The 57,671-nt window shown below is 44.1% G+C and carries 45 protein-coding genes, 1 tRNA gene and 4 pseudogenes (1 of these 50 running past the window's edge); 31 read left to right on the top strand and 19 right to left on the bottom strand.

Annotated elements, in window-relative coordinates:
* The 11 genes and pseudogenes from IM473_RS10180 to IM473_RS10130 all read left to right on the top strand — a co-directional run.
* On the top strand, window positions 1-617 hold the 3' portion of the coding sequence (locus tag IM473_RS10180; protein ID WP_287659675.1) for an LptF/LptG family permease. 547 nt of this gene lie to the left of the window's left edge; the window shows 617 of its 1,164 coding nt (coding positions 548-1,164); its start codon lies beyond the left edge, outside the window; its stop codon occupies window positions 615-617.
* Window positions 618-677: 60 nt separating this feature from the next.
* The gene (locus IM473_RS10175) at window positions 678-845 is read left to right on the top strand and encodes a hypothetical protein (protein ID WP_002759244.1); all 168 of its coding nucleotides are present in this window, start codon (window positions 678-680) and stop codon (window positions 843-845) included.
* Between the two features lie 127 nt (window positions 846-972).
* A complete protein-coding gene (locus IM473_RS10170; RefSeq protein WP_287659676.1) occupies window positions 973-2,316 on the top strand; it encodes an adenylosuccinate synthase in 1,344 nt (447 codons plus the stop codon).
* A gap of 27 nt (window positions 2,317-2,343) precedes the next feature.
* On the top strand, window positions 2,344-2,901 hold the full coding sequence (locus IM473_RS10165; protein ID WP_287659677.1) for a 50S ribosomal protein L25/general stress protein Ctc: 558 nt from the start codon (window positions 2,344-2,346) through the stop codon (window positions 2,899-2,901).
* Between the two features lie 549 nt (window positions 2,902-3,450).
* Window positions 3,451-3,767: pseudogene (locus IM473_RS10160) on the top strand (HNH endonuclease); the annotation flags it as partial.
* Between the two features lie 94 nt (window positions 3,768-3,861).
* The gene (locus IM473_RS10155) at window positions 3,862-5,085 is read left to right on the top strand and encodes a M20 family metallopeptidase (protein ID WP_287659678.1); all 1,224 of its coding nucleotides are present in this window, start codon (window positions 3,862-3,864) and stop codon (window positions 5,083-5,085) included.
* Between the two features lie 79 nt (window positions 5,086-5,164).
* Window positions 5,165-6,052, top strand: a complete 888-nt coding sequence (gene argB / locus IM473_RS10150) for an acetylglutamate kinase (RefSeq protein ID WP_287659679.1) — start codon at window positions 5,165-5,167, stop codon at window positions 6,050-6,052.
* A gap of 168 nt (window positions 6,053-6,220) precedes the next feature.
* On the top strand, window positions 6,221-6,442 hold the full coding sequence (locus tag IM473_RS10145; RefSeq protein WP_287659680.1) for a DUF4327 family protein: 222 nt from the start codon (window positions 6,221-6,223) through the stop codon (window positions 6,440-6,442).
* 43 nt (window positions 6,443-6,485) lie between these two features.
* On the top strand, window positions 6,486-7,706 hold the full coding sequence (locus IM473_RS10140) for an efflux RND transporter periplasmic adaptor subunit (RefSeq protein WP_287659682.1): 1,221 nt from the start codon (window positions 6,486-6,488) through the stop codon (window positions 7,704-7,706).
* Window positions 7,707-8,116: 410 nt separating this feature from the next.
* The gene (locus tag IM473_RS10135) at window positions 8,117-9,778 is read left to right on the top strand and encodes a DNA methyltransferase (RefSeq protein ID WP_287659684.1); all 1,662 of its coding nucleotides are present in this window, start codon (window positions 8,117-8,119) and stop codon (window positions 9,776-9,778) included.
* Window positions 9,779-9,952: 174 nt separating this feature from the next.
* Window positions 9,953-10,795: an Rpn family recombination-promoting nuclease/putative transposase gene (locus IM473_RS10130; protein ID WP_287659686.1), complete on the top strand. Its 843-nt coding sequence runs from the start codon at window positions 9,953-9,955 to the stop codon at window positions 10,793-10,795.
* Window positions 10,796-10,872: 77 nt separating this feature from the next.
* On the opposite strand, the gene IM473_RS10125 is transcribed toward IM473_RS10130, so the two are convergent.
* Window positions 10,873-11,427, bottom strand: a complete 555-nt coding sequence (locus tag IM473_RS10125) for a Uma2 family endonuclease (protein ID WP_287659687.1) — start codon at window positions 11,425-11,427, stop codon at window positions 10,873-10,875.
* A 207-nt stretch (window positions 11,428-11,634) separates the two neighbouring features.
* Here IM473_RS10125 and IM473_RS10120 point away from each other — a divergent pair, with 207 nt between their 5' ends.
* The 9 genes from IM473_RS10120 to IM473_RS10080 all read left to right on the top strand — a co-directional run bounded on the left by IM473_RS10120 (window position 11,635) and on the right by IM473_RS10080 (window position 23,137).
* The gene (locus tag IM473_RS10120; RefSeq protein WP_002734354.1) at window positions 11,635-11,811 is read left to right on the top strand and encodes a DUF8621 family protein; all 177 of its coding nucleotides are present in this window, start codon (window positions 11,635-11,637) and stop codon (window positions 11,809-11,811) included.
* Window positions 11,808-12,866 (top strand): DUF3326 domain-containing protein, encoded by a 1,059-nt coding sequence (locus IM473_RS10115; RefSeq protein ID WP_287659688.1) that lies wholly within the window; start codon window positions 11,808-11,810, stop codon window positions 12,864-12,866. Before IM473_RS10120 ends, IM473_RS10115 begins: the two co-directional genes overlap by 4 nt.
* Window positions 12,863-13,441, top strand: coding sequence for a CPBP family intramembrane glutamic endopeptidase (locus IM473_RS10110; protein WP_287659689.1), 579 nt, complete (start codon window positions 12,863-12,865; stop codon window positions 13,439-13,441). Before IM473_RS10115 ends, IM473_RS10110 begins: the two co-directional genes overlap by 4 nt.
* A 114-nt stretch (window positions 13,442-13,555) precedes the next feature.
* Window positions 13,556-13,999 (top strand): DUF3531 family protein, encoded by a 444-nt coding sequence (locus IM473_RS10105; protein WP_287231934.1) that lies wholly within the window; start codon window positions 13,556-13,558, stop codon window positions 13,997-13,999.
* Window positions 14,000-14,165: 166 nt separating this feature from the next.
* Window positions 14,166-16,520, top strand: a complete 2,355-nt coding sequence (locus tag IM473_RS10100; protein WP_287659691.1) for a GH116 family glycosyl hydrolase — start codon at window positions 14,166-14,168, stop codon at window positions 16,518-16,520.
* A gap of 267 nt (window positions 16,521-16,787) precedes the next feature.
* Window positions 16,788-17,639: a hypothetical protein gene (locus tag IM473_RS10095; protein ID WP_287659693.1), complete on the top strand. Its 852-nt coding sequence runs from the start codon at window positions 16,788-16,790 to the stop codon at window positions 17,637-17,639.
* Window positions 17,640-17,650: 11 nt separating this feature from the next.
* On the top strand, window positions 17,651-19,510 hold the full coding sequence (locus IM473_RS10090; RefSeq protein ID WP_287659694.1) for a caspase family protein: 1,860 nt from the start codon (window positions 17,651-17,653) through the stop codon (window positions 19,508-19,510).
* Complete coding sequence (locus tag IM473_RS10085; RefSeq protein WP_287659695.1) at window positions 19,500-20,597, top strand: AAA family ATPase; 1,098 nt, start codon at window positions 19,500-19,502, stop codon at window positions 20,595-20,597. Before IM473_RS10090 ends, IM473_RS10085 begins: the two co-directional genes overlap by 11 nt.
* A gap of 8 nt (window positions 20,598-20,605) precedes the next feature.
* Entirely contained in the window at window positions 20,606-23,137 is a 2,532-nt protein-coding gene (locus IM473_RS10080) for a formylglycine-generating enzyme family protein (protein ID WP_287690430.1), read from the top strand.
* A 298-nt stretch (window positions 23,138-23,435) separates the two neighbouring features.
* Here IM473_RS10080 and IM473_RS10075 read toward each other — a convergent pair whose 3' ends face one another.
* The 9 genes and pseudogenes from IM473_RS10075 to IM473_RS10035 form a co-directional block, all read right to left on the bottom strand.
* Window positions 23,436-23,852 (bottom strand): helix-turn-helix domain-containing protein, encoded by a 417-nt coding sequence (locus IM473_RS10075; RefSeq protein WP_287659697.1) that lies wholly within the window; start codon window positions 23,850-23,852, stop codon window positions 23,436-23,438.
* Window positions 23,818-23,913, bottom strand: a pseudogene (locus tag IM473_RS10070) (type II toxin-antitoxin system HigB family toxin); the annotation flags it as partial. The gene IM473_RS10075 and the pseudogene IM473_RS10070, both read right to left, overlap by 35 nt.
* 85 nt (window positions 23,914-23,998) lie before the next feature.
* Window positions 23,999-24,394, bottom strand: coding sequence for a type II toxin-antitoxin system VapC family toxin (locus IM473_RS10065; protein ID WP_130757184.1), 396 nt, complete (start codon window positions 24,392-24,394; stop codon window positions 23,999-24,001).
* The gene (locus tag IM473_RS10060) at window positions 24,378-24,617 is read right to left on the bottom strand and encodes a hypothetical protein (protein ID WP_272083271.1); all 240 of its coding nucleotides are present in this window, start codon (window positions 24,615-24,617) and stop codon (window positions 24,378-24,380) included. The genes IM473_RS10065 and IM473_RS10060 overlap by 17 nt, the downstream gene beginning before the upstream one ends.
* 76 nt (window positions 24,618-24,693) lie before the next feature.
* Complete coding sequence (locus IM473_RS10055) at window positions 24,694-26,640, bottom strand: pentapeptide repeat-containing protein (RefSeq protein WP_287659698.1); 1,947 nt, start codon at window positions 26,638-26,640, stop codon at window positions 24,694-24,696.
* 5 nt (window positions 26,641-26,645) lie between these two features.
* Window positions 26,646-26,930, bottom strand: a complete 285-nt coding sequence (locus IM473_RS10050) for a DUF2103 domain-containing protein (RefSeq protein WP_002732155.1) — start codon at window positions 26,928-26,930, stop codon at window positions 26,646-26,648.
* Window positions 26,931-26,932: 2 nt separating this feature from the next.
* Complete coding sequence (clpS, locus tag IM473_RS10045) at window positions 26,933-27,226, bottom strand: ATP-dependent Clp protease adapter ClpS (protein WP_287659700.1); 294 nt, start codon at window positions 27,224-27,226, stop codon at window positions 26,933-26,935.
* A gap of 55 nt (window positions 27,227-27,281) precedes the next feature.
* Window positions 27,282-28,415 (bottom strand): glycosyltransferase family 4 protein, encoded by a 1,134-nt coding sequence (locus IM473_RS10040; RefSeq protein WP_002782662.1) that lies wholly within the window; start codon window positions 28,413-28,415, stop codon window positions 27,282-27,284.
* A gap of 60 nt (window positions 28,416-28,475) precedes the next feature.
* Entirely contained in the window at window positions 28,476-29,138 is a 663-nt protein-coding gene (locus IM473_RS10035) for a 4'-phosphopantetheinyl transferase family protein (RefSeq protein ID WP_287659702.1), read from the bottom strand.
* Between the two features lie 110 nt (window positions 29,139-29,248).
* Between IM473_RS10035 and IM473_RS10030 the strand changes: the two genes are divergently transcribed.
* The 4 genes and pseudogenes from IM473_RS10030 (at window position 29,249) to IM473_RS10015 (ending at window position 33,034) form a co-directional block, all read left to right on the top strand.
* Window positions 29,249-30,190 carry a serine hydrolase gene (locus IM473_RS10030; RefSeq protein ID WP_287659703.1) on the top strand — a complete coding sequence of 314 codons (942 nt, stop codon included), beginning with the start codon at window positions 29,249-29,251 and terminating at the stop codon, window positions 30,188-30,190.
* 279 nt (window positions 30,191-30,469) lie between these two features.
* A pseudogene (locus IM473_RS10025) lies at window positions 30,470-30,646 on the top strand (chromosome partitioning protein ParB); the annotation flags it as partial.
* Between the two features lie 130 nt (window positions 30,647-30,776).
* On the top strand, window positions 30,777-31,469 hold the full coding sequence (locus tag IM473_RS10020) for a Uma2 family endonuclease (RefSeq protein WP_287659704.1): 693 nt from the start codon (window positions 30,777-30,779) through the stop codon (window positions 31,467-31,469).
* A 140-nt stretch (window positions 31,470-31,609) separates the two neighbouring features.
* Window positions 31,610-33,034, top strand: coding sequence for an FAD-binding domain-containing protein (locus IM473_RS10015; RefSeq protein ID WP_287659705.1), 1,425 nt, complete (start codon window positions 31,610-31,612; stop codon window positions 33,032-33,034).
* 21 nt (window positions 33,035-33,055) lie between these two features.
* Here the strand turns inward: IM473_RS10015 and IM473_RS10010 are convergent, their stop codons facing one another.
* Window positions 33,056-35,701, bottom strand: coding sequence for an efflux RND transporter permease subunit (locus IM473_RS10010; protein ID WP_287659706.1), 2,646 nt, complete (start codon window positions 35,699-35,701; stop codon window positions 33,056-33,058).
* An 868-nt stretch (window positions 35,702-36,569) separates the two neighbouring features.
* Between IM473_RS10010 and IM473_RS10005 the strand changes: the two genes are divergently transcribed.
* From IM473_RS10005 to IM473_RS09995, 3 genes are all read left to right on the top strand, one after another.
* The gene (locus IM473_RS10005; protein ID WP_287659707.1) at window positions 36,570-37,526 is read left to right on the top strand and encodes a DUF4351 domain-containing protein; all 957 of its coding nucleotides are present in this window, start codon (window positions 36,570-36,572) and stop codon (window positions 37,524-37,526) included.
* 50 nt (window positions 37,527-37,576) lie between these two features.
* Window positions 37,577-38,608 (top strand): RpnC/YadD family protein, encoded by a 1,032-nt coding sequence (locus tag IM473_RS10000; RefSeq protein ID WP_287659708.1) that lies wholly within the window; start codon window positions 37,577-37,579, stop codon window positions 38,606-38,608.
* A gap of 201 nt (window positions 38,609-38,809) precedes the next feature.
* Entirely contained in the window at window positions 38,810-41,947 is a 3,138-nt protein-coding gene (locus tag IM473_RS09995) for a Calx-beta domain-containing protein (RefSeq protein WP_287659709.1), read from the top strand.
* Window positions 41,948-42,141: 194 nt separating this feature from the next.
* Here IM473_RS09995 and IM473_RS09990 read toward each other — a convergent pair whose 3' ends face one another.
* On the bottom strand, window positions 42,142-42,477 hold the full coding sequence (locus tag IM473_RS09990; protein WP_287659710.1) for a hypothetical protein: 336 nt from the start codon (window positions 42,475-42,477) through the stop codon (window positions 42,142-42,144).
* Between the two features lie 134 nt (window positions 42,478-42,611).
* Between IM473_RS09990 and IM473_RS09985 the strand changes: the two genes are divergently transcribed.
* Window positions 42,612-42,682, top strand: a tRNA-Cys gene (locus IM473_RS09985).
* Between the two features lie 48 nt (window positions 42,683-42,730).
* On the opposite strand, the gene mtnB is transcribed toward IM473_RS09985, so the two are convergent.
* Entirely contained in the window at window positions 42,731-43,348 is a 618-nt protein-coding gene (gene mtnB, locus IM473_RS09980; RefSeq protein ID WP_287659711.1) for a methylthioribulose 1-phosphate dehydratase, read from the bottom strand.
* 240 nt (window positions 43,349-43,588) lie between these two features.
* Here mtnB and IM473_RS09975 point away from each other — a divergent pair, with 240 nt between their 5' ends.
* Window positions 43,589-43,969, top strand: coding sequence for a hypothetical protein (locus IM473_RS09975; protein WP_002760482.1), 381 nt, complete (start codon window positions 43,589-43,591; stop codon window positions 43,967-43,969).
* Window positions 43,970-43,979: 10 nt separating this feature from the next.
* Here the strand turns inward: IM473_RS09975 and IM473_RS22550 are convergent, their stop codons facing one another.
* Both IM473_RS22550 and IM473_RS09970 read right to left on the bottom strand, forming a co-directional pair.
* Window positions 43,980-44,222 carry a hypothetical protein gene (locus IM473_RS22550; protein WP_045357690.1) on the bottom strand — a complete coding sequence of 81 codons (243 nt, stop codon included), beginning with the start codon at window positions 44,220-44,222 and terminating at the stop codon, window positions 43,980-43,982.
* A 102-nt stretch (window positions 44,223-44,324) separates the two neighbouring features.
* Complete coding sequence (locus IM473_RS09970; protein ID WP_287659712.1) at window positions 44,325-45,758, bottom strand: TM0106 family RecB-like putative nuclease; 1,434 nt, start codon at window positions 45,756-45,758, stop codon at window positions 44,325-44,327.
* Window positions 45,759-46,052: 294 nt separating this feature from the next.
* On the opposite strand from IM473_RS09970, the gene IM473_RS09965 reads away from it, so the two are divergent.
* Window positions 46,053-47,267, top strand: coding sequence for an aminotransferase class V-fold PLP-dependent enzyme (locus IM473_RS09965; RefSeq protein WP_287659713.1), 1,215 nt, complete (start codon window positions 46,053-46,055; stop codon window positions 47,265-47,267).
* Between the two features lie 18 nt (window positions 47,268-47,285).
* On the opposite strand, the gene IM473_RS09960 is transcribed toward IM473_RS09965, so the two are convergent.
* The 4 genes from IM473_RS09960 to IM473_RS09945 all read right to left on the bottom strand — a co-directional run bounded on the left by IM473_RS09960 (window position 47,286) and on the right by IM473_RS09945 (window position 57,137).
* Window positions 47,286-51,458 (bottom strand): DEAD/DEAH box helicase, encoded by a 4,173-nt coding sequence (locus IM473_RS09960; RefSeq protein WP_287659714.1) that lies wholly within the window; start codon window positions 51,456-51,458, stop codon window positions 47,286-47,288.
* Window positions 51,459-51,512: 54 nt separating this feature from the next.
* Window positions 51,513-51,983: a DUF29 domain-containing protein gene (locus IM473_RS09955; RefSeq protein ID WP_287659715.1), complete on the bottom strand. Its 471-nt coding sequence runs from the start codon at window positions 51,981-51,983 to the stop codon at window positions 51,513-51,515.
* 574 nt (window positions 51,984-52,557) lie between these two features.
* Window positions 52,558-56,865 carry an AMP-binding protein gene (locus tag IM473_RS09950; protein WP_287659716.1) on the bottom strand — a complete coding sequence of 1,436 codons (4,308 nt, stop codon included), beginning with the start codon at window positions 56,863-56,865 and terminating at the stop codon, window positions 52,558-52,560.
* A gap of 119 nt (window positions 56,866-56,984) precedes the next feature.
* Entirely contained in the window at window positions 56,985-57,137 is a 153-nt protein-coding gene (locus tag IM473_RS09945) for a hypothetical protein (RefSeq protein ID WP_287659717.1), read from the bottom strand.
* A gap of 375 nt (window positions 57,138-57,512) precedes the next feature.
* Here IM473_RS09945 and IM473_RS09940 point away from each other — a divergent pair.
* Window positions 57,513-57,671: pseudogene (locus tag IM473_RS09940) on the top strand (Uma2 family endonuclease); the annotation flags it as partial.

Below are 57,671 nucleotides of genomic sequence, written 5' to 3'. Positions count from 1 at the left end.
GAAGTTTATTTTATGCCGAACAATTTGACGGGGAAAAGATGAAAACCGTCACCGTTATCCGTTGGCTAAAACAAGAATTAAATCAAATTATTATCGCCGATTCGGCCCGTTGGAATGCCGTCGATAACGTCTGGGACTTTTTTAACGGCATTATCTATGAATTAACCCCCCCTAACGCCTCCTATAGCCAAGTTATCCCCTTTAAAGCCGAAAAAATCGCTTTATCTCGTTCCGCTTTCGATTTTGCTCGTCAAAGCCGCGATCCCTACGAGATGAACATACCACAGGCGCTCGAATATGTGCAACTGCTCAAACTCAGTGGCGATGATAAGAGAGTCAGGTTTTTTCAAGTGCGAATCCAGCAAAAAATCGCCTTTCCCTTTGTCTGTATCGTCTTTGCTACCATCGGCTGTGCCTTGGGTTCTCTACCGCAAAGAATCGGTCGGGGAACCAGTTTCGGTCTCAGTGTCGCCATTGTTTTTCTCTACTATCTTTTCAACTTCTTAGTGGGCAGCTTGGGACTAACCGCCACCCTCTCCCCCTTCCTAGCTGCCTGGCTGCCTAACTTTTTCGGTTTTGGTTTAGGTCTGTGGTTATTATGGCGACTTAACGGTTAGACTTTTTTAAAAATTTTCGTCAAGATAGGAGACGTAGAGTTATAGCAGGCCTCTTAGTCTATGTTTCCCTTCTTCTTCAACACTTGTGGCAGCACTTCCCGCCAAGAATGTCAAGAGCGTAAATTAACATTCCTCAAATGGATGCGCGATGACCTCGAAACCCGTCTAGCGGGATTAAATGCCGCTATCGAAACTATCGAGCGTCAAATCAGTCGGGAAGGTCAATAAACCCTGAAAATAGGCGAGTTTTCCCCTCGCCTTCTCCCCACAATTAGCTAAGAGAGATAACTTGACAGTTGTATTCGCCAAGAGGGATAATAGTAGTTTGTGTGAACTTTAGCTAGACTAAAATACCTTGGCTAACGTTATTGTAATCGGCGCTCAGTGGGGCGACGAAGGAAAAGGAAAAATCACGGATCTGCTGAGTCGATCGGCGGATGTGGTGGTGCGTTCTCAAGGTGGCGTAAATGCGGGTCATACCGTCGTCGTCGAGGAGCAAACGTTCAAACTCCATCTAATTCCCTCTGGGATTCTCTACCCAGATACGGAATGTATAATCGGCTCAGGAACAGTCATAGATCCCTCGGTGTTACTCAAAGAGATGGCGCAATTACACGCCCTCAATGTCACCACCGACAATCTCTATATCTCGCAAACGGCTCATGTCACTATGCCCTATCATCGGCTGCTCGATCAAGCATCCGAGGAAAAACGGGGTAAATATAAAATCGGCACCACGGGACGGGGTATCGGCCCCACCTATGCCGACAAATCCGAGCGCATCGGCATTCGAGTCATCGACTTGATGAATACCGAGAATCTGCGGCAAAAACTAGAATGGACGATCAATTATAAAAACGTCATTTTAGAAAAGTTATATAACTTACCGCCTTTAGATGCGAAGACGGTGATCGAGGAATACCTAGAATATGCCGAGATACTGCGTCCCCATGTGGTCGATAGTTCCCTAAAAATCTACGAAGCAATCCGCAAGCGTAAGAATATTCTTTTTGAAGGGGCCCAAGGCACCTTACTCGACCTCGATCACGGAACCTATCCCTACGTTACCTCCTCCAATCCGATCGCTGGGGGTGCTTGTGTGGGTTCTGGTATCGGTCCGACGGTAATCGATCGAGTGATCGGTGTGGCCAAAGCTTACACCACTAGGGTGGGGGAAGGGCCATTTCCCACGGAATTAGAGGGGGAGATCGAGCAGTTATTATGCGATCGTGGGGCGGAATTCGGAACCACCACCGGTCGTCGTCGTCGCTGCGGTTGGTTTGATGCGGTTATCGGTCGTTACGCGGTGCGAATCAATGGTTTAGACTGTCTAGCGATTACCAAATTAGATGTTCTCGATACCCTAGAGGAAATCAAAGTCTGTGTCGCCTACCAATTGGACGGCCAAACCTGTCGCCATTTACCCAGCAGCGCGGCGGAATTTGCCCGTTGTCAACCGATTTACCGAACGATGCCGGGGTGGCAACAACCCACCAGCGATTGTCGGAGTCTGGAAGACCTGCCCAAACAGGCCCTCGATTATCTAAAATTCCTGGGGGCGATCATGGAAGTACCGATCGCGATTATCTCCCTAGGAGCTAGTCGCGACCAAACCATCATCGTTGAAGACCCCATTCACGGGCCAAAACGCGCTCTTTTGGACGAAAATGGCTCACCTTGGGATAATCACGAATTTTAAATCATTGCTAAAGAGGATTAGTCAACTATGCAAGTTAGCGTTGAATGTCAAAAAAGACCCGAAAATATTAACCCCAGGGCCCTACGTCGTCAGGGTTTGATCCCAGCGGTTCTCTACGGCCACAACGGCACGGAATCGGTTTCCCTCGTGGTGGGAGAAAAAGCGGCCTTAACCCTACTGAAAAAAGCCTCGGTAAATAATACCTTGGTAGATGTGAATGTTCCCGAAATGCCCTGGACGGGAAAGGCTTTGATCCAAGAGGTGCAATCTCATCCCTGGAAAAGAAATCTCTATCATCTCAGTTTCTTCTCGGTGTCTGCCCACGGTAAGCTCGATATCGTTGTTCCCATTAAAGCCATGGGAGAAGCGATCGGAACCAAACAGGGCGGTTTAATCGAACAGTTCGTCAACGAAGTTAATGTCTCCTGTACTGCTGATAATATCCCAGAAGTGATCGAATTTGACGTTTCGGAGATCGGTGTGGGGCAATCCCTGCTCGTGGGTGATTTAAAAATGCCGGAAGGGGTGACTTTAAAAGACGATCCCCATACCACCGTTTTTGCCATTGTTGCCGCTAAACGGTAAATTCATTGTGCGAAACGTTTGGGCATGAAATAGGGTTTAAATCCCCAAAATAACCGCCTAGTAAGGTCTTCAGTCCCTTGACTGAATCTAAAAGGTCAACCTTGACCAACCTTATAACTGTTTATCTGTCCCGACGTTTAGTAAAGGGGACTCAAGGTCAATACACTTGTAATAAATCTTTACAAGTTGAGAGTAACGGCGATAGCCACCCCCAGTTTCAGAAATCACAACTCTGGAATTGAAGCGGGGAACGGAAGGCTCCGAGGTGTAACCTAACACCAGAAACGAGACCACTGCCAACCATCCATGATTAGGCTGGGTTCCGAATGTCCGACCTGAACCATCGTTAATTATCAGCAGTGAAAAGAGGTTGATACACTGCGTTCAAAAAGAATAAAGGGGAAAAGTAAGGAAATTGGATTTTCACTTACACAGACCTTTAAAATACCCCAAGCGAGGGAGTGGAACGAACCACAAAGACACAAAGGACACAAAGATCGATCGATCATATTGTAAGTTAAACTGATCACACAGAACCGAGAAGAGCCAAAAGCGAACTATGAAAAGCTGAGAAACCACTTTAGACCGGGTACGGTTAAACTCAGCAACGGAAAAGAAAGACGATGTAGCCGATGTGGGCAGTATTTCACCCCATTGGACTTAATCGAAGTTGACCACATTCACCCTCTAAGCTTAGGCGGAAAGGATGAATATAAAAACCTTCAACTACTACATCTGATCGAAGCCTAGAACCATCTTGATTGACATCCCACGAAGATTTTGTCAATCTAGATAATACACAGTTAACCAAAGGATGTCAAGCTGTATCTTTAACAAGGGAACAGTCAAACTTAGGAGCCGTATGAGGTGAAAATCTCATGCACGGTTCTGAATGGGAGGGGAGGTCGGTGACGATCTTCTCGACCCCTAATGATCAAAAAATCTAGCCGCCCGAACCCGATGATTTCCTCCTTTCCCGTTCCTAATAGCTTAAATTGCCCTCAAATTCGCCTTGCTATTCGTTGCCTGCAGCCGCAATTGGTTCACTGGCGCCGACAAATACACCAAAAACCAGAACTAGGCTTTCAAGAACACCTCACCGCCTCCTTAATCAGTCAAACCCTGACTAAATATGGAATTGACCATCAAACTGGCATCGCTGGCACTGGAATTGTCGCCACCATCGCAGGCAGTCAACCGGGGCCAGTTTTAGCCCTGCGTGCCGATATGGATGCACTACCGATCGCCGAAGAAAACCAAGTCCCCTATCGTTCCCAACATCCGGGCCAAATGCACGCCTGTGGTCACGATGGTCACACAGCCATCGCCCTCGGCACAGCAGTTTACCTAGCACAAAACCGTCACGATGTCAAGGGTACAGTAAAAATTATTTTCCAACCCGCCGAAGAGGGGCCGGGGGGGGCGAAACCGATGATCGAAGCGGGAGTGCTGAAAAATCCCGAAGTGGAGGGAATTATCGGGCTACACCTCTGGAATAATCTGCCCTTAGGGAAAGTGGGCGTGAAAAATGGGGCCTTAATGGCGGCGGTGGAATGTTTCGATCTCCAGATTCAAGGCCGGGGCGGCCACGGGGCAATTCCCCATCAAACCGTCGATTCACTACTGGTGGCGGCCCAAATTGTCAACGCCCTGCAAACCATCGTCGCCCGCAACCTCAACCCCCTCGATGCTGCCGTGGTGACTGTGGGCAAATTAGCAGCGGGAAGCGCTAGAAACGTGATCGCCGATAGTGCTAATCTCAGTGGCACGGTGCGCTATTTCAATCCCCAGTTAGGGGGCTATTTCCGACAACGGATGGAAGAAATTATCGCGGGCATCTGCCAAAGTCAGGGGGCCAGTTATCAATTCGATTACTGGCAATTGTATCCCCCGGTAATCAATCATGATCAGATGGCGGAATTAGTGCGAGCAATCGCCGCACAAGTGGTGGAAACCCCAGCCGGAATCGTTCCCGAATGTCAAACCCTGGGAGGGGAAGATATGTCCTTCTTTTTACAGGAAGTACCGGGCTGTTATTTCTTCTTGGGGTCTGCCAATCCCGAATTAGGATTAGCCTATCCCCACCATCATCCCCGCTTTGATTTTGATGAATCAGTCTTAGGGATGGGAGTCGAGATTTTTGTCCGTTGCGTCGAAAAATTCGGCAACTCTAAGACTTTCTAGCAATCCGTTCAAGGTGAACAGTTTTTGTCAAACCTGAAACCGCTAAACTGATCACTGAATCAGACAGGTAAAAAAACCCATGAACAATAACATCCACGAAAACGATACCCAACGGGTGAAAATCCTCAGCGAAGCCCTACCCTATATACAAGAATTTCGCGGTCGCACCGTAGTGGTTAAATACGGTGGCGCGGCCATGAATAACAGCGATATCAAAGACACGGTCATGCGAGATATCGTTTTTCTCTCCTGTGTGGGGGTTCGTCCCGTTATTGTCCACGGCGGCGGTCCAGAAATCAATAGTTGGCTGGATAAATTAGGCATTGAACCCCAATTTAAAGACGGTTTACGCGTCACCGATGCCGCCACCATGGATGTGGTAGAAATGGTGCTGGTGGGGCGCGTCAATAAAGAAATTGTGGCCCTGATCAATCAAGCTGGCGGTAAAGCGGTAGGATTATGCGGTAAGGATGGTAATCTGATCACTGCCCGTCCCGTGGGGAAAGAGGGCATTGGTTTTGTGGGAGAAGTCAGCGGTGTCGATACTAGCGTTGTCGAATCCTTGGTCAATAGTGGCTATATTCCCGTGATTTCCAGTGTGGCCGCCGATGAAACCGGCCAGGCTCATAATATCAATGCCGATACGGTAGCCGGAGAAATAGCGGCGGCTTTAGGGGCAGCTAAACTGATTTTGATGACCGATACAGCCGGAATTTTAGAGAATTACAAGGATCCTTCCACTTTATTGGCTAAATTGGATATCCAACAGGCCCGGGAGTTGATTCAAAAAGGCATCGTTGCCGGCGGGATGATTCCCAAAGTAGGCTGCTGTGTGCGATCGCTGGCCCAGGGAGTTCAGGCCGCTCATATTATCGATGGTCGTCTTCCCCACGCCCTTTTACTGGAAATTTTCACCGATCGAGGCATCGGTTCCATGATTGTGGCTTCCGGTTATACTAATCTATAGTAGTAATTACCGTACTTTTGCTCAAAAAGACTTGCCTAAAACCAGAGATCTGGTGTACAAATAAGTTAATAAACGCGCTTCTCGCTCCTTTGTAATGGCAAAAGTCTTAGTCTTGAGTTAGTTTAGTCGGGAAGCGCAAAATCTGAAGTATTCATAGCAATTGAATTTATGACCAAACAAGCTGTAGCTCACCCGATGGTGAGGTTTCAACGCAAGGCTAGCAAGTGGATAGATGCAAAAGTAGTCAAACCTAGCGATAGTATCTGGAAACTCGCTCTTTTATACGGAGATGAGTGGGCATACTGGAAGCAGGAGTTGCTCGATTTCGGTTTCTCCATGCAAGACCCTCTCAGCGAAGTGGTAGCGGTAGAAGCTTGGGACGAGGAATAAGCGACCATCGACTCAAAAGCAGCTTTCTAGCAAGATTATCGCCATGGGATCGACTCCGATTATCCTTTCCGCTCTGGTTATCTTATCCTTAAGCGCGAGTTGTTCTCCCAGGACAGAAACCCAACCACTGCCACCAGCGGCCCGTACTACTACCGTCAACGTCACCACCGCTAAACTGGCAACCATCGGACGCAATCTCGATTACACGGGAACTACCCGACCTTTAAAAGTCGTTTCTCTGCGATCGCAAGCCACCGGTCAGTTACTTAATCTCGTCGTCGATGTGGGAGATGAGGTGCAATTAGGACAAATCCTCGCTCATGTTGATGATCGTCTCCTCGCCACCGTTGTCCGGCAAGAAAAAGCCGCCCTGTCGGCCCTAGAAGCAGAATTAGCCCGGGCGAGAATTGAAGTCAGTAACGCTGAAATTGAAGTGGAGCGACTACAACTACAATACCAACAGGCCAAAAATGATGGCGAGCGCCTGCAAAAATTAGCCCTAGAAGGAGCGATTCCCCTGCAACAGGGCGAAACAGCCCAAACCACGGCGGCAGTGGCTTTAAAAGCCGTTAATAGCGCGAGATCGAGAATTAAAGTCGAGGAACAGGTAGTGGCGGCAATTATCGGCAGAATTGCCGCCCAAAAATCGGTCATCGCTCAGGAACAACAACGTCAGGCCTACGCTATTCTTAAATCACCGGCGACGGGGATAGTTATCGAAAAACTGAAAGAGCCGGGGGATTTAGTCAGTATCGGCGATGAAGTCCTCAAAATTGGCGATTTTCAACAGGTCAAGGTAGTAGTATTATTATCGGAATTGGATTTAAAAACAATTAATTTAGGACAAACGGTTAATGTCAGCCTTGATGCTTTCGGTGAGAGAAATTTTTCCGGTCGCATCAACAGGATTTTTCCCCTCAGCCAAGGCACGGCCCGGCGGATTCCCGTGGAGATTACTCTACCCAATGGGGATGGTTTAATTAAAGGGGGATTATTGGCCCGGGTGCGGTTTAATAATAATTCTGCCGCGCAGGTGATTGTCCCCGAAACAGCAATTGTCAGTCAGGGGGAATCCCCAGCCATTTTTGTCCTTTCCGAGTCTAACTCACAAGTGCAAAAACGTCCCGTTCGTCTCGGTCAAGCGCTCGACGGTCAAGTAGAAATTATCACCGGACTTGAACCGGGGGAGCGTTTCGTCGTTAATAGTAGTAAACCTTTGCAAAATGGCGAAAAAGTCCGGGTCAGTATCCTGAGTAATCCTTGATTAGTTCGGGATTGCTAAGTAGTTAGGTGTTAAAAACTGTCAGATTACCCCCCTTATCAAGGGGGGACTAAGGGGGGATCAAACCCCCCTTATCAAGGGGGGACTAAGGGGGGATCAAACCTAAAATCCATTTTTAATTTAATTATAACCAGCTACTTAATTCCTCTTGACAAAATCCCGACACTTGACATATACTTATTTATATAATGGGAATCCGTGCCTGCCTGCGACCCCCTCATTTTCAGGCAAGATGGACTTAAGAAAATTAAATTTTGAGCGCACGCAGTTCGAGCAACTCACTGACCACGATGCACCCCCACAATAATATTATTGTCGGGAGCGATTGCATTCGTCCTCTTTAAGGGGGAATAATAATACAATTGAGAATGCAGTCAATCCCCTTAATCTCTATGGTCAATAAACTATACTACGGTGATAACCTAGAAGTGCTGCGGAAATATATCAAAGATGAATCGATCGATCTTTGTTATATCGATCCACCCTTTAATTCTAAACGTAATTACAACCAAATTTATAACAACTTAGGTAAGGAAGATCAAGCACAAGCACAAGCGTTTGTGGATACCTGGACATGGGATAATCACGCTAACGAAGCTCTAGAAGAAATTCAAAGCAACTATCAGGGTAAATTTACCAGTCAGACTATCGATTTAATTGACGGTTTAACCAAAGTTTTAGGTAAAGGCAGTCTTCTTGCTTATCTGGTGAGTATGACTCTGAGGATTGTGGAAATCCATCGAGTTTTAAAATCTACCGGTAGCTTTTATCTCCACTGCGATCCTACTGCTAGTCATTATTTAAAAATAGTTTTAGACGCTATTTTTTGCTCTCAGGGGGGTGATTTTAAAAATGAGATAGTTTGGCAAAGAACTAATTCTCATAATATTAATGCTAAATATTTTACAAAAATTCATGATATATTATTGTTTTATGTAAAAACAAAAAATTACAGATGGAATCCGATTTTTTTTGATTACTCACCAGAACAACTTAGCCGTTATAAAACCGATAAAGAAGGGCGGCTATATAAAGCAGAAAACCTAACTATTGCCACAGCTAGTGAATCACGAAATTTTGTATGGCGAGGAGTACAACCTCCCGCAAATAGAGGCTGGGCTGGCTCATTAGAACAGTTAGAAAAATGGTGGTCAGACGGTAGAATTTTAGTTAAAAGAGATGGAAATCCACGACTGGATGGTTTGAAAGTTTATTTAGATGAAATGAAAGGTAAAAGAGTTGATGATTTATGGATCGATGTTAGTCGTATTGGAAATACAAGTTCTGAACGTCTGGGTTATCCCACGCAAAAACCGGAGGCATTATTAGAAAGAATAATCAAAGCAAGTAGCAATAAAGGAGATGTAATTTTAGATGCCTATTGTGGGTGTGGAACGACTATCGCTGTAGCAGAGAGATTAGAGAGAAACTGGATTGGAATTGATATAACCTATCAGAGTATTAGCTTAATGTTAAAGCGATTAGAGGACTCCTTTGGTAAAAATGTTTTAGATAAAATTGAACTGAACGGTATTCCTAAAGACATGGAATCAGCGCAAGCATTAGCCACTAAACCCGAGGATCGTACCCGCAAAGAATTTGAGAAATGGGCGGTTTTAACCTATAGTAATAACCGGGCAGTGATTAATGACAAAAAAGGGGCAGATAAAGGAATCGATGCTATTGCCTATTTTCAGGGAGATAAGGACAACCGCGAGAAAATTATTTTTCAAGTAAAATCCGGTAATGTCAAATCGGGAGACATCAGAGATCTACAGGGAACTATGACAATACAAGGGGCAGCCCTGGGTATATTTATCACCTTGAAACCCCCCAGCAAAGATATGATCCAAACAGCCAAATCTGCGGGAATTTATCGCAGTCGTTACATGAGTCAAAGTGTGGATAAAATTGAGATTGTGACGGTACAAGAAATCCTTGAACAGAAAAAACGTCTCGATGTTATCCTCACCTTTGAAGTTCTGAAAGCTGCCGAAAAACAAAGGGAAACCCAAGGACAACAAATGAGTTTAGATATACCCTTTCCCGAATAAAAATCCTTTGTTTAAGTAGCTAGGTATTAAGTAGCTGGTTATAATTAAATTGAAGATAGATTTTGGGTTCGATCCCCCCTACCCCCTTGATAAGGGGGTAGGGGGGATTGAGGGAGAATAGGGTGATAATTTTGTTAAAATATAGGTCAGCCTTAACCTACAATTGAATTGAAAATGTATGATTCTACCTGTAAATTTATCGCCCTTGAATATTCGAGAGACTTAGCCACTTGGTTACTGGGTAAACCCTTAGAATTAACAGAAATTAAACCATCGGAATTATCCCTAGAGCCAATTAGAGCCGATACTTTAATCTTTTTGGAGTCGGAAGAATTAATCTTACATATCGAGTTCCAAACCGACCCTAAAGAAGATATTCCCTATAGAATGCTAGATTATGCCACCAGACTCTATCGACGCTATCCCCGTAAACCTATCCATCAAGTGGTTATTTATCTAAGGAAAAGTGACTCCCCCAAAGTCCGACAGAATGATTATAAACAAGGGAAAACCTCTCATCAATTTGAAGTGATTAGACTTTGGGAACAACCCTCAGAACCCTTATTAAAGGCCCCCGGACTGTTTCCCTTTGCCATACTCGCTCAAGCGGAGAAACAAGAAAACTTACTGCGGCAAATTGCCCAAGAAATCGAGCAAATCAGCGATAGTCGAGAACAAAGTAATCTGGCCGCATCTACCGCAATTCTAGCCGGGTTAGTATTAAAGAAAGACATCATCCAACGATTATTGAGGAAGGACATCATGAAAGAATCAGTTATCTATCAAGAAATCTGGTCCGAAGGTTTACAAGAGGGACGACAAGAAGGACGACAAGAGGGAGAAGCTAACCTAGTTTTACGTCAATTAAATCGGCGGATAGGGGACATTTCCCCCGAATTATTGCCCAATATTCGCAGTCTTGACCTAGAACAGTTAGAAAACTTGGGAGAAGCTTTGTTAGATTTTCAGTCACCACAAGATTTAGAACAATGGCTGGAAAATTGCCGAGCTAGTTAGTACAAGTAAACTAAATGCTGTCTATCCATTCCCATGGAAGCAGCAAGCTCTCAACTCCCTTGAGAGTAGTTCACATTTTAATCTATTCCCCGGTAGAGATCGGCGATCGCTAAATCTAGGTTAATACTTGACAGGATCACCCGATCGCCTGTCTCGTAAATAGTCGTTTCCCATGTCCCCAGAGAATTACGACGACGGCATTCCACGCGCTGGATTTCTTGGGAAATTAATACATATTCTTCTAAAGTTTCTATCTGTTGATAATCTTGGAATTTTTCGCCCTTGTCAAAAGCGGCCGTACTGGGGGAAAGCACTTCCGCAATTAGTTTCGGATAGCGTTTCAGATAACGATCTTGGCGATCGCGCGGATCGCAGGTAACAAAAGCATCGGGATAGTAATAAAACTGATCTTGATAGTTAACCTTGACATTACCCGAGTGAAACCGACAGTCTGTAGAGTCGCCGAAATGTTCGTCAATGACTTTGAGAAAATTGAAGGCGATGCGCTCGTGATTATCCGTACCGCCGGCCATCGCATAAACCAAACCACGTCGGTATTCATGACGGATCTGACTCTGGCGCTCGATAGCGAGATATTCTTGGGGACTAATGTAGTTGGGAACCGCAATCATAATCTCTAGGGGAAAGCCTAGTATCAATTATAGTACGAGAATGGCTCTGGCTCTCCTATTCTTTGTGTGATCAGTTTAACTTATATGGCGGCGATCGATCTTTGTGTCCTTCGTGTCTTTGTGGTTCCTGACCCAGAGGGCTGATAAACCAGCGCAAGAGGGCAAAATCTTGATAAACTGAGGGGATAACTATCCCAGACAATCCCCATGACCACTCACTTTATTAGTGCCGAAATCGACCTACAGGAAACCCCGCAACAACTGCAGCAAGAAATCGAAAAAGAATTAGCCAAACGCGGTGAACCCTTGCGTTGGGCAATCACAGAAGTGGATACCGAGAATAATCAAGTCAAAGTCGAAGCGATTGTCACCACTGCCTCGTGAATTCCCGTCCCTATACCGCCGTACTAATCATTCCCACCGGCATCGGGGCTGCGATTGGCGGTTATGCTGGGGATGGCATTCCCGTGGCCAGAGCGATCGCCCAAGTTTGCGATCGCCTAATTACCCATCCCAATGTCCTCAACGGCGCACAACTGTACTGGCCTCTGGACAACACCTATTATGTGGAGGGTTACGCTTTAGATCGTTTTGCCCGGGGGGATTGGGGATTAAGTCCCGTCCATCAAAATCGCATCGGGTTACTATTCGATCGCGCCATTGAATTTGACCTCTTGCAAAGACACCTTCAGGCTGCCGATGCTGTCCGGGCTACCCTAGGCTTAGATCTCACCGATTACGTTATCACCGATGCCCCCCTGAATGTGCAGTTGCGAGAGGCAGCCTCCGGGGCCAGTTGGGGAACAATTGGCAATCCCGACAGCTTGCTGCGGGGAGCAGAAAAACTGATTAACCAGGGCCGGGCAGAAGCGATCGCCATTGTTGCCCGTTTTCCCGACGATCCCGATAGCATTGCCCTGGCTAATTATCGCCATGGTCAGGGGGTGGATCCCCTTGCCGGGGCCGAAGCGGTGATTTCCCATCTAGTAGTCCGACAATTCCAAATACCGGCGGCCCACGCTCCCGCTTTAAGTCCGCTGCCCCTGGATCCGCAACTTTCCCCCAAGGCCGCAGCCGAAGAAATCGGTTATACTTTTTTACCCTGCGTTTTGGTGGGTTTAAGTCGCGCCCCCCAATTGGTCAAGCAGCCCAGTCCCGATGCTATTTGGGGCCGGGAGGTGGACGCTCTGATCGTTCCCGCCAGTGCCTGCGGCTCTAGCACAGTTTTGAGTTTTTGTCAAGAAAAAACTGTACTGATTACCGTGCAGGAAAATAGTACAAGAATGAAGGTGGCCCCGGAACCTCTAGGGGTGAAAGCAATTAGGGTACACTCATATACAGAGGCGATCGGTGCGATCGTTTGTCAACGGGCCGGGGTTAGCCTCGCATCTCTTCGCCCTAATTTAAACTCTTTACGCTGTTTATCCGAGAATCCGTGACTAATTCCCCTAATCCCGAATTTGATCCCCTGACACGCACACAAGTCCTCACCATTATGGCGGTAACGGCGATTATCTTGCTGGTAGTCGCCAAAGTTTGGCAATATTTCGGTGCGATCGCTATTCCCGCCATTCGCTGGACTCTCCCGGATTTCCTGTTCGGATTAGCCTTAGCGGGGGCAATTAGTGGAATTAGTGGGCTTCTCTATGGTTTTTGGCCTAGTTATCGCCATAGTGCTAACGCTTACTTAGAATTAGTCATTAAACCTTTAGCTTGGCCCGATTTAATTTGGATTGGATTACTGCCGGGGTTAAGTGAAGAATTATTATTTCGCGGGGTGATTTTGCCAGCTTTGGGCTTAAATATCTTTGGTTTAACCGTTTCTAGTCTAATTTTTGGTATCCTTCATTTTAGCGGTTCCCAGCAATGGCCCTATGTTATCTGGGCAACTGTTGTCGGTTTTGCCCTCGGTTATACCGTCATCATCACCGGTAATTTATTAATCCCGATCCTCGCTCATATTATCACCAATCTCCTCGCTAGTTTTCTCTGGAAATTACAGAATAGGAGTTAGGGGATAGGGGAAGTGGGGAAGTGGGGAGATGGGGGAATTTCAACTAAAACCCTAAAACCCTAAAACCCTAAAACCCTAAAACCCAACACCCTACTCCTGTCTCCTATAAAAAATATGGAAGTACAATTTCGCGAATTTAATCCTTTTGATGTCTGGTTTTGGCTGGAATTTTCGACGGTTCCCTCGAATATGGAACAGCAGTATGTAGAAGAAGTTTTTGCTTCTTGGTTTTATTTGGGTAAATTAGGAGCTTTCAATGCCGAAAACCTACAGGTACAGGAGGTGGGAGTCGATATTAGTTATATGGAATACGATCCAGATATGGTCGAAAATGCCTTTATGTCACCGATGCACAATATGACCGATTTTGAATACTTAGGTACTTGGGGACGTTGTTGGTTTGATCTCGGTACTAGCGATCTTATTGCTTTGGATATTTTAATCAATGCCTTGACCCAATTAAGTAAGGATTTTGTCGATATTAAACGTTTAATTATCGGGGGAGAAAATCAAGATTGGACTGTCAGCGATCGCAGTAATTATCTCTTTAGCGAATAATTAGGTTTTACTGAAAAAGTTTCTTGGTGGGGTCTGTATTCAGGAGTCAGGAGACAGGAGACAGGAGATTATTTTTATTTATTCTTCCCACACCCCACACCCGACACCCCACACCCGACACCCCACACCCGACACCCCACACCCGACACCCCACTTAACAACATCTATGCTTAATCTCGTCTCCCTTCCAGAAATTCCCGCCGCTGCTTGGAAACGTCCTCTAGGCAAAGGTTGGGAAAAACCCTACAGCGTCCGCTATGCCAGCAATTTAGATGATGGTCCTTGGCATGGGATGCCTCTGGGGGGATTTGGGGCCGGTTGCATCGGACGTTCCCCCAAAGGTGACTTTAACCTCTGGCATCTGGACGGCGGTGAACACAGTTTTAATAGCCTTGCCGCCTGTCAATTTAGCATTTTTGAACAAACAGAAGACGGAAGCGCCCAAGCCTACGCTATGGCGACGGAAAGCCCGACGGATGGAACATTATCGCGCTGGTCGTGGTATCCAGCCGAAAAGGGAAACTATGGGGCACTTTATCCCCGCAGTTGGTACGAGTATAAAGATGTTTTTCAGACTCAATTAATTTGCGAACAATTCTCACCGGTTTGGGCGCATAATTATCAAGAAAGTAGTTATCCTATTGCCCTATTTGAATGGACGGCTCATAATCCCACCGATAAACCAATTACTATTAGTATTATGCTGACTTGGCAAAATACAATCGGTTGGTTTACTAACGCGATTAAATCCCCAGTGGTTAAAGTGAGAGATGATGGTAGTCCCGTCTATGAATATCAATCAAAATGGGGGGAAAGTGAGGGTAATTATAATCAATGGATTGTCGATAATTTCCGCGTTGGCTGTCTGATGCGTCGGGATTACGAAAACCCCGGGGAAGGGGATGGACAGATGGCGATTGCTAGTATTACTAATCCGAGTCTAGAGGTATTCTATCTGGGTAAATGGAACCCTGCCGGCGATGGAGGCGAAGTTTGGGACTATTTCGCCATGAATGGCTCTTTACCGGATATTGAGGACGAAACCCCCGCCCAAAAAGGGGAACAAACGGCCACGGCCATGGCGATTCGTTTTACCATTCGTCCGGGGAAAACTCGCAAAATTCCTTTTATTTTAGCTTGGGATTTACCAGTCACCGAATTTGCCCAGGGAATTAACTATTATCGTCGTTATACGGACTTTTTCGGTCGTAATGGTCAAAATGCTTGGGCGATGGTACGCACGGCTTTAAAACACGGCGATACATGGCGAGAGAATATTATTAACTGGCAAAAACCGATCCTAGAACGCACTAATCTGGCCGATTGGTTTAAAATGGCTTTATTTAATGAATTATACCTGTTAACGGACGGCGGCACTCTCTGGACGGCAGCCACGGAACAGGATGCGATCGGTCAATTCGGAGTGTTAGAATGTATTGATTATCGTTGGTATGAAAGTCTCGATGTGCGTCTCTATGGTTCCTTTGGGTTATTGATGTTATGGCCGCGCTTAGAAAAGGCCGTCATGGAAGCTTTTGCCAGGGCAATTCCCACCCACGACGACACTCCTCGGATTATCGGTTATAACCAAGCTAGTGCCATTCGTAAGGCTAAAAATGCCACTCCCCACGATTTAGGTGCGCCCAATGAACACCCTTGGCAAAAGAGTAATTACACCAGTTATCAAGACTGTAATCTTTGGAAAGATTTAGGCAGTGATTTTGTTTTATTAGTTTATCGGGATTATTTATTAACGGGGGCTAAAGATGAGGATTTTCTGCGGGAATGTTGGCCGTCAATTGTCCTGACTTTGCAATATTTAAAAACTTTTGACCTTGATAACGATGGGATTCCCGAAAATTCTGGCGCACCAGACCAAACCTTTGATGATTGGCGTTTACAGGGAATTAGTGCCTATTGTGGTGGTTTGTGGATAGCGGCCCTAGAAGCGGCGATTAAAATTGGCGAAATCATTGGAGAAGATACGGCAATTTTTACCAGTTGGTTACAGCAATCTCGCGCTATTTATCATCAGACTCTCTGGAATGGAGAATATTATAATTTAGATAGTGGCAGTGGTTCCGATGTGGTGATGACTGATCAATTATGCGGTCAATTTTATGCTCGTTTATTGGCTTTACCGGATGTGGTAGAAAATCAATACACGCAATCAGCTTTAGGTAAGATTTATCAGGCTTGTTTTCTCAAGTTTCATGGGGGAAAATTTGGCGCGGCTAATGGTTTAAAACCCGATGGTACTCCCGAAAATCCCGAGGCAACTCATCCCTTGGAAGTTTGGGTAGGAATTAATTTTGGGTTGGTGGCTTTTTTACTACAAATGGGAATGGAAAAGCAAGGATGGCAAATTACAGAAGCGGTGGTGAAACAAGTCTATGAAAATGGCTTACAATTTCGCACCCCGGAAGCGATTACATCGGTGGGAACTTTTCGTGCTTGTCATTATTTACGCGCCATGGCTATCTGGGCCATCTATGGGGTTTTGACGGAATTTCAGGGATAAATTTTCTTGGAGATATCCCCCTTTTCTCAACTTCAATTTCTCTCCTTGAATATTGGCTAAAAAATGTTCACCATGTCACACCATGGGCGACTGGTGGGGGTGTATAGCGTAGGTCTTTTCTTCGATCAGATTTGCTCATCACCACAACCTTAAGAGAGTCGAGTAATTTAGATAGTCAAGAGCTTATTTTATTCTTGTTCTCAAGTGGTAAAAACCGTTTAAAATTGAAAATAAACAGGGATAGGAAAGCCCTGTAACTGGAGGATCATGGCTAAAATTGTCGGTGTTCACGGTATTGCGCAAGAATTTGGGGGTAGCAACACGATTTGTGCTGAGTGGTTGCCAAGTCTCAAGGATGGATTGAAACTCGCGGGAACCGAGTTAGAGTCCGATACTGATTTTCGTTGTGCGTTTTACGGAGATATTTTCCGGGGAAAATCGAAAGCGATCGGTATCCCGAACTACGATGTTAATGATATCGATTCCGATTGGGAAAAAGAATTACTCCAGTTGTGGTGGCAAGAAACGGAACAAGTGGAAAATAATCATCCCAATGCAGATAGCCTTTTGAGAGAAAAATCTACCCCAAAAATTATCCAGAGAGCTTTGTCGGGGTTAAGTGAATCTCGGTTTTTCGGTAGCATTGCCGAGAAATTGGTTATTTCTTATCTTAAGCAAGTGGGGAGCTATTTACACGATCGAAAGCTAAAACAGCAGATTCAAGAGCGAGTAATAGAATGTATCGGTGAAGATACGCGGGTACTTGTAGCTCATTCTCTCGGTTCGATCGTCTGTTACGAAACTTTATGTCAGCATCCCGAATGGCCGATTAAAGTCTTTGTCACCCTCGGTTCTCCTTTGGGGATAAGACAATTAATTTTCGATCGACTGGAACCGTCCCCCCGCAATAACCTGGGGTGCTGGCCCGGAAATGTGAAAAGATGGGTAAATATCGCGGACGATGGCGATATGGTGGCGTTGACAAAGCAACTCAACCCTTTATTTGAGGGAACTATCGAGGATAAGCTAGTTTATAATGGTTGCAAGGCTCATGATGCCAAAAGGTATCTGACGGCGGTTGAAACTGGGGAAGCGATTCGATCGGGGTTAATCGATTGATGGGTAATGGTATGGATGAAGAAATCAAGTATTATCTAATCGCTTGTGGGACAAAGGATTACAAGAACTTAGACCCTGACGAGCAATTACCCAGCGTCGAGACGGATTTAGAACGGGTAATCGATCTGTTTACTCGTGATTTTGGATACCAGCGAGTGTTAACCGATTTAGATATTAATCCGAAAAAAGACGAAATTCCTCTCAAATTTGCTCAATGGCTTCAACAAAATTGCCGTGAAACCGATATTGTCATTTTTTATTATTCCGGTCACGGCGAGTATATACTGGGGGATAGACATTATCTTTTACTGGAGGATACTGATCCTAACCTAATTGGACAAACGGCTCTATCGACCGAAGATTTAGTTCGTCCTCTCAATAATGATGGGGTTCGGATAGCGCAGATCCTGTATATTATCGATACCTGTTACTCCCAAATGGGAGCGGTGGACGTTACAAAATTCGCTGCTGGCTCGATCGGGATATATCGATCGAGCAAAGAAAAAAGTATTGCCGTTCACACGATCGCCGCTTGTCGTGCCAAACAAACCGCTAAAGAGAGTGTATTCTCTACCGTGTTGGCAGCAGTTTTGAAAGATTTTTGTGAACATTCTCGTAATCGATATATTTCCCCCGATGAAATTGTAGGCAAAGTTAATGAAAAAATTCCCGACTCAATGCAACAAGAGGTTATACATGAACTGACGGGATCTCAGGGAGAAGCAAAATTTTTTCCAGTTATTCCTAAAACCATACGAACTTGGGAAGAAAAACGCCTTAAATTCACAGAAGAATTATTGAATGAATTTAAAAAATATTTATCAAAAAATTTACTTTTTATCAATTCATTTTTATTGAATAGTAAATTTTTAGAAGAGTTTATTTTGGACGATCTAGAACTTAAAGAACAATTAAAGAAATTATCAAACAAGCCGGTTATAGAGGGTATCTGTCCTCTCATAGCTTGTTCCGAGTGGTGTCGAACTAGGTTATTAGAAGAAGATAGGAGTAACCCGTCGATTGATGCTATCGAAGCTTGGCAGTCTAGGGTTATTAAGTATCGAGAAAATGCGGATTTAGATAAAATACAAAATGAGGTGAGGCAGTCCTGGGAAAAATTCAAGGAACGTATTAATCGAGAAGAGCTGAGACTTCAAATTGAAATAGAACAGGATCTCGATAAAGATAATAATACTGGAAGGGTGTTCAACTCATTTCACTTAAGAATGAATCTTTGGATTAAAAGTCAACATCGCCCCTTAGGAATATTTGCTGAAAACGAAAAAATTGAATTAAATAGCGAAATAGAATCTTGTCCAGAAAGCCAGACATTTCTCGCTAATTTAATTCGCAAAGCTCGTTATAGTTTGCCGAACAAAGTAAAGCTAAATCTCGAAATTTTTCTGCCAATAAAAGTTTTAAAATACCCTCTGGAAGAATTTCAATTTAAGCGGGGTACAATGTGGAGATCCCTAGGATACGAGTATCCTGTTTTTATTAACTCCTTCGATCGCTATTTCGATGAAGATTTCCGAGAAATCCGCGACGAGATCGAGGAGATCAAGAGAGCTTTATGGGAAAATGGTGGCGATCTTGACCAGAAAGATTACTACATCGGAACCGAACCATCGATCGCCGATCTGGAAGATATCGTCGAATCCCTGCCGATCGCCGTCTGGAGTCGAAACGCCAATCAACCGATGACAGATAACGATCTAAAACCCTCGGAATGGAGAAACTGGCCCGATAAGACCAAAGAATTACGCAGAAACAACCGAAAAATCGCCCTTTTCTGGGACGATCTATACCCCAAACCCGCTCCGAGACCGAGACCTCTAAACACGAAAGTGGTGGAATCCAATGGCCAATAAACCAGTTCCCAAACCAGAAGACCTTCGCATCTACCGGGGTTTGACCCTGAGCGCCGATAGTTTACCCACACCCGAAGAACAAAGAAATCACCTCGATCGCATCCCACCGCCACCTCCTTGGCGCAGTTTTAGCCTATCCCCGGAAGAATGCACAAAAGCAGCGAAATCCCAAGAAAACCCGCCCAAACAGGAAAAAATCGACCCTAGAGCCTTAGGATTCGTCGCGGATGAGAAAGCGGTGGAACTGGTAAACGCTGCCCTCTGTTTGCGTCGTCCCCTACTGATCGAGGGCAACCCCGGCGCCGGCAAGACTTCCCTGGCCTACGCAGTGGCGCGGGAATTGGGACTACCCGGCCCCTACCGTTGGTCGATCGTTTCCCGCACCACCCTTAAAGAGGGTCTTTATGCCTACGATGCGATCGGACGGTTACAGGAAGCTTCCCTACAAAGACAGAAAGTGGGAGAGGGGGGAGAGTACGAGGAACCAGATATCGGCAGCTATCTAAGATTAGGTCCCATGGGGATGGCTTTTAAACAATCCCGTCCCGGACGACCGGCGGTGCTGCTAATTGATGAGATCGATAAAAGCGACATCGATATGCCTAACGATCTCCTCCATATTTTCGAGGAGGGATTTTTTGAAATCCCGGAACTGACACGATTAAAAACCGGCGACCAATCGGTTCTTCCCTATCGCGGTCAACAGGACGACAGCGAGGAAAAAATCCCGATCGATCGAGGTTGTGTGTCTTGTCAGGAGTTCCCCCTAGTATTCATGACCAGTAACGAGGCCCGGGAGTTTCCCCCTGCTTTCCTGCGTCGATGTTTGCGTTTAAGACTAGAACAACCCGATAACGAGGATGATTTCTATCGGATACTAGAGCAACGTTTCCCCCCGGAGCGCCTAAATCAATTGGACGAACCGGCCAGAAATCTGATCCGGGAATTTCTCGATCGAATCAAACGCAAAGACAAACTAGCCACCGATCAACTGCTCAACGCGGTCTATCTGTTACTACAGGGAAACGACCTCACCGACCCCGATAGCAAGCTGCTAGACACCATCTTTAAATCCTTGCAAGGGTAGGGGGAGAGATGGAAGGGAAAAAAGCTATCTGGTGGGAAGACGAGAGGGAAATGGCAGAACTGATCTGGTGCGCTGCTTACCTCGATCGCATTATCGCGCCTTGGTCGATCGAGCAGCCCGGACAGTCGGAAGCAACCTCATCTAATGATAAGGAGGATAACCGGTCATCCGGCAGCGGTGAAGAAACCCCTCCCCCCGGAGCGATCGAGCCAACGCTCCCCGTTGCCTATCCCGAAAACATCGATCGCCCGATGCAGACCTCCCCGAAGCGCGATTCGGTCGAGAGCGATCGTTCTTCTCCCGTCCGCGTCCCCGATCCCTTTCCGATACCCGAACCCACCGCCATCAGTAAGGCAATTCTCCCCCTAGCGCGTCGCGTGCCTGGATTACGGGCCGACGAGTTGGATATCGAGGTTACGGTGGAACGGACGGCCGAAGCGGGGGGATTGCCGATGCTCGCTTTCCGACCCCCCCTAGAACGTTGGTTAGAGGTTCACCTGTTGATCGATCGCTCTCCCCCGATGGAATTTTGGGGAGATCTAGCGGGGGGAATGACCACTCTCTTCCGTTGGCAAGGCTTTTTTAGGGACGTGCGGGTTTGGTGGTTCGAGACGGGTGAAAATGAAGCTCGTTTGCTTTCCGGTGCGGGGCAAATCGAACGGAACCCTCGCAGTCTGGTTGCACCCTCTGGAAACCGACTTTTTATCGTCCTAACCGATACTTTGGGGAAAGCTTGGCGATCGAGGTCTGCCTTCGCCACCCTAGCGGATCTGGGCAAAAAACACCCCGTCACCATCGCTCACATTTTCCCGCAGGAGCTATGGCAACGAACCGCTTTAGAGGGGGCGATCCTCCGGCCTTTGATCGCACCGGGTCCCGCTTCTGCCAATGCAATACTGCAAGTGGGGGAAAGACTCCGCACGAAGCAGATTCTCTATCGGTTCCCTATTTTCAATCTATCCCCCGCTCACTTTGCAACCTGGGCGAAATTTATCGCTGGGAGCGGTGGTAACTCCATTCAGGGGGTTTTAATCCGATCGACCACTGCGGGGGTGGATATGGGTGAAACCGGAGAAGAAGAGGCAGCCGCGACCGGAGCGGAATCCCCGGAAGAGTTATTGAGAGGCTTTTTAATCGATGCCAGTCCCTTGGCCCGAGAACTGGCTAAAGTGCTGGCGGCCGTTCCCCTGATTCCTCCGGTGATGCGATTGGCACAAAGGCGATTTTTACCCGATAGTAAACATTGGCATCTAGCGGAGGTCTTTTTTAGCGGACTGGTGCAAAAGTCTATTTTTAGTCCGGAGGGAGCGACGGTTACGGATGCTTGGTACGATTTTTACCCCGGCATTCGTCAGCTACTGTTGGCAGATAGTGCCAACCGGCGCACGATCGATATTTGGCGCGGCATCGGCGATTATATTCGCGACCATTACGGTGAATTTCGCGATTTTTCGGCTCTAATCCCTAATCCACAGGGTTCTCTAGAGGATGCAGTTAGCGATCGCTCTCTCTACTTTGCCGAGGTGGACGCGGCTGTTTTCCGCACTTGGGGGGGAGAGTACGCCGATATCGCCCAAAACATCGAGGAGAGAGTGAGGCAGCGAAAACAGGAAATCTTGACCCCCGAAAAACTCCTAAAATTCCCCTTCGAGACCCTATACGTCAATAAACGGGGAGAAATTACCAAAAGAGAACCCCTGGAGGCCTACTACTACGAGGAACCCCTAGGGGAGGGAATCGAACCCCTGACCATGGTTGCTATCCCGGGGGGAACTTTCCTGATGGGTTCACCGGGAGAAAAGGACGATTACGAGAGGGAAAAACCCCAACACCCCGTGAGCGTTAGTGCCTTTTACCTGAGCCAGACTCCGATTACCCGGGCGCAATGGCGGTTCGTGGCTAACCTACCGAGGGAAGGAAAAGACCTCGATCCAGACCCCGCGCGCTTTAAGGAAAGCGATAACAACCCCGTCGAGTGCGTGAGTTGGTACGATGCGATCGAATTCTGCGCCCGTCTGTCCCGTCACAGGGGAAAAAATTACCGTTTACCGAGTGAGGCCGAGTGGGAATACGCTTGTAGAGCGGGAACAACCACTCCCTTCCACTTTGGCGAGACGATCACGGCAGAACTGGCGAATTACTATAGTTCAAGGGTCTATCAACAAGAAAAGGCGAAAGAATCCCCACAGAAAACCACCCCCGTCCGCTCCTATCCCCCCAACGCCTTCGGGCTGTACGATATGCACGGGAATGTTTGGGAGTGGTGTTTAGATCCGTGGCACGATGATTATCAAGGCGCACCGCCCACAGACGGGAGCGTTTGGGACGAAAAAAACATTGATAATCGTTATGAAAATTTATTAAATAGTATAAATGAACTATTGACAGATGGCCGATTTTGTGTAGCGCGGGGCGGTTCCTGGGGCGGCAATCCAGTTATCTGCCGTTCCGCTTTCCGTAGCTACAGCCACTACCGCCGCGACATCCGCATCACCGATGACGGTTTTCGGGTAGTCTGCGTATTCGGGAGAACTCTTTAACCCTTTTTCTCTTTTTTCCCTTTTTACCCTCATTCCCTTTTTCGGAATTTTTTTGGGCAAGCTATAGTACAAGTGTATTAGTTTAGGGGGTCAATTACCTGGGGGGTTTGATCCCCCCTGCCCCCCTTGATAAAGGGGGTTTGATCCCCCCTGCCCCCCTTGATAAGGGGGGTTTGATCCCCCCTTAGTCCCCCCTTGATAAGGGGGGTTTGATCCCCCCTGCCCCCCTTGATAAGGGGGGTGCCGATAGGCGGGGGGATCTCCCTTGATAAGGGGGGCATCTGATAATTTTTAACGCCTACCTACTTAAAAATAAACTTGAGTCAACGTGAAAAAACTGTCCTAACTTTACAGCTTGTTTTTCTGTTATTATTTGTTGGCCAATAAGAATATCAGAAACTATGGTTTTTGAACCTAGTATATCTGATAAATCTTTTTCTTGTAAGTTGTTAGCTTCCATGAGTTCCCAGAGTATTGAATGGGGTTCTGATTCTTCAAGGGGATAATGATCTTGTTCGTACTTTTCGATTAAAGTCAAGAGTAAATTTAACAAGGTGGTTTCTTCTAGACTGCGATTTTCTCGATGAGATAAGGTCTCAGCTAGGTTAATAGCCTGTTCGTTTTCTGCCTCGTTTTCTATCACTTTTGGTAGATACTCGGCTAGTAACCTTCCGTAGGTATCACGGTTTAAAGTAAGGGTCATTTTTCCACTCATCTTTGTCATACTCCGCGTGAGTCAAAATGTACTTGATATAAATTACTTGGTCTTTGTAAACGATAGCGATTAAGCTATCCGCGCATTTAAATTTTCTTCCAGTTAAGTAGATATTCATACACAGCAACAATAGAACTAACTGTAACTCAGCTAAATGGATTGAAAAGCAAAATCTCGCAGCCTTCAAAGTCACGAATATTGCGCGTTACTAAAGTCAGTTTATGAATTTTAGCTGTTGCGGCAATTAGCATATCAGCTTGAGAACGAGTTTTGCCTTGAGTTCTTAATTTTCCTCGTATTTCACCTGCATATAAAGCAATTTCAGAAGTAATTGGTATAATTTGACAGTAATAATTAAAGAACTGCTGAAACCAAGTGTTAATTCTGGCATTTGGTTTTGAGGTTAAACCGTAGTAAATTTCTTCGAGGGTAATGACACTTAGGGCAATCGATGAAACTTCTCTACTCCATTGTAGCACGCCGGCATTAGGTTGGGGACGTGCTAACTCGCTGATAATGTTAGTATCACACAGGAATGTCATTTAAGCTTTTTGCAAATGGATGAGAACGATCTTGGCGAGTAGGAACTTCTATAGTATAGTTTTCTTCAGCACAAATTTGTCGCAATTCTGCTAAAGCTTGGGATAGGTTATCAAAATTTGTTTGAGTTTCATGGGCAGCTAATTTCTTTTCTAAGAGCAATCTTTCTTCTTCAGAAAGGGATTGGATAATTTGGACGAGAGATTCAATCAATTTGGCATTCATGGTTTTTTTCCTCTTTCCACTCATATTTCTGTTACCCAAAACGAAAAGATAACTGCTGTATTCAAATTTTTACAGTTTATTTTAAATAAATCAAGAGATTTAACCCCGGAATCGTGCGCGAGAGAGTCCAGATAAGGAGAGTGATATAAAAGATGCCGATACCCCATTGATACCAAACTAAAAAAGAAATAATAGCGGGTAATTCTCGATCGCGAACTCGCCAATCATTAAAGCCTAATTTTAGCAAATTATTGAGACTTAAATCGTAATAATTTAACCAATTCCAACGCTTTTGCCAAGAAATAGGAGTATAACGATCGCGAAAGAGGGGAAATTCAGGAACCACGGGTAAACGGGTGATTAATAAGCGTAATTGTCGCATACTGCCATCTTGCAGGAAATAGGAACTATCCATTAAATCGTGATAGCGTCCCCGACGATAAAGTTCGATAACTAAAATTAAGGGTAAGGGGACAAGAATTAGGGCAATAGCTGTTAAAGTTAGTAGGGGACGACTGGCAGATTGCAGGATATTAAACACACCAGAAAGGGTGAGAATAATATAGCTAGTTACCATACAAAAGATTTCATAACGACTAGGAATTACTGGTTTAGGAGTGAGACGACGCACGCGATCAATTAACCAAAATAAACAGCCAAAATAGGCAAAAATTATGATTCCTGTCCCGAAAACTAAACTAAAATTTGTACCATCTTGACTTAAGAGTAATAGTAAAGCAAGGAAAGAAGTATGCAGAAAATCAGCTACCCAAGTGAGGTTAATTAGGCGAATAACTGAGATATTATTTAGCTTTTGTTTTAACTGTTGTAATCGCAATTTTTCGGTTTTGTATTCAATTTGATTAGCATCGGCAATTTGTTCTAGGGAGCGAAAATTACGAACTAAATTTCTTAAAACTGTCTCATTTCCTGCTAGGTTTGGTAAATAAATTGCTTGACCAATTACTCCTCTATCTCCTAGGATTTTCGCTTTATCGGAATCAAAAGCTAATCCCGATACACTCAAATAACTATTTTTAGTAAAAGTGGAATTACTAAAATCTACCTGATCCAAAAGTTTCACATCTTGAAAACTAACCACACCATTAAAATAACTAGAACGGAAAGCACCTGATTTTTCAAAAGTGGCATTTCTAAAGGTTAATAAATTTAAAAATCTACTCTTAGAAAATAGCGGACGATCTCGCCATTGACTTTGGGAAAAATTAGCTTCTTTTTCCCAGAAAGTACGGGTAAAATCTGCGGTTTTATCGTATTTAGTTTGATCAAAATAAGCTTCAGCAGTAAAATGACTGCGATGGAAGTTAGTAATACTTTTAAAATGGGCCGTGCGAAAGATGGCTTTATTTAAAAATTGACTTTGACTAAAATTTACATCTCCCATAAAAGTGGCTTTGGTAAATTTCGCCACCCTAGCAAAACGCGATTCTACCCAATTACTTTCACGACTAAATTTTGCTGCCATTGCTTCGACAATTTGCAGAAAAAAAGTCTTAGAAAAGTCCACTTCTCCCATAAATACAGTTCCCTGCAACTTCACCGGTCCGCGAAATACTGTGACATTAAAAACTGGTTCATCGCTATCGAATAAAAATTTTTCGTCCTGTTGTAATAACTGTTCTTCCGTGGGTGATAATAAAGTAGCGAGAGCCACTTTTGTTAAAGGAGTCGGTAAACCCAGACGGGAAGCGATAAAATTGCCTTGAATTAAGGAATTACTAAAATCTAAACCTAGGGGTTGTTTAGCGCGATTAATTTGACCTTGAATCTGTTGATAAAATTGTTCTTGTAGTTCCTTATTTTCATCGCGGATATCGATAACTAAATTGGCTAAATCGATAGTAGTCATCCCTTCTTTAAGGACGGGTGCGCTTAAACGTTCCTGCAATAAAGTTACTGTTAAAGGAACCCTATCCACTACTGCCAAACTAGGGAGAGAATGTAAACAGAAAAACAGAAGAACAATGATTAGTAACCAGCAGCTTTTCAACAACGCACCCACGACAGTTATTTTCCTAAACAAGCTTGGATAGCCATTTCTAAGTCCTCTTGGTTTAAATCGGTAATAACAAAGACTTCCTGAACACTTTTTCCTGTCCTCGCAATCAGCTTAAAACCACCACGAATTGGCACTGATATCCGCAATTGTAATCGCGGACAATGACCTTTTGAGCGAGAAAGTACCCCGGGGGTGACAGTGGTGATTCCTTGATAAGTAATTAACTTTTCTAATACCGCAATCAACCCCGGTATATGAGTAGAATGATTCCAAACTAAGCGACCATTATTCATAATTATGCGGCCTCTAGGGGAGCCATGGTTAATCCTTCCCGTCGCAATTGTTGGTGATAAAGTTCCGCTTGTTCTTGGGGACCTGTCCAGACAATTGCCTGTCCTTCGTAATGAACTTGATTAGTTAATTCCCAAGCTTGATCGGTGGTCATATCCGGGATATATTTAATTAAACAATTGGCCACATGATCGAAGGTGTTAAAGTCATCGTTGAGAACAATAACTTTATAGTTGGGATAAGTCTTTTTGACAACTTGGGTGGACTTATCTAAGGTGGTACTGGGTGCGCTGGCCATAAAAGTTACAATAGGTCAAGGTTTTGGCGGTTAAATTCGAGCATTTTGACAACAATTAAGCGGCAAAAGCCACAGAATTATTCTTCAAAACTTGGTGATAGTAATTTAATAACTGTTTGGTGGCCGCTTGCCATGCCCATTTTTCCGCTTCTAGACGCGCATTTCGTCGTAATTCCTCTCTTTCTGCCTTGGCGGTTAGTAATCTTTGGGTGGCACTAATTAAACCTTTTTCATCCCTAGGATCGAAGAGATGACCATTAACTCCATCGGTGACAATATCGGGAATTCCCCCCGAATTTGCTGCCACTACCGGACAACCGGCAGCCATAGATTCTAAGAGTACCAAACCGAGGGTTTCTGTGCGTGAGGGAAAAAGAAAAGCATCTGCGGAAGCAAAAGCGGAGGCTAATTCTAACCCCTGTAAATAACCGACAAAATGGGTATTTGTATCGGCAAAATGACTTGTTAAAGCTTCCCGATGGGGACCGTCTCCCACAATGGCAAATCTTGCTTCGGGAATCGCTTCTAAGACTGGTTTAATGCGATCAATTTCTTTTTCGGCCGACACTCGACCAACATATAATAAGAGAGGACTATCGGGGTTATTTTGGGATAATTTCAGTCTCATAGCTGGGGATTTTAAATGAGGTTGAAATAATTCCGTATCGACTCCCCTTTGCCAAAGCTCGACCTTTTCAATGCCACGACTAGATAATTCTTGTACCATAGCAGTGGAAGTGCAGAGATTTAAACTTGCTTGATTGTGGGCCAATTTTAATAATTCCCAGAGTAATCCTTCTAGGGAACCTAATCCATAGTGTTGTAGGTATTGGGGGAGATGGGTATGATAGGAAGCGACGAGGGGAATGTTCATAGTTTTGGCAAAATAAATGCCTCCCACCCCTAAAATAGCCGGGTTAACCACATGAATAATATCAGGTTTAAACCTCTCTAAAGCTTGACCGACGGAAGGCCGGGGGAAAGCCATTTTTAATTCCGGATATAGGGGTAAGGGAATCCCTGTAACTCCATGAATTTTAGCACCTTTGTACTCCTTTAAACCGCCATCGGGAGAGAAAACTAATACCTGATGACCTAATCTTTGTAGGTGTTCCACGGTATGTTTAAGACGGGTGACAATTCCATCGATTTTCGGTAAGAAAGTTTCTGTAAAAAGAGCAATTCGCATAGAGAAAACAAGGTTAAGTAATAATTAAGGACACCTGAAGGCAATTAACTCCCCAATTAATCATAGATCAGAAAGGCCAAAGGTTTTAATCACTCGATCGCTTCCTTCGATAACCACCGTCGCTCGATAATTATCGCCGATTGCTGCTGTCCATAATTGCCATTCCCCCGCCACATTGTCTAATTTTAAGGGATTAAGGCCCACTTCCACTCGATCGAGTCCCCCGCTAATTCCCGTTCCCAGTGCCTTTAAATAAGCCTCTTTTGCCGTCCATAACTGAAAAAATAGCTTTTCCTTCTCTGGGGACTTTTCAACAAGCTCGTGTTCCTTAGCACAAAAAAATCTTTTTGTCAAGCTATCTAAATCTTTCACCTCGCGCATTTTCTCTAAATCTACCCCAATGCGAGCGGTTAAAGTCAAGCCACAGATTGCCATCTCCTCGGAATGGGAGAGATTAAACTGCAATTGGTAGTTAATACTCGGTTTTCCCCGTTCACTGTAGATAAACTCGATTTTTTCGGGACTTATCGCCAAATATGACCCTAAAATCTCGCGTAAACATCCCCTAGCCACCAAAAAACGCCGCTTGTGTTCGGGAAAATGGTAACGATTAGCTCTAATTATTTCATCTTCCGAGAGCAAAGAAGCCAGTTTTTCTAGTCTGTCCCCAGAGGGATCGAGACTGATAAAATAGAGATGAACCTCATCGGTAGATATAAACATTAAACTCAGAAGCGTTCAAATAATTAATTATCGGTAAATTTTACCGTAAAATGAGAATTGCCGACTCAAGAATTTATCCACCTTCTAACTCTTGACTTTGCAGCACACCTATGAACTTTTTTCATACTGAAGACCACCTCCAACAGTTCGGTACAGATATTTTAGAAACAACTTGGCGAGAATTTCCCCAATTAGCTCAAGAACAAATTGCCCTAACTTGGATAGTATATGATCCTCCCGTTGTCGTCAACACGGGGGGAGCAATTTCTCACGAAGAATTCTGGAAATATTCCCCCCGCGGATTTAGTTATCGCGGACAAGAAAGAACCTATCCTGCCAGTTTAGTGAAATTATTTTATTTAGTAGCAATTCATGAGTGGTTAGAAGGGGGAATGCTTCCCGAAAGCACCGAATTAAATCGCGCCATTCTTGACATGATTGTTGACTCTAGTAATGATGCTACCAGTTTAGTTGTAGATCTGGTTACAGGAACCACTAGCGGTCCAGAAATTGCCGCCAGTCCCTTTGAAACTTGGAAGCAACAACGCAACATAGTTAATCGTTATTTTCAATCCCTAAATTGGCCAGAATTAGCGACAATTAACGTTAATCAAAAAACTTGGTCTGATGGTCCCTATGGACGTGAACGCGCTTTTTTAGGGGAATTAATGGAGAATCGCAATATGTTAACTAGCAATGCAGTGGCGCGTTTAATTCATACTATTGTCGGGGGGATTGCGGTTTCTTCCCAACGTTCCCAGATGATGATGTCTTTACTAAAACGAAGTCTTAATCCTGCTGATTGGACAAGTCAAGGAGATGATACACAAATCTTAGGATTTCTGGGACAAGGATTACCAGAAAATAGTCAAATTTGGTCAAAAGCTGGTTGGACAAGTCAAGTGCGTCACGATGCAGCCTATATTGAAATTCCCCATCATACTCCCTATCTCTTGGTGGTATTTACCGAGGGAAAAGATAACAGTCAAAATCGCTCAATTTTACCTTTTATTTCCCAGAAAGTAGCCGAGAAAATTATGCAGTTCAATTAATTGAAGCTGTGGGTAGGATGATTTTCTCTGTCATTGTCAAAAGTGCTAGATAAACATCCTACTGCAATAAATCCGTAAATTTACCGATGTGCATCTCAATATACAGCTTTTCTGGGATAGATGGGGTTCTTTATGGCAGCTGAAATACTTGATTAAGTAAGGATTTAGTCTGTGCTTCACCTTGACGGAAAGGTCTATCACCATTTAAACTAACAATGAGAATAAAAAATTATTATTTATTCTCATTGTTATAAATCGATTTTATATTTTTTCAATAACTATAACGCTAATCAACTTAAAAAAGCGGGAATTCCACCGGCATCTGTTAATGAATTTCTGAAAAAACGTTCAGAAAAGCCCTTTGATTCTTTGGAAGATGTCCTAAATCGCCCGGTGTCAGGAGTTAAAGAGAAAAGATTAATTAAGCTTGTCGATTATTTGCTGACTCACAATTGATTTTTGTGGGTGTGTTGAGATGCTTTAACACACCCTACCGATGGGTGTTATAATAATGGAAGATCAGTAAAAAAGCCTGATCCGATAGCGGGCAAAGATTAACTAGAAGACGGGTGAAAAGAGAAAACTTATGACAACTACCCCAGTAATAGCTGCTTCTTTAACGATTCCTCCCCTAGAAAACGGCGATAAATTAACTCGATGGGAATTTGAACGACGTTATCAAGGGATGCCCCATCTCAAAAAAGCGGAACTAATTGAAGGAATTGTTTATATGGCATCTCCCCTCAGATTTGAAAGTCACGCCGAGCCTCATGCTAATATTATCGGATGGTTAGCTCTCTATAAAGCGGCGACTCCAGGTGTTAGATTAGGTGATAATGCCACCGTGAGATTAGATATTGATAACGAACCCCAACCGGATGCCCTATTAAGAATTGACAAGGGAGGACAATCGACAATTAGTCAAGATGATTATGTAGAAGGCGCGCCAGAATTAATTGTCGAAATTGCCGCTTCTAGTGCTTCCTACGATGTGCATCAAAAATTAAATGTTTACCGTCGCAATCAAGTCCAAGAATATCTAGTCTGGCGGTTTTATGAACAAGAAATTGATTGGTTTTGGCTACAGGCAGGAGAATATATTAAGCTAGAACCCGATAGTGATGCCATAATACGCTCCCAAATCTTCCCCGGTTTATGGCTAGATAAAAACGCTTTATTAATGGGCGACTTAGGAAAAGTTTTAGTGATTTTGCAGCGGGGGTTAGAAACAGCAGAACATCGAGATTTTGTCAATCAATTAACTGCCAATCACAGCTAGATTGTAAAATTAGATAATTATTCTTGATCCACTGTCCTATAATTACAGAAAGAGTATTTTTGACTTGAATTTGTTCTTAACTGTCTCCCCCTTTTACCCCAATAATCTCGCCCCTGATAATCTTCTCATCACCTTACTTTATGTCAAATCTAATCCTTTTCTGGCATCGTCGCGATTTACGTCTCTCGGATAATATTGGACTGAGTAAAGCTAGGGAGCGCAGTCCGAAAATTATCGGGGTTTTCTGCCTCGATCCTGCTATTTTAGAAGGGGATGATATCGCCCCGGCTAGAGTTGCCTATCTCCTCGGTTGTCTAGAGGAATTAGAAAAAAATTATCGCCAAAAAGGTAGTCAATTACTGATTATTCGCGGCAACCCCAGTCAAACACTGGTCAATTTAGCCAGCGATTTATCGGCAAAAGCAGTTTTTTTTAACCTCGATATCGAACCCTACGCGCGTCAACGGGATCAACAGGTAATCGCCGCTTTACAAACAAAAGGAATTGAGGTAGAAACCTTCTGGGATCAACTTCTCCACGCCCCCGGACAAGTCCTCACCCTCTCAAAAAGTCCCTACACCGTATATACTCCTTTTTGGAAAAATTGGAGCCAATTAGCCAAAGCCAGCCCCAAAACCCTAGAAAACCTGCAAGGATTAGAGGAAAATGAGGGGGAGAAACTCGCAGAAACTATTAACTTACCAACCCTAGAAAATTTAGGTTTTACTTGGCAAAATCCCTTACCCCTCACCCCCGGAGAAAAAGCCGCTAGTAGCAGATTAGAAGAATTTTGTCAAGGGGTTATTAACAATTATCAAGAAGATCGTAACTTCCCCGCTTTCGATGGCACCTCGCGCTTGAGTGCCGCTTTAAAATTTGGGGCGATTGGCATCCGCACAATTTGGACCGCAACCCTAGAGTTATTAGAAAATTGCCGGGCCGAGGAAGCAAAAGATAGTATTATCACTTGGCAGCAAGAGTTAGCTTGGCGGGAATTTTACCAGCATTGTCTCTATTTTTTCCCAGAATTGGCGGTCGGTGCTTATAGAAAAGAATTTCGTCATTTTCCTTGGCAGGATAACGAAGAACATTTTCAAGCTTGGTGCCAGGGAAAAACCGGCTATCCGATCGTTGACGCGGCCATGCGACAATTAAATGAAACGGGATGGATGCACAATCGTTGTCGCATGATCGTGGCGAGTTTTTTAACCAAAGATTTAATTATTAACTGGCAAAAAGGCGAAAAATACTTCATGCAGAAACTTTTTGATGGCGATTTAGCCGCTAATAATGGTGGTTGGCAGTGGAGTGCCTCTAGTGGCATGGATCCGAAACCTTTAAGAATTTTTAATCCCGCTAGTCAGACACAAAAATTCGATCCGGAAGGGGAATATATTCGTCAGTGGTTGCCGGAATTAGCCTCCGTAGATACGGAATATTTAGTAACTGGGAAAATCCCCCGTTTAGAAAGACATCGTTGTGGTTATCCTGAGCCAATTGTCGATCATAATCAACAACAAAAAGAGTTCAAACGACTCTATAGTAATCAGAAGCCAAAACAATAACTAAAGGGACGGTAAAACTAGCTACTTTTGACCGGCTTTAATCCGGTTCCAAACATCCTCTAAACTTAGATATAACACAGGCACAACAATTAAACTCAACAGGGAAGAAGTGACTAAACCTCCCACAATTACCATCGCCATGGGTTGCCGCAATTCCGCACCAGTACCCAATCCCAAAGCGAGCGGAATCATGCCTAAAATTGTCGAACAAGTGGTCATTAAAATCGGTCTTAACCTAATCATTCCCGTTTCTAAAACCGCTTGCTCCCGACTCCAACCCTGTTGACGCAATTGGTTAGTATAATCCAGCAATAACACAGCGTTTTTATCCAGTAATCCCAAGAGGAAGATAAACCCGATCAGAGAAATCATACTAAACTCACTACCCGTTACCAATAACCCCAACATTGCCCCCACAATCGCTAAAGGTAAACATAAAGCGATGACGATAGTTTCTAACAGTCTTCTGAATAATAACCATAAAACTCCTAACATTAAAATTGTCGCCAGGATTAAAGTGCGACCAAAACTGCCCAAAACATCGCTACTTTGAGAAGAAGTACCCCAACGCTGTAAAGTTATCCCTTCCGGTAAAGGAATCCCTTCAATTTTAATCGCCGCATCTTCTAATCCTAAATCGGGACTGAGATTAGCACTGAGAAAAATCGCCTGTTGACCATTTAAACGCTCGATCGCCAAAAAATCCCCCCGCTCATTTAATCTAGATGATAGGGAAATATCCTTTAAACCAGCGATTTTAGCGGCCTCAACCCGCAATTTCTCGGCACTATCGCGCAATAGCTGCCAATTATCGCTTTTAATCGCAATTTGGATCGGCTTTTCCGCTTCCGTCTGCACAAAAGGAATGTCCTCGACACTGACATTCACCCCTCTAATTGGCGGTAAAATTTGCCGAATCCGTTGCTGCACCGCACTGGTGTGAGATTTACGATCGCCCTTCAGTTTAACGTGAATTTTGCCCCGATTCGGCTCACCGCGTAAACCGGCGATCATAAAAGTCGATTCCACTTCCCCATCCTGCAAAATCGGCGCTTCTAATTTGCTGCCATCCCGGACAGTGCGACGCAGGAGAAAACTTTCGGGAGAACTCGCTAACTGGGAAATCCAAGCGAAACTATCGCTAGAACTCTTAGCCGTCGGTTTATTAGGACTAATTTGCGTTATTTTCGGCAAAGGAGAAGTATAAACCAGATTAAACTCGCCGCGATCGAGTCGGGGAATAAATCCCCTAGAAATAAAAGGAATCAGGGCAATACCTGCAAAAAAGGTAATTAGGGCAATAGCAATGACCAGCAAACGATGACGCAATGACCAGTTTAAGAGCCTTCGATAGGCGTTTTCAATCGGTCGCTTTTGTTTCGTCATTTTTGCCTGTGACTGCGGTTTCAGCCAATATACTGCCAAAACCGGCGATAAAGTTCTGGCGATCAACAGAGAAAAAATCACCGCAGCCGAGACAGTTAAACCGAAGGGTTGAAAAAACTGTCCCACCGCACCCCCCATAAAAGCCACGGGTATAAACACGGCAACAATGGTTAAAGTGGAAGCAGTCACAGCTAATCCGATCTCCCTTGTCCCCTTGAGTGCCGCATTTTTCGGGGTTTCCCCCGCGTCGATTAAACGGGAAATATTCTCCACATCAACGATCGCATCATCCACGACAATGCCAATCACCAAAGCGAGGGCCAGCAGTGTCAGGGTTTCCAGATTAAACCCATAGATGGCCATGATAATGAAAGTCCCCAAAAGAGATAAGGGGATAACCAGAGCAGAAATGATTGTAGCGGCGAAACTGCCTAAAAATATCAATATAACCAGCACCGACAGCAAAACTGCCAACAGTAAATCATCGATCGTGCCTTGTAGGGCAGCGCGAATATATTCCGCTTGGGTTTCAGCTAAAATTATCTTGACATCGGGCAGTTTTTGTGCTATGTCTTTAACCAGTTTTTCTGCTTGAGCGGCCAGATCGAGACTATTGGCGGCACCTTTTTTGATTACCTGCACAGCGATCGCTTCTTGACCGTTAAAGCGCACCAGCGTGGGCAATGGTCGGGTTAAGCTTTTATGGGGATTATCTTGGCTAACTGTACCTTGACCGAGTAAATTAACTTTAGCCGTACCCGGGAGAGCTTTTAAGGGTGGAATTAAATTATCTTGGGCGATTTGGCTTAATTCTTCCAGAGTTTTCTGCTCACTCACCAGCGCATAGGTGACTGTTGCCGACTCATTTAAATCAACGGGGATAACTTCTGTGGTAGCTTGAGGGGGTAAAGGGACTTGTGAGATAGCCTGTTTAACTGCTGCGGTGGCCTTGTCTAAATTTGTGCCAATTTTAAAGAAAACGCTGATTACTGACTGTCCGGAGGAAGTAGTCGAGGAAACATCACGACGACCGGGGAGAGAGAAAAGAGGATTTTCTAGGGGTTTAGTTAATTGCTGTTCCGTGGTGATAGCAGTAGCTAAATCCGCTTGGGCGTTAATTATTACGACTGGAAAGCTGATATCAGGGAAAAGAGCGTATTTTAGGGAACTAAAAGCCAAAATTCCCGCCATGGCCACCGCTAACCAGAAAGCAATGGTTAACCTCGGTGCATTAATCGCTATTCGAGAGATATTCAGACGTTCTCGCCACGATTCTTTCATGTTTGTTGAATAAGTGGGGTGTGGGGTGTGGGGTGTGGGGTGTGGGGTGTGGGGTGTTTTCTCAGTGAACTGATAACTGATAACTGATAACTGATAACTGATAACTGATTCCTAACCCCATGGTAGATGTTGGATTTTTGCAGAAGTTCTATTTTCCGACAAAGATAAGTAAAAATTATTTATTGACAGCAAAAACTTGAGAATATTTAAATTAACATTTCGCAATATTTATAAATTCTTAAGAATTAATTGAGAAAGATTTTTATTTAACAACGATGTTGCAATGGTTACAGCGATTTGATAGAATTTCATAATGGGTCATCTTGTGCTTTTTTGGGTAGCAAGGGTTTCAACCCTTGCCACACCTAGAAGGTGATCCTAATTAAGACGGGTAAATCAGTCATTTTTACCCACAACGATGATCTTTTTTTTATGTAGTTTTATTGCAAAAAAAAAGTTTTTTTGACAAAAAGCACAAAGTATGATGCGGGAGAAGGGAGCCTGGAATTATGAATTGGGGAGAGTGATTGCCTTTATTTAGAAAACGGGTTTCTTCGAGAAACCCGTTTTCTTGTAATAAATGTTAATTTTTGTGATAGCAACCTTGAAAAATTGGGGATTGTTGGCCTAAAACTGTTAGCAGTAAACCTTTGCAGTTAATGTCATGACTTCTACGCTGTTGCCGTTCTTTCGTGTTGTTTACGATAGTTTGTTCGATTTAGCTCAATCTGATGGATTTTGGGCGAATTTGGCAATCTCTGTCGGTTAAGGGGGTGAGGTCATAACAATCCGTTGCCAAAACCGACTTTTCAGAATACAATACATAAGAGTAGTCATTCATCGCTCAGATTAGTTAAGATGATATTACATGACTAATAATATTGACCATGATCGATTATTTAAGGAGTTAATCTCCACCTTTTTTGTCGAATTTATCGAGTTGTTTTTCCCTCAATTGATAGATTATTTAGATAGGGACTCGATTACTTTTTTAGACAAAGAAGTATTTACCGATGTCACGGAAGGAGAAAGGTATGAAAGCGATTTAGTCGCACAAGTTAAGTTTCGAGGAAAAGAATCTTTTTTCCTGATTCATGTAGAGGCGCAGGAAAGTTCCCAAAAGTGGTTTAATCGGCGAATGTTTACTTATTTTGCTCGTTTTCATGAGAAATTTGTCCTACCGATTTATCCGATTGTAATTTTTTCTTATTCAAAGCCAAAAAGAGCAGCGATTAGTCAATATGTAGTCGATTTTCCCGATTTTAAGGTATTAGAATTTAACTATCAAGTAGTGCAGTTAAATCGATTAAATTGGCGAGATTTTCTCAATCAACCGAATCCGGTTGCTTCAGCTTTGATGGCTAAGATGAACATTGCCGAGAAAGAGCGAGCCAAGGTAAAGGCGGAATGTCTGCGCTTGTTAATCACTTTAAGCTTAAACCCAGCGAAAATGCAATTAATTTCTGGATTTATTGATACATATCTTAATCTTAATCCTGCCGAAGAGATACAATTTCAAGAAGAGATTAGCACATTTAGTCAACCCGTACAGGAGGGAGTTATGCAAATTACCACCAGTTGGATGCGTCAAGGTATTGAACAAGGTATTGAACAAGGTATTGAACAAGGTATCGAACAAGGTATTGAACGGGAAAAGACATTGATTCTTCGCCAAATTAAACGCAAGTTAGGGGAGATTAATCCTTCATTAGAAACTAAAATTATGCAGTTAAGTATTGATGATGTCGAAGTATTAGGAGAAGCTTTATTCGATTTCTCTACGGTTGAAGATTTAATCAATTGGTTAAATACTTTAACTGCCTAGCTTTGACGTTAGCGATCGCCTTCTGACAACAACCCACTAAAATTGTCATAATGAAACAGACAAGCGCTAATTATGATGAACCTTGGAAAGAAGCATTAACCGAGTATTTTGAAGCGTTTTTATGCTTCTTCTTTCCTGAAGTTCACCAATTGATTGATTGGAGAAAAATTCCCGAATCCCTAGAAAAAGAACTCAAACGGATTACCGCTTCAGCAAAGACAAAAAAACGTTTTGCTGACAAACTCTATAAAGTTTGGTTACTCAGGGGTGAAGAAGTCTGGATTTTGATTCATATTGAAATTCAAAGTCAATACGAAGAAAATTTCCCTCAGAGGATGTATATTTATAACTATCGTGCCTTTGATTTGTATCAGAAACCAGTTATCAGTCTCGCTATATTAGGAGATGAACGAGTAAATTGGCGACCAGACTCCTATAATTATACCATTGCTGGCTGTGAAGTGAGTCTGAAATTCCCAACGGTTAAATTACTGGACTATGAGGAAAGATGGTCAGAACTAGAAGCAAGTAGCAATCCCTTTGCTATAATAGTCATGGCACACCTGAAAACAAAAGCGACTACCGAGAAGCTGCCAGAACGGGAACAGTGGAAATGGAAGTTAATCAGAGGATTATATGAAAAGGAGTTCGAGAGGGAACAAATAATTAAATTATTTGAAATCATCGACACAATGATGACTCTATCAACTAAATTACAGGAAAGTTTAGAGAGTAAAATTAAACAATTTGAGGAGGAAAGAACCATGCCTTTAATGAGTAATATGGAGTTACGAGGAAGGAAAATTGGTGAGGAAATTGGGGAGTTACGAGGAATAGAACGCGGTAGGGAAATCGGTAAGGAAATTGGTAAGGAAATTGGTAAGGAAATTGGAGCGTTAGAAAAAAGCCGCGATGCCATAAAAACAGTTTTAACTGTGCGGTTTGGACAGATTTCTTCAGAAATTGAAGAGATAATCGGCAAAATGACTAACCCTACTATCTTAGAAGAGCTACTAAAATTAGCAGCTACTGCTCATTCTCTCGCAGAATTTAAGCAGTCTTTGGCAAAAATCAACATCTAGAAAACGGGTTTCTTCTTGAGAAAACGGGTTTCTTTGAGAAACTATTTAGAAACCGGGTTTCTTTGAGAACCTATTTAGAAACCGGGTTTCTTTGAGAAACCCGTTTTCTTGTAATAAATGTTAATTTTTGTTATAGCACCCTTGAAAAATTGGGGATTGTTGGGCTAAAACTGTTAGCAATAAACCTTTGCAGTTAATGTCATGACTTCTACCCTGTTGCCGATTATTCCTCCTATTTACGATGTTTTGTTCGATTTTGCTCAATCTGATGGCTTTTGGGCGAATTTGCAAATGGCTTTTGGCACAAATTATGATGTGGTTAAGGCAACAGAATTACGAAATCAGTGGCAAAGTCGCAATTTCAGTCAACTTCCCCCAATTGAGGTACTCAGTGATGAGGTTTTAGGGACAGCGAAGGGTGCTTATGCGGTTAGCACTAATAAAATTTATCTATCAGAGTCTTTTTTGAATGTTGCTGCCTCAGAATCGCTAGTTAAGGTAATTTTAGAGGAAATTGGGCATTATGTGGATGCTCAAATTAATCCGGTGGATAGCGCGGGAGATGAGGGGGCAATTTTTGCAGAGTTGGTACAGGGGGACGCTCTGTCTGATTCTCAGTTGGCTTTATTACGAGCGGAGAATGATTGGGCAACGATGATAATTGATGGTCAGTTAACGGCGGTCGAGCAGTCAAATCCCACTCCTGCTTTGGTTGCAAGCTACCAAGGGCTTCGCAATGCCTGGGATGTTCGAGTTATAGGCAACTATGCCTACCTCGCCGATTTTTCATCAACGACAGCAGATGTGAAAATTGTTAATATCAGCACTCCTGCTGCTCCGGTACTGGTAGGCCAGTCTAACGCAACTAATGTTATTTCTGATGTAGATTTTTCTAATGGCTATGTGTATGCAGCAGATGGCACTTCAGGATTACGAGTGATTGATGTTAGTAACCCTTCTTCTCCAAACTTGAAAAGCACATACAACTCCCCTGGTGATGCTCAAGATGTGAAAATAGTTGGCAATTATGCCTATGTGGCAGACGGAACTTCAGGATTACAGATTGTTAACATCAGCAACCCAAATTCTCCTGTTCTCCAAGGAACTGCTGGAATATCTATTGGTGTTATTGGTTCAGTTTCTTCCGTAGATGTGGTTGGTAATTATGCTTACATTGTCAACAAGGGTTCGTCTACCGGAAGGCTGCAAATTATCAATATTAGTAATCCGGCCTCACCTACAAAATCAGGTGAGTATTCATTTGTCTTGGAAGGGTTTGTTTCCAATGTTCAAGTTTTAGGCAATTACGCTTATATATCTGCTGGAAACCGAGGACTGAAAATTATTGACATCAGTAACCCAGCATCTCCTGTCTTGAAAGGCGAATATTATTACAACTCCGGCGCTGAAGCTTATGATGTCCAAGTAGTTGGTAAGTATGCCTACGTTGTTTTTGGTTTAACAGGATTGGAAATTATTGACATTAGCAACCCATCTTCACCCACTTTAGCAGGGTCTTATAAGCCAAGAACAACATACTATGGGATGTCCGTTACTAACACAGCTACGAGTGTCGAAGTTGTCAATAATTATGCTTATTTGACGGTTCAAGCAGCCAGAGACCTAGGCGGTTTATGGATTCTAGATGTAAGTCAATTTACTGGGACAAATCAGCCTCCAAGTGTTGGTCTTGCGGTTTCTCCCGCAAGTGTGACAGAAGACGGGACACAAAACCTTATCTATACCTTCACTCGTAGCGGTTCCACAACAAATGCTTTAACAGTCAATTACACCATCGGGGGGACAGCTACCCTTAATACAGATTACACTCGTACCGGGACTACCAATACTGTCACCTTCGCAGCCGGTTCATCCACTGCAACTGTAATAGTTGACCCCACTGCTGATACCATAGTTGAACCCGATGAAACCGTCACCTTAACCCTCGCTGCGGGGATAGGTTATACAATTGGGACAACTACCGCAGTTACTGGAACAATTAATAATGATGACGTTTCCCAACTCTCGATTAACAATATCACCGTTGTCGAAGGTCAAAATAGTAATGCAATTCTTACCGTCACTGTCAATAACCCCAATCCACAACCAATTAGCGTCAATTATACTACTGCACCCGTTAACGCTACCGCTAATGTAGATTACACTAGCAAAACTGGAACTCTCACCATTGCTGCTAATACTTCTACTGCTACTATTAGCATCCCCATCCTCAATGATAACCTTAATGAAGCAAACGAAACTTTTGCCATTAACCTCAGTAATCCCGTCAATGCAACTCTTACCAATAACAAGGGAATTGTCACCATCAGCGATACCTTAACCGCTAATGTCACCACTACCCTACTCGCTAATGTGGAAAATCTGACCCTCACTGGTACTACAAATATTAACGGAACTGGTAACACCTTAAATAACATTATCACCGGTAATAGTGGTAACAATATCCTTAATGGTGCAACAGGAATTGATACCCTCATCGGTGGTTTAGAAAATGATACTTATCAAATTGATACTACTACCGATACGATTACGGAAAATGCCAACCAAGGTACAGATACTGTTCAATCTTCTGTAACTTATACCCTGGGAAATAACTTAGAAAACCTCACGTTAACGGGAACCGCAAATATTAACGGAACTGGTAACACCTTAAATAATATTATCACGGGTAATAGTGGTAACAATATCCTTAATGGTGCAACAGGAATTGATACCCTCATCGGTGGTTTAGGAAATGATACTTATCAAATTGATACTACTACCGATACGATTACGGAAAATGCCAACCAAGGTACAGATACTGTTCAATCTTCTGTAACTTATACCCTGGGAAATAACCTAGAAAACCTCACCTTAACGGGAACCGCAAATATTAACGGAACTGGTAACACCTTAAATAATATTATCACCGGTAATAGTGGTAACAATATCCTTAATGGTAGTGATGGGAATGATACCTTGATTGGTGGTACTGATAATGATACCCTAACAGGGGGTGCGGGTGGCGATCAATTCACCTTCAACAACCGCAATGAAGGGATTGACACAATTACTGATTTTCTCTCCAGTCAGGGGGATAAAATTGCTGTCTCTGCTGCGGGTTTTGGCGGTGGTTTAGCCGCAGGAGTTGCGATTACAGCCGCTCAATTTGTGTTAGGAACAACTGCATTAAATGCCAGCAATCGCTTAATTTATAATACAATCACTGGAAGACTATTCTTTGATGGGGACGGGACAGGTACACTAGCAGCCATTCAAATTGCAACTCTTAGTTCTAAACCCACTCTTACCGCCTCTGATATACTTGTATTAGTTTAATCTTAATACAGCTTGTCGGGTGCGTGTTTGCGGTTAAAAAGGTCTGTAAGCGTTTTCAACACCCTAGGAGAGGGGAAAGGGGAATTATGAATTATGAATCATGAATTGGGGAGAAGGGAGAAGGGAGCGGGAAGAAGGGAGAGAAAAAGCTAATAACTGATAACTGTTTACTGATAACTGATAACTGATAACTGCTATTCATACAAAATCTCATCAAAACAAGCTTCTCCCACACTCGATAAAGTCCTAGCGGCAGCTTTATCAGTTTTCGACTTCTGCACGAGGGTGCGGAATTGCTGTAGATTGTAACGAGCTTGGAATTTTTTAATCGTGCAGTCGCATAGGTCTTTTGCCACATCGGCAGCTAACCCCTCCCCACGCGCTCTTTGTAAACATTCTTGACGATAACTGTCGAAAGTCGTGGCAGTATTAGAACTTTGGCTAAGGTAAACCGCATTATTAGCCTGTACTGGAAAGGATAAAGCTAATAAACCGATAAAAGTTAGTAAGTATCTTTGATTTCCCATCATAATCGCTTTTTTAAGCCTAAAATCCCCCACTAGATTAGAGAACCGCTCCCTAAATTATAGATCGATCGCTTGACTCTTGGGTTCAACTCTTGGCAAACCGTCATCTGTTATGCTAGGATCAATACTGCTTGATCGGCGCCATCGCCAAGTGGTAAGGCAGAGGTCTGCAAAACCTTTACCCCCAGTTCGAATCTGGGTGGCGCCTTGAAAAATATCGGCAGTCTTTCTTTTATTACCTTGTCTAAATGAAGGTTTACCAAGGTTTTACTTGATAGGCTGCCACTAGATAGCGAAAAATATACTCGACTATCTCTAAATAATTCTCGGTAGTTTCTAGAGACTCACCCCACACAGTCACGCCATGGTAAGAAATCAGTAAAGCGGGAATTTCCGGGGGGAAAGTTGACAATCTACTTTCTATTTCTGCGGCAATTTTCGGCACATCGAGATAGTTAGCAAAAACTGGCATAAATACTTGAGGATTTTCTACCCAAATACCTAAACCTTTCAACATTTCTAAGGGAGGTAACGATAACTTGTCCTCGCGAGCAAAACGGGAAACTAAATTCGCTTCCACCGAGTGGACATGATAACAAGCTTGTGCTTGGGGAAAGAGGCAATAAATCACCTGATGAATGCTAGTTTCTGCCGAAGGACGATTATCCCGATGAGCTAATTCTCTGACTTTTCCCGTCAGATCCACGCGCACAAAATCCTCTTCTGTGAGTTTACCTTTACTTTTGCCACTGGCAGTAATCCAAAAACTATGATCATCAACTTTAGCGGACAAATTACCTGCCGTGCCAAGCATCCAACCCAGTTGATAAAATCTTCGGGCAGCGGCAACTAGAGACGGACGAGGATCGCTCATGGTTTTTAGAGATATGGTGGATAGGGAGTAACTATTATAACAAGTTGAAGCCCGCAGACGAACCACTCCTCAGCATAGCGGGTTGAGGTAGTTTATTCCGGATAATCTCGCTCAAAACTAAACCCAAGGTAGAATAGAGCGAGGAACTGGTGAGCAAAAAGGAAGATTTAACCGTGGCAATGTGTTAGGAATGTGTTAGGTTAAAGATAATTGCAGCTTTGATGAATCGAGGGTTGAGCCGTGAATAACAACTTTTTCCGCAGCTATTCTGTCAATGATTCTGGTTTGGGTTGTTTCTTATCTTTGATTTTAGTCGGATTGTTGTTAGGCTCGATCGGACTGGGTTGGTTAGTCAATGGTTTTTTAATTCTCGTGGCATTCCTAATCATTTCCCCCGTCATTGCTTGGGGAATTTTTCGCTGGTGGTTGCGACGCAATTTAGTTGAAGATAGCTGTCCCGTCTGTAGCTACGAATTTACGGGTTTTAATCGCACGGAATGCCAATGTCCTAACTGTGGTGAACCGTTAAAAGTGGCAGGGGGTAAGTTTATTATTCTCACCCCTCCCGGTACGATCGATGTCCAAGCGATTGAAGTACCTACCGGACAGTTGGAAGATTAGGGTCAAACCATTACCATCTAGGCACGCGCACCAAACTGAAAGCGGGGGATCTGAATTTTAACAATAACAGCAGTCCCAACAGGTGAATTGACCAATGAACGAGAATTAAGCCCCAAATAATTGCAAAAATTAAACTACTAACGGCAAGAGCTTTAAAAATATCATTATCGGTCTTTTGATACCAGAGAAGACTAAGGAAGGAAAGCAGTAGGAGTAGAAGGGGAAAGAGTGGGGAGAACATGGGGATCACCATTGGGTGAGGGGACTGTCTTCACATCCATAGCCTATCATTTTCCCTTGACAGCTACGGGTAGCAGCGGCTACATTCCCCCCTATTTGTCATAAATCTTTAGAATCAAATTAAAAAGTTTACAAGCCAATGTTTTAGTATAAAGGTGGCGCGACAATCATCCTCATTGTAACGCAAAATAGCCGCCAATAAAGTCCGATCTCCTGTTTTTAACCACTGGTCATACCACCAAACGCATTGATCCCCGCTTACTCCTCGATCGCGCCATTGAAAGCCAATCCAGTTAGCGAGGGATTTTAAAGAATAACTTTCCACGGGAAAAGTTACCGAGTTAACTACATGATAGTGCAGATCAAAACAGCGAGAAAATAACTGATTAATCAAAGAAGAAGGAGTTTTATAAAGATAACCTAATCGCTTAATTGTTTCCACTTCGTACTCAGAAAAGTGAAAAATGGGTGCTTGATAATCCTGCATGACTAAGGTTAAAAATTCCTGCCAAATCCTGCCTTCATCTTCTGGCTTTTCTGCCAAAAAGGGATAAAACTGCTGGGTATTAACTCGATAATCAACGCGTAAAATCCCCAAAAGATAATCTAAATTCTGTTCTGGTTCCGCTTCGATGTCAAAATAAAATTCAATCTCGGCCCTCGGTAGGGGGGACAAATAAGCAGTTTTGCCGTTGCTTTTGCGAAAGGCCCGATTTTCAATAATTGCTTGGGCCTGTAATTGTAACTGATTAGCCACCTCTACCCCCATACCCTCCCCCATACGGGTAGGACAGGTAAGCGCCAGGGATTCCATGGTGGAAACCCCCAAAGACTGTAAAAATTGGTAACGACTGGGAGTCACCCCCGGGACTAAAGAAAGATGTTGACTCGCTTGGGCGATACCATAACAGTGACTATACCAATGACATAAACTGCAACGCTGACGCGAGATAAAAACTTCTGGTTCTTGGCGATTAATCACCATTTCGCCGAACTTTTTGATTATTTCCTCTAGTTTAGTTAACCAGAGATTCAATTCCACCCGATAGCGATTATGACGACGTAGGACAATTTCCGCGTAATTGGGAAAAACTCCCTGCATACTGGCCAATAAATAGGCGTAAAAAGTAGCCAGCATTTTATATTCAGGCTTAGGACGGCGACCGAGTTGAATATTGAGGGGATAATAAATCCAATCGCCAAATTTCGACTTTCCTGCCTGTTTAATTAATAAATGGGGGGAACCGGTTAAAGAGACGGGATAGCCGGATTGTAACAGGACTCCGTGATAAATACAGGATACCCCCTGACGCATCAAAGCTTCCGTTTCCCTAGCGGCGGCTAAAATATCGCCGGTGGGGGTAGTCAGGGAATAATAATCGGGATAGGAGTCTTGCAGGACTTTTTTAACGTGAATTTGACTCTCCTGGCGCAATTTAAGCAAAAAATCTCGCTCAGGGTCTTTTTCTTGGCTATTGCCGTAGAGATTTAAAAACCCACGGCGTTGACAACGTTGGTAGTCTAGAAGTAGATCATCGGTCAGTAGCATTCTATACAAGGAGAAAAGTTAAGCTTTCCTGGACCAGTGAGGTAAAGTAAAAAATAATAAATTAAAAAAAGGAAACATTCCCAAGTGTGTTTCCTCTACTTTAATACTATTGTGACAATTGCGACTTAATGCGTCGATAGGATTCAGCCGTCGGTCGTTGGGAGTCAGGAAGTGGGGAAATGGGGAATTCAACTAAAACCCTAAAACCCGAAAACCCAACACCTTCTAACTGATAACTGATAACTGATAACTGATAACTGATAACTGATAACTGACCCCCCCATCTCCTCGCTTATGCAGAATTTAGACGAAAATAGCCTCGATTTCGCCGTTAGTAAACCGGATTTAGCCGAACAAAGACAGGAATTTCGGGGACTTAGCAATAAAGTTTATTTTAATTTCGGTGGTCAGGGAACCTTGCCCAAGGCCGGATTAGAAGCGATTATCGATGCCCATAATTTTCTCCAACAAAAGGGGCCTTTTTCAGGACGGGTAAACGATTGGATTACCAAAAAAACGGAACTTCTCAGGCAAGAAATGGCTCAGGAGTTGGGAATTAGCCCCAGCACTCTCTCTATCACCGAGGATGTCACTGTAGGCTGTAATATCGCCCTCTGGGGGGTTGATTGGCAAGCGGGGGAACATATTTTACTAACCGATTGTGAACACCCCGGAATTATCGCCACGGTTCGGGAAATTGCCCGTCGTTATCATCTGGAAATCTCCACTTGTCCTATTCGGGAAACTTTAAACGGCGGCAACCCGATAGAAGTGATTTCCGCTCATTTACGTCCAAAAACTAGGGTTTTGGTGGTTAGTCACGTTCTCTGGAATACTGGACAGGTTTTACCCCTCAAGGAAATCTCGCAACTTTGTCATCATAATTCTGTCACCGAAAAACCCGTTTTAGTGGTGGTGGATGCTGCCCAATCCGTGGGTTGTTTGCCCCTGGATTTAAGCACTACCGGCGCCGATTGTTATGCTTTTACGGGTCATAAATGGTGGTGTGGACCGGCCGGTGTGGGGGGATTGTATATTCGTCCCGAAATTTTTCCCAGTTTACAGCCCACTTTTATCGGTTGGCGAGGTATTGAAACAGATAACCGAGGACAGCCTATCGGTTGGAAACCCGATGCTAGACGCTTTGAAGTGGCCACTTCTGCCTATCCTCAATTTGAGGGTTTAAGGGCAACTATTGCGGTACATAACGCCTGGGGTGATGGGGGACAAAGATACGAAAAAATCTGTCAATTAGCGGCCTATCTCTGGGGGGAATTAAAGACAATTAAAGGGGTGAAATGTTTAAAAAATTCTCCGCCGGAATCTGGTTTAGTTTCCTTTCAAATTGACTCGGCCATCACCCCACAAAATTTAGTGCAACAGCTAGAAAAACAAGGGTTTTTACTGCGAACTCTCCTCGACCCCCTCTGTGTGCGTGCCTGTGTTCATTATTTCACTTTGCCCTCAGAAATCGAGCAGTTAGTAGCAGCTATCAAAAAGTTAGTTTAAACCGCGTCGGGGATATTTTTATCCCTCGGCCATTAAGCGTAATAATTCGTCGGTAGATAACTTGCCGCTGGCGTCGGTCCCCTCCAATAAACTATCGGCGAGATCGCGTTTATGGTGGTGCAGATCGACAATTTTTTCCTCGATCGTATCCTTGGCCACTAAGCGATAAATCGTCACCGGACGTTTTTGGCCGATGCGGTGGGCGCGATCGGAAGCCTGATCCTCCACTGCGGGATTCCACCAGGGATCAAGATGGATAACATAATCGGCCGCGGTGAGATTTAATCCTGTCCCCCCGGCTTTTAAACTAATTAAAAACACGTCCCCTTCCCCCGCTTGAAAAGCTTTCACCTGTTTCTGCCGATCGCTGGCTGGGGTACTACCATCGAGGTATTGATATTTTATCTGCCGTTGATCGAGATAACTGCGGATAATCGCTAAATGATCGACAAATTGACTAAATACCAACGCTTTATGCTGATTATCTAATAAGTCATCCAGAATTTCCCCGAAACGGGACAATTTCGAGCCGGGTAAATCCAAATCTGGAGCCACTAACTGCGGGTGACAGCAGGCCCGGCGTAATTTCATGATCTCTGCCAGTACCTGGAGATGTTTTGCCCCGGCGGTACTGTCACTCTCGCTTAATTTCTCCAAAGCACGCCGCCGTAAGGCCTCGTAAAACGCCTTCTCCTCGACGCTTAACTCGATCGGGACTAAAATCTCGGTACGCGGCGGTAATTCCGCCAGAACTTGGTTTTTTGTGCGTCGAAGCAGGAAAGGCCGCACCAGTTTTTTTAACTGTTCGCGAGCAGTTTTATCGCCGTATTTTTCGATCGGGGTGGCGAAACGGCGATCAAAACTTTCCAAGGATCCCAACAATCCGGGGTTAATAAAACGGAAAAGATTCCATAATTCCCCTAAATGATTCTCGATCGGTGTTCCCGTGGTGATTAATTTAAAATCCCCCCGCAGATTCATCGCTGCTTTCGATCGCTTGGTGGAGAAATTCTTAATCGCTTGGGCCTCATCGAGAACGATTGTCCGCCATTCTACCCCAGCCAACATGGTGGCCACTTCTTCCTGCTGTAATAACCCATAGCTACAGACCAACAGATCGAAGGGTTGCAGTCGATCGAGTAGCGCTTGCCGATCGCCTGTTCCCAGTTGGATGATATTTAAGGTGGGTGCGAACCTTTCCGCCTCACTAATCCAGTTCAAACATACTGAAGTAGGAGCGATCGCTAAAGTCGGTCCCTCGGAGGCGCGGGTTAGGATCACTGCCAGGGCCTGTAAAGTTTTCCCTAATCCCATATCATCGGCCAAACAGGCCCCGGCCCCCCACCGGGCCAGTCTAGCTAACCAGCGAAAGCCTTCCAATTGATAGTCGCGCAATTCTGCCTGTAGAGTTGAGGGGACTTCCGGGGTAAAATCCTGACTCTCCTGAAAGCGTTGTAAATTATCGCGCCAACGTTTATCGGCCTTGAGTTGTCCCACTTCCTCGGTGAGTTCCGAGAGCATCGGGGCAGCGAAGGGATGAAACCGCAAACCGTCCCCGGACTTTTCCGAGAAAGCACGCATTTCCTGTAACCGTTCCCGAAATGCCTCTGTTAATGCGAGAAATTGACCATCTCCGAGGGGAATAAACCGCCCCGGCGATCCCTCTAGCAATTTCATCAACTCCTGCATACTCAGCACCGATTTCTCCTCTAGGTGCAGTTCCCCACTGACGGCAAACCAATCCCGTTGACTGTGGATATTTAGGTGTAGGTCCTGTAATCGAAGCTGACGCGTCACCCGCCATTTTTCCCCTTCCGGCCATTCCACGAGGACACTATCGCTTAATTCCCGCAATTCCAGCAGTAGATCTAGACAATCCTCTGGATTTTCTAGCCGCCATTCCCCATTTTCTTCCTCGAAACTGATCAGGATCGGACAAGAATCGATCGCTGTTTGGGCCAGTTTTTTCTCCAGGGCCAAATCCCTAGTTGTTTGCAGCCGTTCCCCCTCGATCTCGGCGATCACTGTTTCTCCCCCTTTTCCAGGCCGGAAATAGGGACCGGCTGCCCCAAAAGGACGGCTGAGAACCGCCACTTTTAGACCCTCCCCAGCCGGTAAGAGATGAATCCGGGGTTGACTATCGGCCGCCACTGACCGGGCTGCTTTTCCTCCGCCGATATCGGAATGTACTGTCACCATCCCGGAGAGGGAATTGATCGCGGCCAGCACTTTTTCCCGGCCCTTGTCGGGAACTTCTAGGCGGTTGCTTTTGCCGATAATGTCGGCGATGCTTCGGTGTTCTGGCTTGACTTCGATTACCTTAACGCGAGTGGGGGTTTCTTTCCAAATCAGCACTTCTTGGTGATCGCTGAGATCGGGCAGTAAAGAGAGGATTAATTTACCCGATTTTTCCTTACTTACTCGCAATTCCGGTTCCCCGGCGACGATTTCTACCCGCGTTCTGGGGGAATCTTCCCAAAACACCAGGGGATGACCGATCAGTTCGATAATGGCCCGGTACTCAAAGTGATACTCGTTCTGGCCATAGTAACTGGATTCCACGAAGATATGGGCGCAAATTTTCAGGTCTTGCGGGGTTAAATAGTCAATTTCCCCGGTTTTTCGCAGACGTTTAAGGGAGACGGGACGGCCACGACTCCAATTACCCCGCGCGTCGAGTTTCTGTTCTTTTGGTTGCAGGAAATAATCCTCGGAATGGATAGAGAGAAACCAAGCAAGGCGGACGACGGGGTTAGATTTACCCGGGGTTGGTGTTGGCGCGCACAGATTAGTCAAGGCATTCAGGCACAGTTGCCAAGCTTCTTGGGGTTCGATCGCATCTACTAGGGGGGAAGGGAGATGCCATTTTATAACCACCTCCGCTTCCGGCGCTCGATCGAGTCGGGACAGTAGGGCCCCGGTTTCCAGGGCTAACCAATGGTAGCCGGCCGCCTTGGCATCTTTGTAGAGGGGCAAGAGTAGGCGGGGCAGATGTTTTTTAGCGATGCCGCTACTCATCCAGTAGAGACAGATACTACAGATAAGAGTCTCTAGACCCTGGCCGATTTGGTAGGGATTGATCGTCGCGTCGATGATTGCGTCTTTGGCCTGCATATCTCCCTGACGGGCAGCGATGATTTTTTCCAGACGGGCATAGATAGGACTGAAAGGATGATCGTTTTGACGCGTCACCCAACTGCTATAGCTGGCGGCTTCGGCGAGACGTTCGGGGGTTCCTTCTTTGAGGAGGGCGAAAATAAAGGAGAAGCCGCTAATCGAAGAAAAATAGATTTTTTGTTTTCCTTTGGCTTTTTTTAGGGCTTTAAGGGCGAGGGTATATTCTTGGATCGCTTTGCTGTTTTCCCCGCCCAGAAAGGCAATCCAACCCCGTATCGCCCCGATTGCTGCTGCTTGGCTTTCCGGGAAGGGGCGATCGAGATACCGACGCACTTTATCGCTTTGTCCTCGGATGATCGCCTGTTCAAGCCACAAATGGGCTTCGGAAACACTGGTCTGGTCTTGACAGAGTTCTTCTAGGAGGGAAAAAGCTCCATCGGCGCGAGTTATTTTTTCAAAAGCCTTGACAAGAATGCTATTTAGTGCTAGAGCTTGAAATTTGGTCGGTTGCGTCCGTAACCAATCCCCATCGAAGGGGTTATCGTAGATGAGAACCAGAAGGTCTTCTAGGCTGGTTTTTGAGGAAGAATAGCTGGTTTTCTGATAATCGGCGATTTGTTGTTCGATCGAGTCGAAATCCTGACTATAGATGGCCAGACGGATTTCTCGGATTAATTGCTCTTTTCCCTGAAAAACTAGGCTTTCATCCCAACGAGTCCGGGGTTGCGCCAGTTTTGCCTTGATAATCTCGGCAAAACGCTTGAATTCTCCTTTACTAACGCTATCACGGCTGGCAATCTCGACGAGGAGGGGATGACAGCGCGGCCCGTAGCCTTTGTCCTGGGTAATCACTTCCGCTTCTAGGAGGATATCTAAATGGGATTTCAGGGTTTGGCCGTTAAATCGCCGGTTGTTCTCGTCGCGGTAATGGGATTGATTTAAACAGTCTAGAAAAGTGCTGCGGGCGATCGGTTCATAGATTAGGGAAAAAAGACGGACGATCACCTGATCGAGTGCCGATAATTGTTGGTAGCGTTCGATGAGTTGGCGGCGGATTTGCTCGATATCTTTCATATTCGGTTATATTCGCTGATAATCCTAATCTTTTTGCGGGGATATGCCTGCAATTTATGGGCGGGTTTCCAGAAAAGGTTCGATATCGATCGGGAACCAATCCCCGTCTAATACCTGTTCGAGAGTGAATATAGACTCTAGGGGAATCGCATTTTTATCGACGATTCTGGCGTTAATCAGGGATTTTCTGGCATCGGAGTAGGCTGTCTCGAAAGTATCCCGCAGGTGATTGGCGAGAGTCGGACTATCTACCTTTCTTTCCAATTGAACCCTAAAATTGGCGATTTCTTCGAGCCAATGACGGGCATTCCGTTCTTTTTCCGATTCCCAATAGGATAGTTTCAGGAGATGGATTAATAATTGAGTTAACAAACTCTCTACAGCCTGTCTCTCGCTTTTTCCCATGCACTCCACCTCTTCGATCAGGTTTTCCCAGTCCACCAGGTCAAACTCTTTTCGCTTTAACAGTTCGGCGGTTTTTTCCGTCCAGAGAACAAAATCTTCCTCGTAGAGAGCGGTCATCATAGATTTATCTTCCCGACCGGGAGCGCAGGGTAATGGCTCGATTATAACGCTCGATCGCTATCGTTCGATCAGCTTCTAGTCCGGGGAATTTTTGCCAAGTTAGAGATTTATCCTCTAGCACAAGTTGTTCTTTTTGTCAAAAAAACTTTTTCTTTTTAACAAAAGTACACAAACATTTTGATCAACACTCTGGGGTAAAAAGGGGAGAAAGACAGAAGGTTACTAATAGTCTTTAAGTAGGCAGTGGAGATTTAGAGAGGGTTTCCAGGATGGCTCAACAGCTAAAAATACAAAAAGCACAGAAAAACCCATCGTTGCATACAGTAAAATTATACCAGAATCGCTGTAAGTATTGCCATCTCGTGAATAAATAAAAATGATTCTCAATTAATTCTTAAGAAAAAGTAAATATTGCGAAATGTAAATTGAAATCTTCTCAAGTATTAATGGTTTATTGATAAAAAATGCTTATATAAGCTAGACTGCATTGAAACCGCATCTTGAAAATTTTAGTACAAAGGCTCTGCTATCCCTTCTCCCCACTTCCCTTTAGCCAGTGCCTTCAGCCTAGAATTTAGGTGAGAAGATCGGTTGTTAGACAATCTCTCAATTTTTCAGATAAAATACGAACACTTGGTTCCGAAAAAATATGGCTATGCGCCCCATGAATATCATAAATTTCTAGTCCTTCGTCAGCAACGCCTTCCCATCCATTGGTTAGATCAAAAGCATTTATACCTGTATGTTTGGCTCTGAAAAGGGTGATTTTGCCCGGGTAAGATTGCGGTAGATAAAGTCGAGGGGGCGAAGCTTCTAGGGGCTTTGTTTCTGGTGTTTTTTCTGATGGCTGAACAGGAAAAGAAGTTCTTTGAATAATTTTTTGAACAGATAAACTTTTAAGTTTTTCGAGGAGATAAGAAACCCTCTCTTGAGGTTCAAATAATAAAAAGTTACCCCAATAAATTTGAGAATATCGGATCAATTCTGACATCAATTTTTGAAAACGAGAGCCTTTTTTCCAGTGGGGTGGCAGCTTAAGATGGGGATGTAGGGTATCAAATAAAATTAATTTGGCAACGGTCTGACCTTGTGCTTGCAGTTGTTTAGCCATTTCAAAGGCCACGTTTCCGCCATTAGAAACCCCCAATAATATATAAGGTCCTTGAGGGTAAAAAGCTTGCATTTCTTCAATGTAGTGAGCAGCCAAATTCTCGATGGGGGGTAACTTGTCTTCTTTTTCCTTCCCTTTTCTGGCAGCCAATCCATAATTTAAGCCATAAATAGGTTGTCTCAACCCTAAATAATTGGCCAAGGGACGGTAAAAACTTAAACCCTCCCCCAGAAGATGAATAGCAAACAGAGGAATTTTATCCCCCAATGGTTGAATAGGAACTAAAGAATACCAAGAGGATGACCATTCCCCTCTGGATAAAATCTTAGCTAATTTTTCGACAGTTGGGGCTTGATATAAAACAACGATAGATAATTCTTTCGAGCAAATTTTTTCAATTTCAGCCACAAGTTTGACCGCTAAGATAGAATCTCCCCCTAAGTCAAAGAAGTTATCATAAATACCAACTTCCTTAAGTCCTAAAATCTTTTTCCAAATCTGGGTCAATTGCCCTTCTAATTGATTACGAGGCGCTCGATAGGTTTGTTCTAGTGTTTGTTGAATCAGAGCATCAACCCATTTAATCGTAGCCGTAAATTCCCCCGTTTCTAGACGCTGTTTTAGGGATAGTCGTTGAATTTTTCCGGTGGATGTTCTGGGAATAGCGGATTTTTGCAGGGGAATAAGATATTTAGGGTTGATTCCTAGGGTTTGTGTCAGTTTTCCTCGGATATTTTTAGCCAAATTACCTAAGTCGCTTTCTTTGGTAATCGATGTATTAAAGAAGATCCCCAATTGCTCCGTTTCACTGTCGGCCTGTCCACAGCTAGAAGCCACTGTATAAAAGGGTTGAACTCCCTCTACTTCCTCGACAACGGCTTCAATCTCCTGACAGGAATAATTCTTGCCATTGACGATAATGATTTCTTTTTCCCGTCCAGTCACCGTCAAATAACCATCGTTGAGAAATCCCAAGTTTCCCGTATTAAACCAGCCATCTTCGCTAAAAAGAGTCCGATTTAGGCCGGGATTATCGTAATATCCCCGAGCTATTCCGGCACTCCAAATCTGGATAGAACCGATGTCCCCCTCGGCAAGTAAATTATTCTCTCCATCAACAATGCGAAGGCCACAACCGGGTAAAGGCTGGCCAATCTGCACAAATTGTTGACTATGGGAGTTGTACCCCATGGCCGTCCATTTACGGGTACTAGCTACTACCCCTGTTTCCGAAAGACCATAGGCTAAGCTGAGAACATCTGCCGGCAAGGCCAAGGGCTGTAGGGTTTCTAGAAAAGAACGACAGGTTTGCGGGACAATTTTCTCGGCACCGAGTCCAATAGTTTGCAGTGAGGATAAATCCCAGGGCTTTTGAGCAATAGCTTTAACTTCCTCTATAATCCTTGTCATCGCAAAGTTGGTTAATACCGTTGTCTTGACTCTATACTGGTCAACCGTCTCTATCCAACCTAGGGGATTTCCGAAAAAGCTGGCCGGGGGAAGATAAAGGGTTTGACCCAATTTGGGCCTAATTATGCCCATTCCCGAGGCATTATCGCAAGGAATCCAAGTTAAAAAACAGCTAGATTCATCATCATGTTCATTTTCGCCGAGAAATTGCCTGATAACGGTTAAAGCATCAAAGGAGACCAATTTGGGATTACCAGTTGTTCCAGATGTAGTCAGCAACAGAGCTAAGTCTTCCGGTTGGTGGGTGTGAAAATTCTGACTAGGAGCAAAGTTCTCGGCCTTTTCAAGGGTTAAAATCCTGGCATCAATAGGCTGACTGCGGGTTTTCATCGATGCTGCCAGTTCTTTTGTCGTTAAAATGACAGGATTAGCTAAAGTTTGCCAAACTTGCTCAAGTTTATTGGCAGCAGGGGTGGTTTCAGGACGATGAAAAGACACAGCAACGGGGACGGGGACAAAACCCCCTAAAAAGCAACTCCAAACCGCTGCTACAAACTCATGGCACTGTTCAATCTGGATAATGACAAAATCCCCGGGAGACAAACCTTGAGCTTGTAAATAACCGAGTAAAATGGTAGACCTTTGCCAAATTTCGCCGTAAGTCCGGTTTATTGGCGACTTTCCAGTTAAATCAACTAAATAACCCTGAGATGTCTTTTCTAGCTGTTGTTTTAAGATTGCCGCTAAACTAGATACTACCTCCAATTTACCGGTTATTGGTTGACCATAAGCGATCGCTGGTTTTTTGTCTTCCCCATTCCCTTCTGAAAAAGAGTCTAACCCTAAATTGCTCTGAAATTGTGGTTCTATTTGCCTAAAATGATCTAAACATTGGATATGCCTGGCAATAACTTCTTTAACCGTTAGAAATCGGGCCGTTTTTCCCTCTAGTTGATACTGAAAAGAGCCATTGCGGTGCCACTCTAGAGCGGGAGTATCGAAACCGATCCCTAACCGAGCGGCATCTTGGGCAATTTGAGCGACATTGCTTTGCAATTCCTGCCATAAATCCCGACCTAAATCAGTAAATTGGCCATATTTTCGCAATTGTTCCAGGCCAATTTGCAATTGGAGCAGGTTGGTCATCAGTTGACTTTTGGCAAAGTCCAGCTTTTCCCCCTCCGGATTACTGCGATAAAAATTTAACCAAAACCGAGTAACGGGTGTATAAACATAGACAGCATGAAAAATTCCTCTTAAAGGTCGTAAATCCTGTCGCCAAGGGGAATAATAGAGACTATTGGCCTGATCTTCCTCAAGGGAATTGCACAGGAGAGGGTTATTTTGTTCTATTAAAAATAGGCGATTATGGTGGAATTCATGAATAAAATTATCCGCCAAGCGGTAGGGATTATCGATAACACTACAAATTAATGCCCCCGGAAAGTCGGAACTACTTAAGTTGGTAAAGGTTCCTTCTTCTAGGGGTTTTAGGGCTATTACCTCCATAAAATAGTGTAATTGCCCAAAGGTTTGCGGATGATACTGCTCAATCAATGCTAATCCATCTCGCACCAGATTAATATATTTTTCTTGATAAGCCATTCCCGTTTTAACCACTGCTTGACCATCGGGAAAGGCTGGGGAATTGAAACAATAGGGCTGAAAGCGGAATTCTCCACCTTGAAGGTATAGGGTAGGGCATTGTCCAACTTTGAGATTTCCCCCTTTTAAAAGGGCATTGGCCGTTAATTCTAAGTATTCTCGCTGATTTTGACCGCCAACGTCTAATTTATTCCCCTCGATCCCATAAATTTCTACCTCCCCAGTCCCTTCCAAATAAAAAGATGTCCCCGGAATGGCTAGGGGCAAACGGCCATAAAAAGGGACTTTGAAATTATAGCTCCGTCCGGAAAGAAGGGCATGAGCGATCGCAAAGAGCTTGAATTGATTGAGATGAGCGATTAATGCTTTCAGGGGCGTTTTTTGCTTAATTTCGCCACAATATTGCCGAGTAACCGATGGTAAGGGTTTTTTGGTGAGGGCTGCTTTGACTAAATCAAAAGCCAATTGACACCAATGATAGGCGGCGGGATCTGACCAAATCCACAGGAAAAAATCGGCTTGATAGTTGCTTATCTGAGCAAAAGTTTCTAAAAATTCGCCTATTTCTCCCCTATGATCCTCAGATTTTAGTAAAGCATGATGGCGTTCAATAACTTTTTGTAAAGCGATTAGGGTATGGATATTTTGTTGTCGATAATTATCAAAAAGAGTTGTATCCGTCCAAAAAAAGGCGGCTGGCTGTAATTGAGAGCCGTTTTTAGTTTCGTGAGTTTCTAGCTCTATATTAGTTGACATAACTCGCTCAAAAGACTTTTTAAACGACTTGAACCGGGTTAAATTTTGGGTAATAAATTCCGATTTAAACCAGAAGACTAGACCAAAATCAATCTTTTTAGTCTAGTCCCTGCCAATCTTTATGTCTGCCCAACAAATTCTCCACCATTCCCGCGAGCGATAAAGCGAACTGAGGTTTGACTGTGGGGATTTTGTCCTTCTAGACTCGCCATCAGTTGGTTGACTTCTTGCTGTTGGTTAAGGCTGAGTTGACTGTAATTTAAGGTTTTCATGGTGAATTTCCTCAATGTTTTAATCGATGCAGTTCATCCTAATCTTCTTGACCAAAAATGTCAAGTTTAATTACAGCAGTTATTTGAATGGTGAGGTAGGAAGTGTTCGTTTTAGGGAACTCCGGAACAGTTAACAGTAGCCGGTCGTGCGGGGATAATACGAAATTAGGTTACATCTCATCTATTAAGAAATATTAACAAAACTGCCAGCCTCTACTATTAGGGGATGTGCCGAATAGGGAGCGTTAGCAAAAACCATGGCAGCAGGGGAAAAATTCCCTCTTTTTTTCTTGGTTCTTTTCCAGAAGGGGAAGAGAGCAAGTCTTACAGGTGCTAAAATTATCATTTTCAGACAAGTAAGCAGGAGTATAAGTTATGACTTTTATACCAGCTATTGATCCAGATATTGAATACCCCGATAGTGACGGTAAACCCATGGCCGATAATACCGAACAATATGAATGGATCGTTAAAATTAAAGAAAATCTTGAGATTCTCTTTGCTAATTCTCCTAACGTTTTTATTGCGGGGGAT

The sequence above is a fragment of the Microcystis sp. M015S2 genome (assembly GCF_020245945.1).
GTDB lineage: Bacteria > Cyanobacteriota > Cyanobacteriia > Cyanobacteriales > Microcystaceae > Microcystis.
The sequence above is the reverse complement of the archived record's forward strand: the minus strand, read 5'-3'. Positions and strand labels throughout refer to the sequence as shown.

Coding starts and splice junctions, on each gene's coding strand:
- IM473_RS10080 (WP_287690430.1), top strand. CDS start 20,606: ATGGAAGGGAAAAAAGCTATCTGGTGGGAAGACGAGAGGGAAATGGCA.
- IM473_RS10030 (WP_287659703.1), top strand. CDS start 29,249: ATGAACTTTTTTCATACTGAAGACCACCTCCAACAGTTCGGTACAGAT.
- IM473_RS10175 (WP_002759244.1), top strand. CDS start 678: ATGTTTCCCTTCTTCTTCAACACTTGTGGCAGCACTTCCCGCCAAGAA.
- IM473_RS10145 (WP_287659680.1), top strand. CDS start 6,221: ATGACCAAACAAGCTGTAGCTCACCCGATGGTGAGGTTTCAACGCAAG.
- IM473_RS10060 (WP_272083271.1), bottom strand. CDS start 24,617: ATGAATGCCAAATTGATTGAATCTCTCGTCCAAATTATCCAATCCCTT.
- IM473_RS10105 (WP_287231934.1), top strand. CDS start 13,556: ATGGAAGTACAATTTCGCGAATTTAATCCTTTTGATGTCTGGTTTTGG.
- mtnB (WP_287659711.1), bottom strand. CDS start 43,348: ATGAGCGATCCTCGTCCGTCTCTAGTTGCCGCTGCCCGAAGATTTTAT.
- IM473_RS09970 (WP_287659712.1), bottom strand. CDS start 45,758: ATGCTACTGACCGATGATCTACTTCTAGACTACCAACGTTGTCAACGC.
- IM473_RS10065 (WP_130757184.1), bottom strand. CDS start 24,394: ATGACATTCCTGTGTGATACTAACATTATCAGCGAGTTAGCACGTCCC.
- IM473_RS09965 (WP_287659713.1), top strand. CDS start 46,053: ATGCAGAATTTAGACGAAAATAGCCTCGATTTCGCCGTTAGTAAACCG.
- IM473_RS10085 (WP_287659695.1), top strand. CDS start 19,500: ATGGCCAATAAACCAGTTCCCAAACCAGAAGACCTTCGCATCTACCGG.
- argB (WP_287659679.1), top strand. CDS start 5,165: ATGAACAATAACATCCACGAAAACGATACCCAACGGGTGAAAATCCTC.
- IM473_RS22550 (WP_045357690.1), bottom strand. CDS start 44,222: ATGGTGATCCCCATGTTCTCCCCACTCTTTCCCCTTCTACTCCTACTG.
- IM473_RS10100 (WP_287659691.1), top strand. CDS start 14,166: ATGCTTAATCTCGTCTCCCTTCCAGAAATTCCCGCCGCTGCTTGGAAA.
- IM473_RS10005 (WP_287659707.1), top strand. CDS start 36,570: ATGACTAATAATATTGACCATGATCGATTATTTAAGGAGTTAATCTCC.
- IM473_RS10130 (WP_287659686.1), top strand. CDS start 9,953: ATGTATGATTCTACCTGTAAATTTATCGCCCTTGAATATTCGAGAGAC.
- IM473_RS10000 (WP_287659708.1), top strand. CDS start 37,577: ATGAAACAGACAAGCGCTAATTATGATGAACCTTGGAAAGAAGCATTA.
- IM473_RS09960 (WP_287659714.1), bottom strand. CDS start 51,458: ATGAAAGATATCGAGCAAATCCGCCGCCAACTCATCGAACGCTACCAA.
- IM473_RS10010 (WP_287659706.1), bottom strand. CDS start 35,701: ATGAAAGAATCGTGGCGAGAACGTCTGAATATCTCTCGAATAGCGATT.
- IM473_RS10140 (WP_287659682.1), top strand. CDS start 6,486: ATGGGATCGACTCCGATTATCCTTTCCGCTCTGGTTATCTTATCCTTA.
- IM473_RS09955 (WP_287659715.1), bottom strand. CDS start 51,983: ATGATGACCGCTCTCTACGAGGAAGATTTTGTTCTCTGGACGGAAAAA.
- IM473_RS09990 (WP_287659710.1), bottom strand. CDS start 42,477: ATGATGGGAAATCAAAGATACTTACTAACTTTTATCGGTTTATTAGCT.
- IM473_RS09995 (WP_287659709.1), top strand. CDS start 38,810: ATGACTTCTACCCTGTTGCCGATTATTCCTCCTATTTACGATGTTTTG.
- IM473_RS10015 (WP_287659705.1), top strand. CDS start 31,610: ATGTCAAATCTAATCCTTTTCTGGCATCGTCGCGATTTACGTCTCTCG.
- IM473_RS10165 (WP_287659677.1), top strand. CDS start 2,344: ATGCAAGTTAGCGTTGAATGTCAAAAAAGACCCGAAAATATTAACCCC.
- IM473_RS10095 (WP_287659693.1), top strand. CDS start 16,788: ATGGCTAAAATTGTCGGTGTTCACGGTATTGCGCAAGAATTTGGGGGT.
- IM473_RS10035 (WP_287659702.1), bottom strand. CDS start 29,138: ATGTTTATATCTACCGATGAGGTTCATCTCTATTTTATCAGTCTCGAT.
- IM473_RS10135 (WP_287659684.1), top strand. CDS start 8,117: ATGGTCAATAAACTATACTACGGTGATAACCTAGAAGTGCTGCGGAAA.
- IM473_RS10120 (WP_002734354.1), top strand. CDS start 11,635: ATGACCACTCACTTTATTAGTGCCGAAATCGACCTACAGGAAACCCCG.
- IM473_RS10155 (WP_287659678.1), top strand. CDS start 3,862: ATGATTTCCTCCTTTCCCGTTCCTAATAGCTTAAATTGCCCTCAAATT.
- IM473_RS10090 (WP_287659694.1), top strand. CDS start 17,651: ATGGATGAAGAAATCAAGTATTATCTAATCGCTTGTGGGACAAAGGAT.
- IM473_RS10075 (WP_287659697.1), bottom strand. CDS start 23,852: ATGAGTGGAAAAATGACCCTTACTTTAAACCGTGATACCTACGGAAGG.
- IM473_RS09945 (WP_287659717.1), bottom strand. CDS start 57,137: ATGAAAACCTTAAATTACAGTCAACTCAGCCTTAACCAACAGCAAGAA.
- clpS (WP_287659700.1), bottom strand. CDS start 27,226: ATGGCCAGCGCACCCAGTACCACCTTAGATAAGTCCACCCAAGTTGTC.
- IM473_RS10125 (WP_287659687.1), bottom strand. CDS start 11,427: ATGATTGCGGTTCCCAACTACATTAGTCCCCAAGAATATCTCGCTATC.
- IM473_RS10050 (WP_002732155.1), bottom strand. CDS start 26,930: ATGAATAATGGTCGCTTAGTTTGGAATCATTCTACTCATATACCGGGG.
- IM473_RS10040 (WP_002782662.1), bottom strand. CDS start 28,415: ATGCGAATTGCTCTTTTTACAGAAACTTTCTTACCGAAAATCGATGGA.
- IM473_RS09950 (WP_287659716.1), bottom strand. CDS start 56,865: ATGTCAACTAATATAGAGCTAGAAACTCACGAAACTAAAAACGGCTCT.
- IM473_RS10020 (WP_287659704.1), top strand. CDS start 30,777: ATGACAACTACCCCAGTAATAGCTGCTTCTTTAACGATTCCTCCCCTA.